Source organism: Paenibacillus sp. NMA1017, assembly GCF_058895805.1.
Genome location: NZ_JBZXYR010000009.1, coordinates 57,672 through 115,342, shown reverse-complemented (window position 1 = coordinate 115,342; position 57,671 = coordinate 57,672). Strand labels below are relative to the sequence as shown.

General features: G+C 46.3%; 57 protein-coding genes (2 of these 57 cut by a window edge). 16 read left to right on the top strand and 41 right to left on the bottom strand.

What is annotated here, in order from left to right; translation table 11 throughout:
* The 3 genes from AC5ELV_RS20010 to AC5ELV_RS20000 all read right to left on the bottom strand — a co-directional run.
* Positions 1-134 carry the start of a glycosyltransferase family 2 protein gene (locus tag AC5ELV_RS20010; protein ID WP_053326118.1) on the bottom strand. 820 nt of this gene lie to the left of the window's left edge, so the window shows 134 of its 954 coding nt (coding positions 1-134); its start codon is at positions 132-134; its stop codon lies off the left edge, out of view.
* A 39-nt stretch (positions 135-173) separates the two neighbouring features.
* A complete protein-coding gene (locus AC5ELV_RS20005) occupies positions 174-1,115 on the bottom strand; it encodes a glycosyltransferase family 2 protein (RefSeq protein ID WP_493431571.1) in 942 nt (313 codons plus the stop codon).
* 204 nt (positions 1,116-1,319) lie between these two features.
* On the bottom strand, positions 1,320-2,120 hold the full coding sequence (locus AC5ELV_RS20000; protein WP_307353602.1) for a DUF1836 domain-containing protein: 801 nt from the start codon (positions 2,118-2,120) through the stop codon (positions 1,320-1,322).
* 224 nt (positions 2,121-2,344) lie between these two features.
* Between AC5ELV_RS20000 and AC5ELV_RS19995 the strand changes: the two genes are divergently transcribed.
* Both AC5ELV_RS19995 and bacA read left to right on the top strand, forming a co-directional pair.
* Positions 2,345-3,715, top strand: a complete 1,371-nt coding sequence (locus tag AC5ELV_RS19995; RefSeq protein ID WP_165149474.1) for a hemolysin family protein — start codon at positions 2,345-2,347, stop codon at positions 3,713-3,715.
* Positions 3,716-3,840: 125 nt separating this feature from the next.
* Positions 3,841-4,638 carry an undecaprenyl-diphosphate phosphatase gene (bacA, locus tag AC5ELV_RS19990; RefSeq protein WP_493431570.1) on the top strand — a complete coding sequence of 266 codons (798 nt, stop codon included), beginning with the start codon at positions 3,841-3,843 and terminating at the stop codon, positions 4,636-4,638.
* Positions 4,639-4,766: 128 nt separating this feature from the next.
* On the opposite strand, the gene AC5ELV_RS19985 is transcribed toward bacA, so the two are convergent.
* The 7 genes from AC5ELV_RS19985 to AC5ELV_RS19955 form a co-directional block, all read right to left on the bottom strand.
* Complete coding sequence (locus tag AC5ELV_RS19985) at positions 4,767-5,093, bottom strand: thioredoxin family protein (RefSeq protein ID WP_025721930.1); 327 nt, start codon at positions 5,091-5,093, stop codon at positions 4,767-4,769.
* A gap of 150 nt (positions 5,094-5,243) precedes the next feature.
* Positions 5,244-6,155 carry an aldo/keto reductase gene (locus tag AC5ELV_RS19980; RefSeq protein ID WP_493431569.1) on the bottom strand — a complete coding sequence of 304 codons (912 nt, stop codon included), beginning with the start codon at positions 6,153-6,155 and terminating at the stop codon, positions 5,244-5,246.
* 170 nt (positions 6,156-6,325) lie between these two features.
* Entirely contained in the window at positions 6,326-7,069 is a 744-nt protein-coding gene (locus AC5ELV_RS19975; protein ID WP_493431568.1) for an alpha/beta hydrolase, read from the bottom strand.
* 33 nt (positions 7,070-7,102) lie between these two features.
* Complete coding sequence (locus AC5ELV_RS19970) at positions 7,103-8,083, bottom strand: siderophore ABC transporter substrate-binding protein (RefSeq protein WP_493431567.1); 981 nt, start codon at positions 8,081-8,083, stop codon at positions 7,103-7,105.
* 12 nt (positions 8,084-8,095) lie between these two features.
* Positions 8,096-8,854, bottom strand: coding sequence for an iron ABC transporter ATP-binding protein (locus AC5ELV_RS19965; RefSeq protein WP_493431566.1), 759 nt, complete (start codon positions 8,852-8,854; stop codon positions 8,096-8,098).
* Positions 8,848-9,798, bottom strand: coding sequence for an iron chelate uptake ABC transporter family permease subunit (locus AC5ELV_RS19960; RefSeq protein WP_493431565.1), 951 nt, complete (start codon positions 9,796-9,798; stop codon positions 8,848-8,850). Before AC5ELV_RS19960 ends, AC5ELV_RS19965 begins: the two co-directional genes overlap by 7 nt.
* Positions 9,788-10,741, bottom strand: coding sequence for an ABC transporter permease (locus AC5ELV_RS19955; protein ID WP_025721924.1), 954 nt, complete (start codon positions 10,739-10,741; stop codon positions 9,788-9,790). The genes AC5ELV_RS19960 and AC5ELV_RS19955 overlap by 11 nt, the downstream gene beginning before the upstream one ends.
* Positions 10,742-11,065: 324 nt before the next feature.
* Between AC5ELV_RS19955 and AC5ELV_RS19950 the strand changes: the two genes are divergently transcribed.
* The 4 genes from AC5ELV_RS19950 (at position 11,066) to AC5ELV_RS19935 (ending at position 15,991) form a co-directional block, all read left to right on the top strand.
* Positions 11,066-11,743: a response regulator transcription factor gene (locus AC5ELV_RS19950; protein WP_307353592.1), complete on the top strand. Its 678-nt coding sequence runs from the start codon at positions 11,066-11,068 to the stop codon at positions 11,741-11,743.
* 1 nt (position 11,744) lies between these two features.
* The gene (locus AC5ELV_RS19945) at positions 11,745-12,662 is read left to right on the top strand and encodes a sensor histidine kinase (protein WP_493431564.1); all 918 of its coding nucleotides are present in this window, start codon (positions 11,745-11,747) and stop codon (positions 12,660-12,662) included.
* A 108-nt stretch (positions 12,663-12,770) separates the two neighbouring features.
* Positions 12,771-13,448, top strand: a complete 678-nt coding sequence (locus AC5ELV_RS19940) for an ABC transporter ATP-binding protein (RefSeq protein ID WP_493431563.1) — start codon at positions 12,771-12,773, stop codon at positions 13,446-13,448.
* Positions 13,445-15,991, top strand: coding sequence for an ABC transporter permease (locus AC5ELV_RS19935; protein WP_493431562.1), 2,547 nt, complete (start codon positions 13,445-13,447; stop codon positions 15,989-15,991). Before AC5ELV_RS19940 ends, AC5ELV_RS19935 begins: the two co-directional genes overlap by 4 nt.
* Before the next feature lie 99 nt (positions 15,992-16,090).
* Here AC5ELV_RS19935 and AC5ELV_RS19930 read toward each other — a convergent pair whose 3' ends face one another.
* The gene (locus AC5ELV_RS19930; RefSeq protein WP_493431561.1) at positions 16,091-16,630 is read right to left on the bottom strand and encodes a GNAT family N-acetyltransferase; all 540 of its coding nucleotides are present in this window, start codon (positions 16,628-16,630) and stop codon (positions 16,091-16,093) included.
* A 258-nt stretch (positions 16,631-16,888) separates the two neighbouring features.
* Between AC5ELV_RS19930 and AC5ELV_RS19925 the strand changes: the two genes are divergently transcribed.
* On the top strand, positions 16,889-17,860 hold the full coding sequence (locus AC5ELV_RS19925) for a ring-cleaving dioxygenase (protein ID WP_493431560.1): 972 nt from the start codon (positions 16,889-16,891) through the stop codon (positions 17,858-17,860).
* A 263-nt stretch (positions 17,861-18,123) separates the two neighbouring features.
* On the opposite strand, the gene AC5ELV_RS19920 is transcribed toward AC5ELV_RS19925, so the two are convergent.
* Positions 18,124-18,807, bottom strand: a complete 684-nt coding sequence (locus AC5ELV_RS19920; protein WP_493431559.1) for a hypothetical protein — start codon at positions 18,805-18,807, stop codon at positions 18,124-18,126.
* Between the two features lie 104 nt (positions 18,808-18,911).
* Between AC5ELV_RS19920 and AC5ELV_RS19915 the strand changes: the two genes are divergently transcribed.
* Positions 18,912-19,082: a hypothetical protein gene (locus AC5ELV_RS19915; protein ID WP_493431558.1), complete on the top strand. Its 171-nt coding sequence runs from the start codon at positions 18,912-18,914 to the stop codon at positions 19,080-19,082.
* 221 nt (positions 19,083-19,303) lie between these two features.
* Here the strand turns inward: AC5ELV_RS19915 and AC5ELV_RS19910 are convergent, their stop codons facing one another.
* The 5 genes from AC5ELV_RS19910 to AC5ELV_RS19890 all read right to left on the bottom strand — a co-directional run bounded on the left by AC5ELV_RS19910 (position 19,304) and on the right by AC5ELV_RS19890 (position 26,266).
* Positions 19,304-19,447, bottom strand: a complete 144-nt coding sequence (locus AC5ELV_RS19910; RefSeq protein ID WP_493431557.1) for a hypothetical protein — start codon at positions 19,445-19,447, stop codon at positions 19,304-19,306.
* Positions 19,448-19,676: 229 nt separating this feature from the next.
* Complete coding sequence (locus AC5ELV_RS19905; protein ID WP_493431556.1) at positions 19,677-21,374, bottom strand: M3 family oligoendopeptidase; 1,698 nt, start codon at positions 21,372-21,374, stop codon at positions 19,677-19,679.
* Positions 21,375-21,612: 238 nt separating this feature from the next.
* The gene (thiD, locus tag AC5ELV_RS19900) at positions 21,613-22,422 is read right to left on the bottom strand and encodes a bifunctional hydroxymethylpyrimidine kinase/phosphomethylpyrimidine kinase (RefSeq protein WP_493431555.1); all 810 of its coding nucleotides are present in this window, start codon (positions 22,420-22,422) and stop codon (positions 21,613-21,615) included.
* Between the two features lie 197 nt (positions 22,423-22,619).
* Complete coding sequence (locus AC5ELV_RS19895) at positions 22,620-24,026, bottom strand: DNA-binding protein (RefSeq protein WP_493431554.1); 1,407 nt, start codon at positions 24,024-24,026, stop codon at positions 22,620-22,622.
* A gap of 335 nt (positions 24,027-24,361) precedes the next feature.
* Positions 24,362-26,266: a bifunctional 2',3'-cyclic-nucleotide 2'-phosphodiesterase/3'-nucleotidase gene (locus AC5ELV_RS19890; RefSeq protein WP_493431553.1), complete on the bottom strand. Its 1,905-nt coding sequence runs from the start codon at positions 26,264-26,266 to the stop codon at positions 24,362-24,364.
* Positions 26,267-26,517: 251 nt separating this feature from the next.
* On the opposite strand from AC5ELV_RS19890, the gene AC5ELV_RS19885 reads away from it, so the two are divergent.
* From AC5ELV_RS19885 to phnE (AC5ELV_RS19870), 4 genes are all read left to right on the top strand, one after another.
* Positions 26,518-27,486, top strand: a complete 969-nt coding sequence (locus AC5ELV_RS19885) for a phosphate/phosphite/phosphonate ABC transporter substrate-binding protein (protein ID WP_025722520.1) — start codon at positions 26,518-26,520, stop codon at positions 27,484-27,486.
* Positions 27,487-27,619: 133 nt separating this feature from the next.
* Entirely contained in the window at positions 27,620-28,390 is a 771-nt protein-coding gene (gene phnC, locus AC5ELV_RS19880) for a phosphonate ABC transporter ATP-binding protein (protein WP_023990372.1), read from the top strand.
* Complete coding sequence (gene phnE / locus AC5ELV_RS19875; RefSeq protein ID WP_493431552.1) at positions 28,387-29,241, top strand: phosphonate ABC transporter, permease protein PhnE; 855 nt, start codon at positions 28,387-28,389, stop codon at positions 29,239-29,241. The genes phnC and phnE (AC5ELV_RS19875) overlap by 4 nt, the downstream gene beginning before the upstream one ends.
* Positions 29,238-30,035, top strand: coding sequence for a phosphonate ABC transporter, permease protein PhnE (gene phnE, locus AC5ELV_RS19870; protein ID WP_493431551.1), 798 nt, complete (start codon positions 29,238-29,240; stop codon positions 30,033-30,035). The genes phnE (AC5ELV_RS19875) and phnE (AC5ELV_RS19870) overlap by 4 nt, the downstream gene beginning before the upstream one ends.
* A gap of 85 nt (positions 30,036-30,120) precedes the next feature.
* Here phnE (AC5ELV_RS19870) and AC5ELV_RS19865 read toward each other — a convergent pair whose 3' ends face one another.
* The 16 genes from AC5ELV_RS19865 to deoR form a co-directional block, all read right to left on the bottom strand.
* Positions 30,121-31,251: an aminotransferase class V-fold PLP-dependent enzyme gene (locus tag AC5ELV_RS19865; RefSeq protein WP_493431550.1), complete on the bottom strand. Its 1,131-nt coding sequence runs from the start codon at positions 31,249-31,251 to the stop codon at positions 30,121-30,123.
* Positions 31,252-31,413: 162 nt separating this feature from the next.
* Positions 31,414-32,289 (bottom strand): sulfate ABC transporter permease subunit CysW, encoded by an 876-nt coding sequence (gene cysW / locus AC5ELV_RS19860; protein WP_493431549.1) that lies wholly within the window; start codon positions 32,287-32,289, stop codon positions 31,414-31,416.
* A 79-nt stretch (positions 32,290-32,368) separates the two neighbouring features.
* On the bottom strand, positions 32,369-33,202 hold the full coding sequence (gene cysT, locus AC5ELV_RS19855; protein WP_493431548.1) for a sulfate ABC transporter permease subunit CysT: 834 nt from the start codon (positions 33,200-33,202) through the stop codon (positions 32,369-32,371).
* A gap of 78 nt (positions 33,203-33,280) precedes the next feature.
* Positions 33,281-34,345, bottom strand: a complete 1,065-nt coding sequence (locus tag AC5ELV_RS19850; RefSeq protein WP_493431547.1) for a sulfate ABC transporter substrate-binding protein — start codon at positions 34,343-34,345, stop codon at positions 33,281-33,283.
* A 354-nt stretch (positions 34,346-34,699) separates the two neighbouring features.
* Positions 34,700-35,383 carry a hypothetical protein gene (locus AC5ELV_RS19845; protein ID WP_493431546.1) on the bottom strand — a complete coding sequence of 228 codons (684 nt, stop codon included), beginning with the start codon at positions 35,381-35,383 and terminating at the stop codon, positions 34,700-34,702.
* A gap of 116 nt (positions 35,384-35,499) precedes the next feature.
* A complete protein-coding gene (locus AC5ELV_RS19840; RefSeq protein ID WP_493431545.1) occupies positions 35,500-35,979 on the bottom strand; it encodes a hypothetical protein in 480 nt (159 codons plus the stop codon).
* Between the two features lie 40 nt (positions 35,980-36,019).
* Positions 36,020-36,280, bottom strand: coding sequence for a hypothetical protein (locus AC5ELV_RS19835; protein WP_493431544.1), 261 nt, complete (start codon positions 36,278-36,280; stop codon positions 36,020-36,022).
* Between the two features lie 151 nt (positions 36,281-36,431).
* Positions 36,432-37,622, bottom strand: coding sequence for an MFS transporter (locus AC5ELV_RS19830; RefSeq protein ID WP_493431543.1), 1,191 nt, complete (start codon positions 37,620-37,622; stop codon positions 36,432-36,434).
* A gap of 48 nt (positions 37,623-37,670) precedes the next feature.
* Entirely contained in the window at positions 37,671-38,243 is a 573-nt protein-coding gene (locus tag AC5ELV_RS19825; RefSeq protein WP_493431542.1) for a TetR/AcrR family transcriptional regulator, read from the bottom strand.
* 205 nt (positions 38,244-38,448) lie between these two features.
* Positions 38,449-39,750, bottom strand: coding sequence for a pyrimidine-nucleoside phosphorylase (locus AC5ELV_RS19820; protein ID WP_493431541.1), 1,302 nt, complete (start codon positions 39,748-39,750; stop codon positions 38,449-38,451).
* Positions 39,751-39,782: 32 nt separating this feature from the next.
* A complete protein-coding gene (deoD, locus tag AC5ELV_RS19815; protein ID WP_013312036.1) occupies positions 39,783-40,490 on the bottom strand; it encodes a purine-nucleoside phosphorylase in 708 nt (235 codons plus the stop codon).
* A 91-nt stretch (positions 40,491-40,581) separates the two neighbouring features.
* Positions 40,582-41,766 carry a phosphopentomutase gene (deoB, locus tag AC5ELV_RS19810; RefSeq protein WP_493431540.1) on the bottom strand — a complete coding sequence of 395 codons (1,185 nt, stop codon included), beginning with the start codon at positions 41,764-41,766 and terminating at the stop codon, positions 40,582-40,584.
* 29 nt (positions 41,767-41,795) lie between these two features.
* Positions 41,796-42,974 carry a NupC/NupG family nucleoside CNT transporter gene (locus tag AC5ELV_RS19805; RefSeq protein WP_493431539.1) on the bottom strand — a complete coding sequence of 393 codons (1,179 nt, stop codon included), beginning with the start codon at positions 42,972-42,974 and terminating at the stop codon, positions 41,796-41,798.
* Positions 42,975-43,049: 75 nt separating this feature from the next.
* Positions 43,050-43,445, bottom strand: a complete 396-nt coding sequence (locus AC5ELV_RS19800; protein WP_029519322.1) for a cytidine deaminase — start codon at positions 43,443-43,445, stop codon at positions 43,050-43,052.
* Positions 43,446-43,475: 30 nt separating this feature from the next.
* Entirely contained in the window at positions 43,476-44,138 is a 663-nt protein-coding gene (deoC, locus tag AC5ELV_RS19795; RefSeq protein WP_134903747.1) for a deoxyribose-phosphate aldolase, read from the bottom strand.
* A gap of 207 nt (positions 44,139-44,345) precedes the next feature.
* Positions 44,346-45,281 (bottom strand): DNA-binding transcriptional repressor DeoR, encoded by a 936-nt coding sequence (deoR, locus tag AC5ELV_RS19790; RefSeq protein ID WP_023990386.1) that lies wholly within the window; start codon positions 45,279-45,281, stop codon positions 44,346-44,348.
* Positions 45,282-45,556: 275 nt separating this feature from the next.
* Here deoR and AC5ELV_RS19785 point away from each other — a divergent pair, with 275 nt between their 5' ends.
* Complete coding sequence (locus AC5ELV_RS19785) at positions 45,557-45,970, top strand: chemotaxis protein CheW (protein WP_493431538.1); 414 nt, start codon at positions 45,557-45,559, stop codon at positions 45,968-45,970.
* A 60-nt stretch (positions 45,971-46,030) separates the two neighbouring features.
* Here the strand turns inward: AC5ELV_RS19785 and AC5ELV_RS19780 are convergent, their stop codons facing one another.
* From AC5ELV_RS19780 to AC5ELV_RS19755, 6 genes are all read right to left on the bottom strand, one after another.
* Complete coding sequence (locus tag AC5ELV_RS19780) at positions 46,031-47,149, bottom strand: slipin family protein (RefSeq protein ID WP_493431537.1); 1,119 nt, start codon at positions 47,147-47,149, stop codon at positions 46,031-46,033.
* Positions 47,150-47,399: 250 nt separating this feature from the next.
* Positions 47,400-47,537, bottom strand: a complete 138-nt coding sequence (locus AC5ELV_RS19775; RefSeq protein WP_155252408.1) for a hypothetical protein — start codon at positions 47,535-47,537, stop codon at positions 47,400-47,402.
* 353 nt (positions 47,538-47,890) lie between these two features.
* The gene (locus AC5ELV_RS19770) at positions 47,891-50,809 is read right to left on the bottom strand and encodes a glycosyl hydrolase (protein ID WP_493431536.1); all 2,919 of its coding nucleotides are present in this window, start codon (positions 50,807-50,809) and stop codon (positions 47,891-47,893) included.
* A gap of 585 nt (positions 50,810-51,394) precedes the next feature.
* A complete protein-coding gene (ribD, locus tag AC5ELV_RS19765; RefSeq protein ID WP_493431535.1) occupies positions 51,395-52,495 on the bottom strand; it encodes a bifunctional diaminohydroxyphosphoribosylaminopyrimidine deaminase/5-amino-6-(5-phosphoribosylamino)uracil reductase RibD in 1,101 nt (366 codons plus the stop codon).
* Entirely contained in the window at positions 52,492-53,256 is a 765-nt protein-coding gene (locus tag AC5ELV_RS19760; RefSeq protein ID WP_023990390.1) for a GTP cyclohydrolase II, read from the bottom strand. Before AC5ELV_RS19760 ends, ribD begins: the two co-directional genes overlap by 4 nt.
* An 82-nt stretch (positions 53,257-53,338) precedes the next feature.
* Entirely contained in the window at positions 53,339-54,436 is a 1,098-nt protein-coding gene (locus tag AC5ELV_RS19755) for an FAD-dependent monooxygenase (RefSeq protein WP_493431534.1), read from the bottom strand.
* Between the two features lie 267 nt (positions 54,437-54,703).
* On the opposite strand from AC5ELV_RS19755, the gene AC5ELV_RS19750 reads away from it, so the two are divergent.
* Positions 54,704-55,039, top strand: a complete 336-nt coding sequence (locus AC5ELV_RS19750) for a winged helix-turn-helix transcriptional regulator (protein ID WP_250240434.1) — start codon at positions 54,704-54,706, stop codon at positions 55,037-55,039.
* 138 nt (positions 55,040-55,177) lie between these two features.
* On the opposite strand, the gene AC5ELV_RS19745 is transcribed toward AC5ELV_RS19750, so the two are convergent.
* Positions 55,178-55,570 carry a winged helix-turn-helix transcriptional regulator gene (locus tag AC5ELV_RS19745; protein WP_039273904.1) on the bottom strand — a complete coding sequence of 131 codons (393 nt, stop codon included), beginning with the start codon at positions 55,568-55,570 and terminating at the stop codon, positions 55,178-55,180.
* Positions 55,571-55,719: 149 nt separating this feature from the next.
* Here AC5ELV_RS19745 and AC5ELV_RS19740 point away from each other — a divergent pair, with 149 nt between their 5' ends.
* Both AC5ELV_RS19740 and AC5ELV_RS19735 read left to right on the top strand, forming a co-directional pair.
* Positions 55,720-56,238, top strand: coding sequence for a DJ-1/PfpI family protein (locus AC5ELV_RS19740; protein ID WP_493431533.1), 519 nt, complete (start codon positions 55,720-55,722; stop codon positions 56,236-56,238).
* Positions 56,239-56,431: 193 nt separating this feature from the next.
* Positions 56,432-57,133, top strand: coding sequence for a YoaK family protein (locus tag AC5ELV_RS19735; RefSeq protein ID WP_307353550.1), 702 nt, complete (start codon positions 56,432-56,434; stop codon positions 57,131-57,133).
* A gap of 12 nt (positions 57,134-57,145) precedes the next feature.
* Here AC5ELV_RS19735 and AC5ELV_RS19730 read toward each other — a convergent pair whose 3' ends face one another.
* Positions 57,146-57,671, bottom strand: the final stretch of a protein-coding gene (locus AC5ELV_RS19730) for an alanyl-tRNA editing protein (protein WP_493431532.1). 650 nt of this gene lie beyond the right edge of the window; the window shows 526 of its 1,176 coding nt (coding positions 651-1,176); its start codon lies beyond the right edge, outside the window; it ends in the stop codon at positions 57,146-57,148.

The window sequence follows — 57,671 nt, the reverse complement described above, 5'->3', positions numbered from 1 at the left end:
AGTTCTCCGTCGTCAATAATCCATAGCTCGGTTTCACATGCCTCCGGTGCTCCCCCAATGGCAATTGAATTAATGCATCGGGTCAGATCGTCAACCCGATTTCGGGTGCACAGAGCAATGGACAAGCTTAACATCATACTCCCCCTTTATCCTGTCAATGTGTATAAAACGGATTACTGAACCGCCGGGCCCAAATATTCGTTATATTTTTGCTTGCGCGGGTTCAGAATGAACAACACCCCCTGCTTGTATCCATCTGCGGCATTAAAATTGCGACGCAACGTTTCTTTGAACATCAAGTAGGATAAGGTCCATAAAAGGGCTCCATACTGAATCACTCCAGCCTTTTTCAAGGCAAGAAAATAATAGTGGTTAATCGCTGTAGCCTTGGCTACTTTGCCCGCCTTATCGCGCGAGCTTGGAGATTCATGATGAATGATGGTTAAGTTAGGATTGATAACCAATTTGCCGTAACGGCTCGCCAACTGGCACATGTACAAATCATCAGCCACAGCATAACTGGTCATCCACGGATACGGCTTCATATCCCGAAGCGCATCCCTACGAAAGGACATATTGCAGCCATGAAAGAATTCTGTATCGAAAATCTCAGTTGCTTCGCCCCAACGCAGCAAAGAACCTGCCAGACTACTAGGCGAGAGCTTGCCCAGGGATGAAGACATCTGAAATGTCAAAACGCCCAGCAGCTTTCCTGCCCGGCTCGAATGTAATCCCTTTGCAATCCCTCCAACACCCACAATCGTTTCATCCTGATCATAGGTATCGAGCAAGCGCCGGATATAGAGTTTATCGTCCAGTTCTGCATCATCGTCAAAATACAGCACAATATCATACCGTACAAGAGACAAGGCCTCATAGCGGGATAACCAAACGCCGGGACGACTTTTTTTATAATATTTCAAAACGCTTTGAGGCAATCCGGATACCATGTGACGGTACTGCTCGATCTGTTGGTCGGAAATATCGCCGTCATCAACAATCAGCAGTTCTACAGCCGTATGCTCCAATTGCTGCTGTACTGCAATAGATTGTATACAGCGTGTCAGGTCTTCGATCCGGTTGCGGGTACAAATGATGATGGAGACATCGGACATGCCATTACCTCCTGTGTGTGTATCCAGATGCTTTGGAAGAGATATTCAAAGTTTTCCCAATTGCTGGATTATATATGTTTATTGTATCTTTGACAGCGTTTTAGTGTATATACCTCTTTTGTATACTTTTTCAGTCTCCAAAAGGGTAGACAATCCTCGAAAAAGAGCAAAAAAATAGGATTGGCTTCTATTGCCAATCCTGATTTACCCTTGGAAGTCCAGAAACAACGTCGCATTCACATACCGACGTGCCATAGACAAAAAATAACTATTTTGCACCGCTACTGCTGCCACCAGCAAAGTATTACGCACCGCTTCACACTGGTTAGGGGTCAAATGCTGTAAACGACGGGTGTATTGATCAGCCGCCTGCACCAGCAGCTCCTCTGTCGCACCTTCCTGACGCTGCTGTCCTGTAACAGAAATTCCGTTGTCTTTTGCAAAGCCTGCTGCTACCACATCAAGCAGTTGGTCTCCGTTCGCATCCAGCTCCTCAAACAAAGTTGAATATGCGGCATACAAATCAACCGGCTGAATCAGATCGTCTGTATCATCTTCGGGTTGTTGGAACAGGATATGAAATAGCTGACGAATGGATTCAAAATCAAGACATGATTTTAAATCTTCCACAATGAGCAATATAGCTGCCTGGTTGACCGAGTATTTTTTGCCGATCTTCGGAGCGCCGAGAAATTCTTTGAAGTCGCGTTTAACCCAATTTTGCATCGATGCCAGTGACACATGGCTGTATTCGACCAGTTGACCCAGGGAAACAATCTCCTGCAGCGAAAAGGCTGCGCTGTGCTTACCCTTGATGATTTTATCTAGCACAGGTGTCACGTCGGTGTATAAAAATGTCGGCATCGTGCTCCCGGAGCGGGCGAGATGGCTATGAGTGCGCCTCCAGGCGTCCTGCAGAACGGCCAAAGGCTGCAATTCGCGGCGACCTTCCATGGCCAGCAGCAAATGGGCCATATCACGACGAGTAAGGGTAAAAGACTCCATCTGCTTTCCTCCCTTTATTACATTTCAAGTTCATTTGAACTCATCATACGCCCTCAAACTAGGCTTGTAAAGTGAAGCAATGAGACGTGCGGGTTCTATTATGCCTTATTTTCCGTGTAAATTGGAGGTAGGTGACCTGCTACGATTCCATATGAACCTTGTATATTTCCTTTTAAGTTCTTAAAATAAGTTCAAGTGAACTTAAAATGGAGTTCCTTAAAAAATTGAACGAAAAAGGGATGAGTGAAAATTATATGGGTATAGGTGTCAGTCTATTTTTGTTTGCGGTGTTGATTTTATTTAGTGCTTTCTTCGTGGCTACCGAGTTTGCGATTATTAAAATCCGTTCCAGCCGGGTCGATCAGCTGGTCGTGGAGAACCGTAAAAACGCACTGGCGCTACAAAAAGTCGTCAATAATCTGGACGGCTACCTGTCCGCCTGTCAGCTTGGTATTACGATTACAGCGTTGGGACTCGGCTGGCTCGGTGAACCGACCGTAGTCAAATTGCTGGAGCCTCTCTTTCAACAGCTCAACATCAATGGGGATTTTTCGCATATCCTGGCCTTTATTATTTCATTCGTCATTGTAACTTACCTGCACGTGGTGATCGGCGAACTGGCTCCCAAAACATTGGCGATCCGCAAGGCGGAAGCTGTCAGTTTGTTAACCTCTCCAGTCATCGTGTGGTTTAACCGGATTATGTATCCGTTTATTTGGCTCCTTAACGGCTCGGCCAATCGTCTGGTTCGTCTGTTTGGTCTTCAACCGGCTAGTGAGCATGAAGAAGCGCACTCTCAGGAAGAAATTCAGATCATTTTGTCCGAAAGCGTGGAAAGTGGTAAGATCAATAACACCGAATATGGCTACGTAAATCGTATCTTTGCTTTTGACGAGACCGTTGCCAAGGAAATTATGGTGCCACGTACAGATATGGTATGCTTGTTTACGAATCGCTCGCTAAAAGAAAACATGCTGACTATTCACGAAGAGCAGTATACTCGTTTTCCGGTGGCGACAGATAGCAAGGATCAGATCATTGGTATGATTAATACCAAACAGCTATTCCTTGAGTATGATCGCAATCCCGAGCTTGTTTTCGACAGCCTGATTCAACCGATCTTGACCGTTCCGGAAGTTATCCCCGTCAACACACTGCTGAAACGTATGCAGAAGGAGCAGGTTCATATCGCTCTCCTCGTCGATGAATACGGTGGAACCTCCGGCCTCATTACCATCGAGGACATTTTGGAGGAGATTGTTGGCGAAATTCGGGACGAATTTGATAAGGATGAACGGAAGGAAATCGAGAAACTGACGGAGAACAGTTATTTGATGGATGGTAAAGTGATGCTTTCCGATCTGAGTGATCTGACTGGTTTGACATTGGACGATGAAGACGTGGATACTGTCGGAGGGTGGGTGTATAGCCGGGTTCCGGAACCTAGACAGGGCAAGGAATTCATAGAAGAAGATGTGAAATTTATCATTCGTGAAATGGGTAAAAATCGTATTCGTCGGGTGGAGATTATTTTACACCACACATCCCCCGCATCTGAATTGGAAGCAGAATCGGACACTTCTTCCCGGGAGTGAACCGTGTGACCTGAGCGTTTATCTTTGCACTTGACACTTGTGTTCACTCCTACTGAAATGACATATTTCCAGGGCAAACGGCTTAGGTCGTTTGCCCTGCACGCGTGTAAGGAGGAGCTAGTAAAGTGGATATTTTATCTTCTATTATTATGGGAATTATTGAAGGGCTGACAGAGTTTTTGCCGGTCTCTTCGACGGGTCACATGATCCTTACGGCTGATCTTCTAGGATTAAACACAGAGAATGATACGGTCAAAACGTTTGAGGTTATCGTGCAATTAGGTGCTGTGATGGCAGTCGTCGTATTATACTGGCGCAGATTCCTCAGCCTGTTTGATTTCAGACGCAAAGTCTCGAGTCAGCCACGTCTAAACCTGTTACATATTATTTTAGCTATGATCCCAGCGGGGCTAATTGGCGTACTGTTCCGTGATGTAATTAAGCAATACCTGTTTGGTCCTGAAACGGTTTTATACAGTTTGGTGATCGGGGGCCTGCTCATGATCGCAGCTGAAAAATTTCATCCGCCTATTAGATCACATACGCTGGATGAGATCACATACAAACAAGCATTTACCATCGGTGTGTTCCAAGTCCTAGCTCTGTGGCCAGGCTTCTCCCGTTCAGGCTCAACCATGTCTGGGGGCCTATTCGCACGTGTAAGTCATACGGCAGCCGCGGAATTTACATTCCTCGTATCGGTTCCGGTCATGCTGGGTGCATCGGGTATTGATATGATCAAAAGTATGGATCATCTGTCTATGAGTGATTTTCCAGTGTTCGCAGCTGGCTTTGTTACTGCCTTTGTCGTCGGGATGCTGGCGATCAAAACATTCCTCGGTCTGCTCAAACGCTTGAGCCTGACTACGTTCGCCATTTACCGCTTCGTGCTGGCGGCTGTGTTCTTTTTCATTATTTTATAAGCCATCGTTTGGTACCAATAACTAAAAAGGGATATCCACAGGGTCTGAATGATCAGTCCTTGGATATCCCTTTTACTATTTTGCAGAAAAGATAGATCGTACTGAACGATCCCTACCATGCGTTCTGATTATTGTTTGGATTCCAGCGTAGTCAAATATTCCGAGATTTGAGCTGGCGTTTTAGCGTATTTGCTGTGCAAATGAGCAATTTTTTCACCATTACGGAACACGAGCAGACTCGGAATGCCGCGCACTTGATTTTCGTCGGCAATCGGCTGGAATTTCTCCGCATCAAGCGCAAAGAAACGCTTATCCGCGTTTTCCTCAATAATACCGTCCATAAATTTATCCAGTGTCTTGCAATCCGGACACCAGGTTGTATCAAATTTCACGACGGTTAGACCGTCACCGTTAATTAAATCCTGATATTGCTGCTGAGATTCGATGCGTTCCATTCGTTGGTCCCTCCTAGGTTGTATTTACAAAACGTCTCCATATTCACATATGAATTATAAACCGAGGCTTATTCCTATATTGTAATGATTCTTTTATAAATTGCAACTGGGATGGGTACATGTTTGACGCTTGTCCGATTATTGGTCGGATTAGCGGTATTGCGCATCATAACGATTGGCTCGGCTAATTTGCTGTAGCGCCTGCCGCTCTTGTTGAGTTAGCGGTGCAATATCCGCAGCAGAAATATTATGCTCCAATTGTCCCAAAGAGCTTGTACCCGGGATCACAGCAGCGACAGTCGGATGAGACAGGCTATAACGGATCGCTGTCTGACCCATACTACGGTCCGCCCCTGCAAATGCCCTTAATTGCTTACGCACATCCAGCAGCTCTGCTTCTTCGTAGTCTAGATATCCCTTGGCTATCTTCCCTTCCCCTTCGTCAGCCAATACACCACTAGCCACAGGCCCACGTGCAATCACGCTAATTCCCCGCTCCTGAAGCAAAGACAGTACCTCCTCCTCTGCACGCCGATCCAGTAAACTATACTGATTCATTACACTGACGATATTCGAGCGTTTGACATATTCACGGATGACATGAGGGCGAATTGAGGAAATACCATAATACCGGATGACGCCCTCCCGTTGTAGTTGCTCAAAAGCCTCTATCGTTTCGTCTATCGGATCGTCAATGGTCCCTCCGTGCAGCTGATACAGGTCGATATAGTCCGTTCCAAGGCGTCGCAGGCTCTCTTTAACAGCAGACAGGATATATTCCTTGGATGGGTCCCATCCCCAGCCCTCCTGCCCCGGTATACGCCGGTTGCCGACCTTGGTCGCCAGGATGACCTCCTGCCGCCGCCCACGGATTGCTGTCCCCACAATTTCTTCATTGCGCCCGTGCTGGTACAAATCGGCCGTATCCAACAGGTTTACGCCCCTGTCGAGCGCTTCATGAATCAAATAAACACCTTGCTGCTCATCCGTACCGACCGACATACATCCCAAGCCAATCTCACCTACCAGCAGATCTGAAGATCCCAGGCGGTTTTTTTTCATATGTACTCCCCTCACTTCCAATAACGTATAACTTTAAATTTTTAAAATTTCTTTATGAAATTGATTCTATTATACGAAAAAAACATACAAAAAAAACAACCCAAAGGCATAGAGACTCCACACTCTCCAATCCTTTGAGGTTGTTGTATACGATTCGTAATAAATTCGTACTATCCGAACAGCCATTGGACGGCCTTAGGAAATTGACGCTGAAAACAATCCACACGATGCACCGCATCCTGATCCAGCTCAAGAAGCACATCTCTTGCATCCAGTCCCTGTGTCCTCAGCACCTCGTGTGCCTGGAGAGTCAGCGGAACCATATCTTTTTGTACATTCGTCTTCCCTTCACCTTCACGGGTCCCTACAGATATATAAAAGCGCTGTGCCCCATCCCTCACAGTTGCACAAGATGCAGATTGCATATAATCGATCATACCCGGATACCAATACGAGCCCGAGATCGAACCGATGCGTCCGAATACATCCTTATACTTGAATACGGCATACATGGAAATCAATCCGCCCAATGAGGCGCCGATGATGCCCGTATACTCCGTTCCAGTGTGCACTGGATATCTTGCCTCAACGTACGGCATTACTTTTGTAACCACAAACGCCAGATAGGCATCTCCGCCACCACCAAAAGCAGGTCTTCCTTCTACTAAAGGAGCTGCCTTCCAAGGTGTATAATCATCCAGCCGATTTACAGGCTGAATCCCTACCAGCACGACACGGGGCAGCTCTCCCGTAGAAAAACCTCTTTCCAGCTCATCCAACCCGCTTAGAAATAAAGAGCTGCCATCCTGCACATACAGCACAGGATACAGCTCATTATGATTCATGGAGATGGGAGGTGTATAGACGTGCACAAGGTACCCATCTAATGGAATTTCATCTACATGACCTTTCATCCTACACAGTCCTCCATGATGTGAATGTATTTATTACAGTGCAGCATCCATTTCCTTGATCATTTCAGATACGGATTCAAGACCATTACCTGACAGGTACCAGAAGTTAGGATCAAGGTATACAATATGACCGTTTTTAAATGCATTGGTTTTCTTCACCAGTTCATTCTCAATGGTTTGTTTACCTGTAACCTGTTCCTTGCCTTCTTCGACCACCACAGCCCCACGGTCAACAACAAAAATATAATCCGGATTTTTTTGCTGTACATATTCAAAAGAAACCTTTTGTCCATGCGTGGATACTTTAATGCCAGGATCTACAGGGGTTACGCCAAAAGCATCATGAATGATACCGAAGCGGGATTGTGAGCCATATGCGCTCAGGCTTCCTTCATTCGTCAGCACGATCAGTCCTTTAGCTTTGCTCGCTACAGCCTTGTCATGTACGGCCTTGATGGAGCTATCAATCGCAGCTAGTTCCTGCTTGGCAGCTTCCTCTTTGTCGAAGATTTGACCCAAGGTTTCAACGTTTTTCTTAAAGGAATTGATATAATCTTTGGTGTCTACAGCCATCGAAATGGTCGGTGCGATTTTGCTCAACTCTTTATATGCATCAGCTTGTCTGCCGCCGATGATAATCAGTTCAGGAGACAAATCACTGATTTTCTCGTAATCCGGTTCAAACAGCGTGCCCGCGCTTGCATATTTGGAATCTTTATATTTGCTCAAATACGTAGGAAGATCCTGCTGCGCTACTGCCGCAACGTCAACACCCAGCTTATCCAGCGTATCCAATGAACCAAAATCAAAGACAACGACATTTTTTGGATTAACTTTGACTTGGACCGGGTTTTCATCCAGTGCGTGTTTGACCGAGATAGTTTTGGATTCCGTTGTTGCAGCAGAGGAGCCGTTTCCAGTCGCTTCCGGTGTTGCCGGAGCTGCTTTGCCACAGGCCGACACAATCAGTACCAATGCAAGCATCAGCGTTAAAAACATCATATTTTTCTTCATTTAACATTCCCCCTAAGTGAAATAAACGCAAATTTTATGGTCACCGATCTGTTGAATCGGAATATCCATGTCGTACAAGTCCTTTAATACCTGACTATCAATCATCTCGTCAGCCGTTCCTTGTTTTAGTAACCTGCCATTCTTCATTCCTACAATATAGTCTGAATAGCAGGATGCAAAATTAATGTCGTGTAGCACGACCAGAATCGTTTTGCCGAGATCATTCACCAAACTGCGCAGCGTCTTCATAATCTGAACCGAATGCTTCATGTCCAGATTGTTCAGCGGCTCATCCAGCAGAATGTATTCTGTATCCTGAGCCAAAATCATGGCAATAAAAGCCCGCTGTCGCTGTCCCCCACTAAGCAAATCAATATGCTTATCTTTCATATCTTCCAGTCCCATGTAGGCCATAGACTGCTCCACCATTTTGCGATCCTCGCTGTTCAATCTGCCTTTGGAATACGGAAAACGGCCGAAGCTGACCAGCTCCTTCACGGTTAAGCGAATATTGACATCATTGGTCTGTTTTAAAATAGATATCTTCCGGGCTAGCTCCTCACTTTTCGTCAGGCTCACGGCCTGCCCGTCAATCAGGATTTCTCCCTCATCACTGTCAGTCAGGCGACTGATCATCGACAACAAGGTGCTTTTTCCAGCGCCGTTAGGTCCAATAAAGGAGGTAATCGTACCTTTAGGTACAGTGACGGATACCTGATCCACCACATTTTTATTCCCGTAGCGTTTGGATACGTTTTTGACTTCTACCATGATTTATTCTCCCGCAGCAAAAGGTACAGGAAGTACACCCCCCCGATAAAGTTAATAATGACGCTGACCGTTGTCGATAAGTCGAACACTCTTTCTGCCAGCAGTTGGCATCCTGCCAACGCAATGACACTGACACAGATAGAGGCCGGAATAATAAGACGATGCTGATAGGTTTTCATCACCTGATAAGCCACATTGGCCACAATTAATCCGAGAAACGTAATCGGCCCAACAAGCGCTGTAGAAATGGAAATGAGTATGGCTACGATAACCAGCAGCCTTTTGATAATAAAACCATAAGGGAGCCCTAAATTAATCGCATGCTCTCGTCCGAGCGACAGCACGTCCAGATACTTGATGAATCTCCACGCATAAGCGAATACGAGCACAAGAATGAATACAGAAAGCCACAATAGCTCGGTATTTACGTTACTGAAGCTAGCAAAGCTCTTGTCCTGGATTTTCGCAAATTCGTTCGGATCAATCAGTACCTCCATAAAGGTAGACAGACTGTTAAACAGCGTGCCGAACACCAGACCAATCAGCAAAAGTACATAGATCCCGCGTCCGTCTTTGCGGAAAATTAATTTGTATAGCAGTCCTGCGAACAGCACCATCAGCCCCACCGACAGCAAAAAGTTCAATTCTTTGCTGGTCGAAATGAAGGGTACGGAGCCAAATGCAAAAATAATCGTCGTCTGAATCAGCATATACAGTGAATCCAGTCCGATAATACCCGGAGTCAAAATCTTATTATTCGTAACCGTCTGGAAAATAACGGTTGCAAAAGCAATGGAGCCACCTGTCAGAATGAAGGCTGCGATCTTTTTCAATCGTCGTGGCAGCGCGTAATGCCAGGTATGCGGAAGATCTATAAACACGAAAGCAGCAATCAACACAAGCGCGGCAGCGGCTAATATTCCGATTTTTAATTTAGGATTCATAAGCCCTTCTCCTCAGCAGCAAATACAAGAACAACGCGCTCCCGATCACACCAACCGTAAGCCCTACAGAAATTTCATACGGATAAATGATCACCCGTCCCAAAATGTCGCAAAACAGCACAAAAACGGCGCCCAGGATCGCTGTATGGGCCAGGCTTTTTTTTAGATTATCCCCCATATACATGCTGACCAGATTGGGTACAACCAGCCCCAAAAAGGGAATCGTCCCGACCGTTAAGATGACAACAGAGGAAACCAAAGCCACGATCACCAACCCGACATTGACGGTGCGCTTGTAATGTACACCCAAGTTGGCCGCAAAATCCTCGCCCATGCCTGCAATTGTGAAACGATTCGCATATATGTACGCCAGCGCAACCAAAGGAACACTAAGATATAGCATCTCGTAGCGACCACTCATGATTAGAGAAAAATCCCCCTGCATCCACGAAGAAATGCCCTGGATCAGATTGTATTTGTAAGCAAAAAAGGTCGTTACCGAATTTAAAATGCCTCCAAACATCAAACCGACAAGTGGGATAAATACCGGGTCCTTGAAACGGATTTTATCCAGTATCTTCATGAAAATCAGTGTTCCTCCTAGAGCAAATCCAAAAGCCGTCAGCATCTTCGTCCAAAATCCTGCCGCTCCAAACACCATAATAGCCATCAGCACACCCAATCGTGCTGCATCCATCGTCCCTGCAGTGGTGGGAGAAACAAATCGGTTCCGGGTAAGCTGCTGCATAATGAGCCCACAGATACTCATACTCGCTCCTGCGATAATGATGCTGATCAAACGTGGGAATCTGCTAATCAGGAGTACCTGCGCTTGATCGTTGGTTAAGTGGAACACATCAAGTGGAGTTACATCATGAACACCAATAAAAACCGAGGCGAAGGCCAGTACCAGAAAAGCCAGTATTAAATAACGCAATTTCATCTCTAACTAAGGGAGCCTGTCCAATAACCTGCACCAAGCTTCGGCCCTGTCCTCCCCTCCAATAATGATAATGATTATCAAAATCAACTAGCATAAATTATATCAGTGATATTGTATCTGTCAAATTTTTTGCAATGAATAAGCCATGTCAAAAAAGGTGTTAGCAAAACCTGAATAGTCTGAAGAGTGAATGAGCAAATAAGAGCAATATCCTGTAAAATAGAGGTGGAAGATTTTAGGGCCCTCTTTTCTATTTTTACTGTAAGCAGTTCTTGGAATTCGGGATTCATTAACTTGATGAATCAAAAAAACAGGAGGAAAATGATGAATCACATACTAATCGTCGAAGACGATATCGCCTTGAGTAACGGTATTGTTCTTGCTCTTAAAGAACCTAACAACGTATTTACACAAACGTATGACATTGCTGCTGCAAAAGAACAATTGAACATCACTGCTTTTGATTTAGTCATTCTTGATATTAATTTACCAGATGGAAACGGGCTTGATCTTTTAACAGATATACGAAAAAAAACAACTATACCCGTCATCGTTCTGACTGCGAATGATATGGAAACAGATGTCGTCACTGGTTTTGAGCTGGGTGCTGACGACTATATCACCAAACCTTTCAGTCTTATGGTACTGAGAGCAAGAGTCGGCGTTCAGCTAAAAAGAGCTAGGTATCCACTTGCCGATTCCTTTCAGCTTGATGGTTTTTCTTTTTCTTTTAACAAAATGGAATTTTTTAAGAATAATACACTCATTGAATTAAGTAAAACTGAGCAAAAATTGTTGCGTATCCTAGTCGATAATCGAGGCAATACCGTTTCTCGCAATCATTTGATAGATAGCATCTGGACTGATGGAGCTGAATATGTAGGTGAAAATGCCTTGTCAGTTACAGTAAAAAGGCTGCGGGATAAATTGGAGGAATCGCCCTCTTCTCCTCGATACATTAAGACGGTTTATGGTATTGGCTACACATGGGCGGTGAGATAATTTGGCAGTACTTAATTACATATGTATGGGAATTACCATTATTGCTTTATTCGCTGTCGGGACTGCTATTCTTCTATATCGCAAAAACGTACATAAAACCATGAAAACCATTCAGGAAATGATTGATACTGCAATAGATGGCAACTTTTCAGAGCGTGTTTTCGACGAATCCGTTTTATCTGCAGTAGAGACAAAGCTGGCACGGTTTCTTTCCATTTGTACCGTTTCCTCCAAAAATCTGCTTGCCGAAAAGAATAAAATAAATGAGCTTATTTCTGATATTTCACATCAAACGAAAACGCCTGTGGCTAATATCCTGCTGTATTCCCAACTGCTTAGTGAATACGAATTATCACAGGATGCGTCCACTTGTGTGAAAGCCCTCTCCACTCAGGCAGAAAAGCTTAACTTTCTTATCCAGGCATTATTGAAAACATCACAACTTGAAGCGGGGATTATCACGGTGTCACCAAGGAGGGAATCTGTTCAAAAGCTGCTTAATGCTGCACTGGAGCAAATGATGCCGAAAGCGGTTGCCAAAGGCATCTCGGTTGTTGTGGAGAATACAACGATTTATGCTTGCTTTGATCTGAAATGGACGACCGAAGCAGTCTACAATATTATGGACAATGCTGTGAAATATACAGAAACCGACGGGAGCATCTCCATAAATATGATCGCATACGATTTGTTTTGCCGAATTGATATTACCGACAACGGCATAGGTATCGCAGAAGAAGAACAAGGTAAAATCTTTACCCGCTTCTATCGCTCTCCCACTGTTCACTCGCAGGAGGGTGTAGGAATTGGACTGTTTTTAGCTAGAGAAATCATCGCTGCGGAGGGTGGTTACATCAAGGTACGATCACGCTACGGCAGTGGCTCCACCTTCTCTATTTTTCTTCCCATAGACAAGTAATTCTTTCAACACCGTTAGATTTCAGAAAGATTGTAGAAAGATTAGTGTGTTAATGTCTGTACTGTAGATAACTACGATCCAGACTTTTTTTTGTGGAGGAGAACGTATATGGCTCTATTGAAAACTCAGGCATTAAAGAAGCATTATGGTCATGGAGATACTGCTGTTCATGCCTTAGACGGTGTGAATCTGGAGGTGGAAAGCGGAGAATTTGTCGCTATTGTCGGTACGTCCGGGAGCGGCAAATCTACCCTTCTGCATATGCTAGGTGGACTTGATCGTCCGACAAGTGGAAACGTTACAATTGATGGTAAGGATATTTTTACATTAAAAGACGAAGAATTGACTATTTTTCGCAGACGAAAGATTGGCTTTGTTTTTCAAAATTACAACCTGGTGCCTGTCTTGAATGTCTACGAAAATATTGTGCTTCCTATTGAACTGGATGGTAAAGAACCAGACAAAGCCCATATAGATAAAATTGTACATACCTTGGGTCTTGACCACAAAATGAATAATCTGCCAAACAATCTTTCCGGTGGACAGCAGCAACGTGTAGCTATTGCCAGAGCATTGGCAGCCAAGCCCGCCATTATCTTGGCAGATGAACCCACCGGAAACCTGGACAGTAAAACCAGTCTGGATGTGATGGGATTGATCAAAGTATCCAGCCAACAGTTCCGCCAGACGATAGTGATGATTACCCACAACGAGGAAATTGCGCAAATGGCAGACCGGATCATCCGAATTGAAGACGGTAAAATGGTCGGCGGTGAAGGTAAATGATCAAGGTAAAGAACAAAAGCGTAATCCGCAAGCTGGCAGATAAGAGCTTCAAAGTAAACAAAGCCCGTAACCTCTTTGCTATTGTTGCCATAGCACTAACCTCATTGCTATTTACAACACTGTTCACTATGGGGATTGGCGCTGTGGAAAGTTTACAACGGGCGACCATGCGCCAGGCCGGTGGAGATGGACATGCCGTACTTAAATATATAACGGATGACGAATTTAATCATGTCAAGGATCATCCATTGATCAAGGAAATAGCTTATAACCGTATATTAAGCGACGGAGTTAAAAACGATAACTTCCTAAAACGCCATACGGAATTCTGGTATTACGATGATGTAGGGATGAAGCTTGGTTTTATTGAGCTTAAAGAGGGACGCAAGCCTGTGGCGGAAAATGAAGTGATCACAGACTCCAAGACGTTGCAGCTATTGAATGTTCCACAAAAAATTGGAGCACCCTTGAGACTAAAGCTTAACATACGAGGTAAAGAAGTACAGCGTGATTTTGTCCTCTCCGGCTGGTGGAGAAGTGATCCTGTGGTTAACGTAGGACAAATATTCGCTTCTAAAGCCTATATTGATGCTCATACTAAGGAATTACAAAGCAACTATAAAAAGGATCACTTCCATACAGGAACCATTAGTGCGTATATGATGTTCGATAATAGTTTTGATTTGCGAGGAAAGCTCAATAAAGTGATTACCGAAAGCGGTTATTCGCTTGACGAAGATGCACCAAACTATATCGCGAATAATGTAAATTGGTCATACATCTCGACCAATTTTAGTTTAGATACAGAGACAATCATAGCGTTAACTTCCGCCCTGTTACTAATCATGTTTACCGGTTATTTAATTATATATAATATTTTCCAAATATCAGTGATGCGAGATATCCGTTTTTACGGTCTCTTAAAGACGATCGGTACAACTCGCAAGCAGATCCGCCGGATTATTCGTAGACAAGCACTGATTCTATCAGCGCTAGGAATCCCGATCGGATTGATAGCAGGTTTTTTTGTCGGTAAATCGCTCGTGCCTTTTATCATAAATATGAGTGTATATAACGGTACCGAGGTATCGGTATCCCCCAACCCATGGATTTTTATAGGATCGGCTTTGTTCGCACTCATTACCGTAATGATCAGCACTTTCAAGCCAGGCAGAGTTGCCTCGTCCGTATCGCCGGTAGAAGCAGTCAGATACACAGGTGGGATAAACAAGAGCAATGGCAGGCTGAAAAAATCAACCGGAGGTGCAAAAATCCACCTCATGGCTCGTTCCAATTTGGGGCGTAATAAAAAACGCACCGTTCTAGTGGTTATTAGTCTTTCTTTAAGCTTGGTCCTTCTGAACACTGCATTCACGCTGTCTCGGAGCTTTGATATGGATAAATTTTTAGCCAAATTTAATGATACCGATTTTCTCATTGCCCATGCTGAATATTTCCAGGTTCCCACCAGTTTTAGTGGGCAAGAAAATGGGACCACCGAAAGTTTTATTAAGGCTGTACAGGCACAACCAGGCTTTGAAGAAGGCGGTCGATTGTACGGTGACCCAACAGCTTTCACGGCCGAGAATACAAAGGGAATCACGGATGATACCCAGAACACTGACGCTCGCGGCAACTTCCTTGTAGACGTGTATGGGCTCGAAGATTTACCCTTGCATCGGCTGCAATTGATTGATGGCGAGCTTGATTTTAAGAAACTAGCTTCCGGTAAGTATATCCTGGAGGGAGTCGAACTGAACGATAACGACAAGCCTTACATGGAAAGCATTCATCATAAAGTGGGCGAAACCGTTACTTTGCATAGTTATGTGAGAACAGCAGATGATGCTCCATTGGGTAGAGAGTATATAACACAAACATTTACAGTGCTTGGCCATGTGGGTATCAAATCCACCAATTCGAATCGCCTTTCGAGCTATAATAGCTTTTACCTCCCGGCGGAAATATACAAATCACTTGTAAAAGAGCCTGCTGTGATGAGCTACGCCTTTAATGTATCCTCTAATCAAGAAACATCTATGCAGAACTTTTTGAAGAGCTATACTGAAACAATCGAACCGATGATGAACTACGAATCCAAAATTACATCAAAGGACGCTTTATCAGGTATGCAAACCACTGTTGAGTTGATCGGTGGCACGCTTAGCTTGATTATTGGCCTGATAGGTATCCTGAACTTTGTAAATGCAATTTTAACCAGCATACTGACCCGGCGCAATGAATTTGCTATGTTGCAGAGCATAGGCATGACTAAACGGCAATTGCGGGGAATGCTGATTTATGAAGGACTGTATTATGTTTGCGCCACCAGCCTGACCTCTATTCTATTGGCAGTCTTATTTTCTCTTTTGATTGTAAAACCGTTTTGCAGCTTGCTATGGCTTTTAAGCTATCACTTTATACTTTGGCCACTTCTAGTCTTGTTGCCTTTACTGTTCTTGCTTGGGATACTGATACCAGTAGCAGTCTATTCTATGAATAACAAACAAAGTATTGTGGAGCGACTTCGAGAATCAGAGTAGTTGCACCTAAAAATAAGCAAGCAAAATACCCATGAGCGTCAAAAAGATGACTCCTGATCACATTCAGAGGTCATCTTTTTATGCCTAGAAAGGTTTTTTTCACAGAACGTTACGACTCCACTCTTCCCGTAAAAGCCCCATTCGGATCGAATCATAATACTCTCCATTATAATATCTGCACTTTCGAAGCCTGACTTCGAGGGTCATGCCCAGCTTCTCCCCCACCTTCATCATCCGATGGTTTCCTGACCAGGTTGTAAAACCCACTCTTACTAGAGGCAATGTATTAAACAAATGAGTGATCCATAGTCGAAGCGCCCTCGTACCATACCCACCGCTCCAATACTGCGAATCAAAGATACCTATCCCCATTTCAAGCCATTGTGAAGGTTGATGCTCCCAATAATAGCTCACTGATCCAATGACCTTGCCTTCCACTTCAATGATCCAAAAGTCATCTTGTCCGATTCGCTGTTCCTTCTCTTTTAAATAATCATCCAAAGAAAGTGGCTTATGTTCATAATAAGGTGCATCCCATTTCTTCCATTCCGGTGCTTCTTCCTTAAAAGTTAACGTCCAAAGGGCATGTAGATCTCCTTCTGTAACAGACCTAATCGTTAAATCCTTATCCGTATACATCGAGTACACTCCTTTAATATTAAATTCATTCTATCTATATTGGGCTATATCGGGCTTTATTGTATCTGCATTTGCATTATTTCGAATTTCTATTTTTGTCCGTCATGAAACTGTATTGTAGCAAGATCGTAATTCAAGTTGACAAACAATCAAAAATAATATATCTTAATATCAAGATAATAAATATAAAGAAACGTTTACGACTGGTTATTTTGTTTCAAAAAAACTAATCATATATAAACCAAGGAGGGCAATAATATGAAACTGTTAGGATTGCATCACGTATCGGCGATTACAGCGGCAGCGGCTAAAAATGTTGATTTTTATACTCAGGTAATGGGGCTTCGGTTGATCAAGAAAACGGTGAACCAAGATGATGTTAGTGTATACCACCTTTTCTACGGAGATGAGCGCGGAACCGCGGGTACGGAAGTCACTTTCTTTGAAATTCCACATGCGGGACAAACTCGTACAGGGAATAACAGCATTTCGGCGCTCTCCCTGCGGGTACCGAATGATAAGGCACTGGATTACTGGAAAAACCGTTTCGAGCAGCTGGATGTAAAGCATGGTGAGATTACAGATCAAGCAGGACGCTTGGCGCTTTCGTTCGAGGATTTTGAAGGACAACGCTTCTTCCTCGTTTCAGATGAGCATGATCACGGAATGCGCGGCGGCACGCCTTGGGAGAAAAGCCCAGTCCCTGCCGAATACGGCATTGTAGGACTTGGACCGGTTCATCTGACCATTCCCAAAGCGGAGAATACTATTCTTATTCTTGAACAGGTTATGGGCTTCCGCAAAAAGGGCTCCTATCCTTCTCCTGTTGCCGGACAACCGGATGTGGTCATCTATGAAACGGGTGAAGGCGGTACAGGAACTGAAGTTCATCTGGAAGAGCGCAACGATCTACCACAAGAGCGACCAGGACGCGGCAGTGTGCATCATGTAGCTTTCCGTGTTGAAACCGAGGAAGAGCTCAAGCAATGGGTAGAGCGTATTGGTCAGCTGCAAATTTCCAACTCTGGTTTTGTAGATCGCTTTTACTTCCGTTCATTGTATTTCCGTGAGCCGAACGGCATTCTGTTTGAATTGGCAACCGATGGACCGGGGTTTGACACCGATGAGGAACTGGAGTTTCTGGGTGAATCGCTGGCATTGCCTCCATTCTTGGAGCCGCGCCGTGCATCTATTGAAGCCAATCTCAAACCGCTTAACACCAAACATTAATTGAAGTTTAAGGATACGATCAGGTATGGTCAATTCGCCCCATAAATATTTTTAGTTTATGTTATTTATCTCATGAATTGTGACCGTTTATTGTGCATGGAACGACCAGCCGGAATGACAGAGCAGATCGAACACATTCTACCATCTTCGGATCTCCTGGACTATCTGGCCTCAAATTTCAAAATGAGCCGATAAATGAAACAAAGAAAGCTTCAGACCGATGAAGGCCTGAAGCTTTCTTGGTTTATCGCGCTTTACTTACATCAAGCACCATACACTTTAGCAGTAACGAAGTTTACTACTTGGCTAGCAGGGTCACCAACCCAAAATGCATCAAAATAAACCCCTCTGCCATTATCCGCATAAACAATGCTTGCACCTTTAACTAAAAATATCCCTACAACAATACCTCCAATCCAGCCTGGTAGACCCAAAGATGAAAGAATACCGGTAAGAGTTGATCCGGATATTGCACCAATTCCCCCAGCGTAAAGGGCTTTTGATTTGATATCATTTATTAATTGATGGGAAAAATAGATACGGTATCCCCACCAAAGTAATTCATAATCCCAATAAGAGGAAGTGTTAATCGAAGCTGTAGAGAATTTATTAGTAGGTACTACTTTTAAACTGTTATTATCCGTTGCAGTAACTGTTACATCACCTGAGATATTTTTCGCTTGATTATTTGCCGAATCTAAAGCTTTATAAACGAGTCCAAGTTCATCTTCAGTTAAATTTTTTGAAGCCTCTTCACTTAAAGTGAATGTTTGTGACTGTAGTTTTATGTAGGGATTTGCTTTGTTAATCAATTCTTGGCTGAGTTCAGAGGTTGATTCTCCCTGTACTGCATTTGGATTTGGCGTTGCTGCTGCCAGTGCTGCTGTACTGCTGATAACAAGCATTAACATAACTGATGCCATCAAAGACGATACAAATTTCTTCATTTTACCACTTTTCTCCCAATAATATTATATAATTGTAATAACAATATATAGAGTACCATATATAAGATATTTTTGGTACATTTTTTTAGAAGGAGTTGTAAGATTTGAAAAATTTTGAAAAAATTTTGATCATCGGATTTTTCACTGGAATCTTGACTATATTTATACTTACTGGAAAAGTAGAACTAAATGGTCTACTAGTTTGTTTTTTAAGTGCAGGAATAGTAGCAGTAGGATATCTGGCTATATATTTAATAAAGAAAAGGCGTAAATGATTTAACATGGGATCGGAGACCGCGAGTGTTCCAGCAGATGGCATATGTATAAAACCTAGCATTTTATATGTCTAGCCTTCCGATCCTGAAATTTCGTCATTTTGGCCTTCAGCGCCAATCATCCGTGGAACAATGCAAAAAAGCAGAAATTGGCCATCTAGTTGATCTCTGTTTTTCTCCCGATCCGTTAATTTTCGCCTATGCCATTTTTGAAAAATGCCTTATTCTGGCTTACCCTTCGGCGGCTCATGACCGTTTACTTCATCCAAGAGCTTCAGCACGTTGCCCCAATCACTCGACAGCCGGATTTTTGCCTGTTCTACTGGCATTTCTTCGTCGTCAAAATGACTCCCCCACAACAGCATTTATGGCGATCTGATACTCAACGCACGATTCAGAAAGTCCAGTAGCGAACGAAAGACTACAATGTCGTGATCTACAAAGGCTCGATGCTCTTTTTCATCCTTAGCAAACGCATAGCCAGCTTCTTCAAGAGTTCTCGCATACTTATTGACCATCAACACAAAAGGGCATTCCGCTATCTGCATGCTTTTCAGCTTTGACAGGTAAGCGAAATGCCCTTTTTAATTATGCTTACAGCTTTTTATCATCCACACTGTTAAGCCATGCTTCGATTTCTCCGATTACAGAGGCGATACAGCCATCTTGGAATGGCGAGATCAGTCCAGCCAGCTCAACCAATCCGGTAAAGGATCGACTTCCCCCAGCACGACACAGCTTCAAATAATCTTCCCACGCCGCTGTCCGGTCGATACTCATGCGTTTCCAGAATTGGAACGCGCACAGTTGCGCGAGTGTATAGTCAATGTAGTAGAACGGAGATTGGAAAATATGCCCCTGCTTGTGCCAGAATCCACCCTGCTCGAGATATTCGTTGCCTTCATAGTCCAGATGCGGTTTATACTTGCGTTCGATGGAACGCCATGCACTTTTACGTTCTGCTGAGGTCCAATCCGGGTGCTCATATACGGCATGCTGGAATTCGTCCACGGCTACGCCGTAAGGCACGAACAGCAACGATGAAGATAAATGTTCAAAGTGATATTTGTCCGTATCTTCCTCGAAGAACAGATTCATCCAGGGCCATGCAAAAAACTCCATACTCATAGAGTGGATTTCAGCCGCCTCCATCGTTGGCCAATGATACTCAGGAATTTCAAAATGTCGGCTTTCATAGACCTGGAAGGCATGACCTGCTTCATGCGTCAATACGTCGATATCACCGGATGTACCATTGAAATTGGAGAAAATAAACGGTGTGCCATATTCGCTCAAAAATGTACAATAGCCTCCGCTTTGCTTGCCTTTTTTGCTGATCAAATCCATCAATCCACGTTCGATCATAAAGCTGAAAAATTCATGTGTTTCCGCTGAAAGTTCCTCATACATACGTGCTCCATTGCGAATGATCCACTCCGGGTCACCTTTAGGCGTAGGATTGCCTGACAGGAAGTTGAAGCCCTCGTCATAATAGCGAAGCTGATCTACTCCGATCCGTTCGCGCTGGCGCTCCTTCAGCTTGGTTGCCAGAGGAACGATGTGCTTCAGCACCTGCTCGCGGAAATTGGCTACCATCTCGGCATTGTAATCTGTACGTCCCAAGCGGGCATAGCCCAATTCCACGAAGTTGTCATAGCCCAGCTTGTGTGCCATGCGCGTGCGTACCTTCACCAGTTCATCATAAATCCGGTCCAGCTCGTCCTCATGCTCACTCATAAATTGATATTTAGCCTCGGAGGCCTGTTTGCGTGTCTCCCGGTTGGTAGCCATTTCAAAAGGCAGGAGCTGCGACAATGTGCGTTCTTCTCCCTCGAACGGGATCTTTGCTGAAGCAATCAATTGAGCATATTCCGAGGTCAGCTTATTTTCCTGCTGCAAATCCTCAATAATATCCGGATGGAACGACTTGAGTGCTACCTCGGCAATACTGAAAAGCTGGCTGCCCCATTGACTCTCCAACTCGTTGCGGAATGGAGAATCCACCAATGCCCGGTAGTAATCGGTTACATACTCCTGAATAACCGGCATGAAATCATCAGCGTACTCTTGCTCCGCTTTGTAAAAGGCGTCCTCTGTATTAATGGAGTGCCGAACTTCCACCAATTGCAATTGTGTTTCCACATTACTGCGCAGCTTGTTAATCGCATGAATCACTTCATTTTGACGTTCTACGCTGTCCGCCTCACGAAACTGCTGCAACAGTGTTTTAAACCGCTGTTCAATTTCAGGTTGCTCTGGTCGGCTGTAAGCCATTTGGCTGAATAATGTCATTGCTTCGGTTCCTCCTTAAATGTAATAAATCTGATGCCTATTATACAGTACGATTAGACCAAACTGGAAGCTGTAATTCCAAAAAAATACAACCTTAAAAGCCGCAATACCATGTATTACGGCTTTTGGGCCTCATCTAACTCTATATATCATAGAGGTCGTTGCCTAAAGCAACCTAAATATATATACAGCCTGGTGGGGATTTATAAGTCTCCCCAAAGTCGCAGACCTTCATACTTTATTGATTTTGCAAACGATGTGCCGCATGCAGGGTCGGACCGACGAATTCATTCAGCTTGAAGCTACCTTCAATGGCCTGTGTGATGAATCTCTTGGCCTGATCCACTGCTTCACGTACAGTCAGCCCTTGAGCCAAACCAGCCGTTACCGCTGCCGAAGTGGTGCAGCCTGCACCGTGGGTAAAGCTTGTTTTTACAACATCGGCTTCAAACCAGTCAAAGGTGATTCCGTCATACAGCAGATCCATCGCTTTACCTGCGCGAATTTTGCCACGGTCCTTGATCAGTACATGCTTAGCTCCACGCTCATGGATAATCGCAGCCGCTTCCTGCATCTGCTCCAGTGTCGTGATCGGTCCATTCTTCGCCAGTTGCGAAGCCTCGAACAGGTTCGGTGTTACCAGGTCAGCGCCAGGAATCAACAATTCCAGCATCGCCTCTGTGTTTTCCGGCTGTAGCACTTCATCCGTGCCTTTGCAGACCATGACTGGGTCAATTACGATCCGCTTCAGATCATGCTTTTTCAAATGGCTGGCTACCAGCTCGATAATTTCAACCGAGCCTAGCATACCGGTTTTCATCGCATCAAAACCGATACCTTCCAATACAGTACGCAGCTGCGCTTCTACCACATCCAACGCAACAGGATATACAAGATGGTCCCAGGTTTTAGGCCCCATCGCTACTACGGTTGTTAATACGGTCATGCCATATACGCCAAGCTCCTGAAAGGTTTTCAGGTCTGCCTGAATACCCGCCCCACCGCTTGTGTCGGAGCCGGCTATCGTTAATGTTTTGGGAATCGTCATTTGTACATGCTCTCCTTCACTTTCTGTGCTGCATTTATCCTAATCCCGCTTGCGAAACTTGTCAACGCGCAAAACGGTTCTCTCTATGCTAAAAGTCACAGGCAACGACAGCAGCTAAAAAACGAGAATATCCCCTTTTGAAACGGGGACATCCTCGCAATAACGTGTTATATGAAGAATTTGAATGAAATTTGGAATTATAAATACCCGCCGGTACTGTGATCATAGGCATGATTCTTTTCATTTGCACGTACGCCCAGGCACAGACTCTGATACAACTGCTGCTGTTCCGGTGTAGCAAAATGCCGATGCTGCTCAAATAAAGCCATACAACCAATGATATGTTCTGTATAGCTATTATCGACAGACAGTTGCAAGCAATGCAGTGTTTGTCCCACTCCCTCGGGGTAATCGCCTTTTCGGAAATAATATTCCGCATACACTTTACAAAAGGATGCAAAGCGAAATGCGTTAAAGTGCTTGCGATAATGAGTGTCCCATCGTTCCGGTGCAAGCTCCCAGAAGCTCTTGAGTTGCTGACTAAACAGTCCCAGTTCGGCATCCACGAAATAACCGAACCGGTTCGCCGATTCGAGCAAGGTGTTCAAGCCTTCCAGTGTCTCATCCGGATGCTCACGCAGGTAAGTAATATATTCATAGATTGCAGAAGTATTGCCCATTTTAATTTCAATACAAAGTCGGTTGCCCTGTGCATATACACGATGTAGGTTGACCACTTTCCAGCCTTCTTCGTCTAAACCCTCGAACCAGCTCAAATCTGCATAACCTTCAATCCATTGCTTGGACTCCTCATATCTGCCCTGAAACTCATAGCAGCTGGCCTTGAGCAGATGCCCCTGAGCATAGTAATAAACGAGCGGCTTAAGCAGCTCCAGGTGCTCATCTCCAAAACGGTTCCGATTGCGATACAATGCCTGCGCCAGCTCTCTTAGCTCGTCCGCATACATTTCCATCTCGGACCATTGCGTTTTTAAAGCAAACACTTGAGATAGCATATGTAAGCCTTCCAGTGCGTAAATTTCCGGTAGACGACTACGGTACAAATGGAATTGTACAGCAGCCTTCAAGTTCCGTTGGTTATCCTTAATCTGAATCTGGAATATACGGAAATAACTGATCGCCAACCGTTCAGAGTGGGTATACTTCTCACTCTCGATAACACAATCATACAGAAGCATGGCGGCTTCATGTCTGCCATCCTCAAACATCGCTTCTGCGGTCTCAAAAATAGCAGGAACGTTCGATAAATCGTCCATCAAATAGCCAAGTATACTGCGTATACACTCCAGTTTGTTCAACTCTGAGCAACGCAGAAGAAACGGACGCAACCTTCTCCAGTGTGGTAAGGAATGAATAAAACATTCATCCACATACATCTCGAACAAAGATCCTTCTTCCAATCCCATGGCCTCGGTAATCAGATCAAGCTGATTGACTGAGATCGGCCGTGGTGGGTTCCGATTAAGTATACCGCTAAGTGTACCCGGATTTACCTTGGAAGCATCTGCAAAACATTGCATTGAAATGCCTTCACTTTGAATATACTTTTCTATTTCTGCGCGGATCGTGGTGTTTTTTTCCAAAGGGACACCCCCTCAAACGAATGATGGTGACTTTTTCATTACCTTTTAAACCAAAATTTGTTTAATCAAAGTATATGTCTATTTATACGAGAGGTCAATAACTTTAAACACGACTCAGGACATATAAAATCACGAATTTTGTACGATTTTAAAACTGTTTTATGAAAAAAGACCGTCCTCTGCGGGACAGTCTATTTCTATTATTTTGATGCTGTGGACTTATAGGACAAAAACTAATTAGCTTTGTTCACTGTCATGGTTGCTTAGTCACTGTCCCAGGCTGCATTTCAGCCTAACCATTGGTAATCAAACGAAGCAGTACAACAGTTCTACCGTTAACGTCCGAAATCGATGGCAAACTTAGCGTATCCCTCTACCGTTAACCCTTCATAAAGCAACTCCGAATAGGCATTAGCGGCATCCGTTGCTTGCGGCGAGGTCAGGAACGTCACATGCGGACGCCCTGACCATGAGGCGAGGGACCAATGGCCGTCAGCTTTTGGCGTCAACGTCTTCATATGCCGCACGTATTCGGTCAGCACATGTCGGTTCTCATCCGGTGAAGCAAGTATAATTCGCTCTCCACCCGGATTGACCAGCGTAGAGGAAAACGCGCGATAGTTATTCGTAACAACCAGATAATGTCGCTGCATATCCATCGGTTCGCCATCAAAAGACATCTGAATGATTCTGTGTGCATTTGGGTCCTTTAGGCCCCCGTCAGCATCATATCTGGCGGGCTGTGTTACATCAATCTGATACCTGATGCCGTCGATGATATCGAAATTAAAGCTCGGAAAATCAGAATTAATCAGCTCTTGCTCTTGTTCTGCTGAAGGATCAATTTGCCGGAATTGTCCAGCGGACCACTCCAGCCATTCCCGAATTTCCGTTCCGGTCAGTCGAACGACATGCAACGTATTCGGAAAATTGTACAGATCGGCGATATGCTTGATCGCCAACGTCCCTGCCGGAATATGGGTATAGTACGATGGGCCATATCTGCCGCCTGTTTTAAAAGGAGCTGCTGCCGACAGAACGGGCAATCCTTCGTACTCGCTCCCTTGCATCTGCTGCTTCACATACCACATTTGCGCATCATTCACGAGCTGAACCGAAGCATCATCCATCACCTGAGCAAAAAAGCTGTTCACCGCCATCGTCGTCTGACCTACAGGTGCACGAATATACTCCAATGTTCCGGCATGCTCTTCTGCTACCGCCAGCTGAATGGCAGTATCCGGTTGTACCAGCGCCTCCTTGTGTATCGGATCATACACCGGGCGTACCTCGGCAGCAGATGCAGCCACTTGCCACTTCCCTCCATTAAAGGCCAGCTCCAGATCAATGATACCCAGATGATCCCCCCAAAAGCCCGGCTCCACGGCTGGGATATCGTGGATGGTACCTCGCTCTACATCAACACCTGTTTTCCCCATAAACGAAGGTCCTGGAAATACTTTATGTGCATGACCAAACACAATGGCATCGATCCCTTCCACCCTGCTCAAATGCAGCACCGCATTTTCCATATCCATTGTTTCGGGAATATCCTCAAAGCCAGCATGGGGCATGGCAATAATCAGATCAGCTCCTGCCGCCTTCATTTCTGGAATAAACCGTCTTGCCGTTTCCAGCATATCTTTGACGATGATTTTCCCCTCCAGCCACGCCTTGTCCCATTGCATAATTTGCGGAGGCACAAAGCCGATGACCCCCACCTTCAATAGATGCTTACCACCTGCTTCATCCTCTACCGTCTTATCCAGTAATAGATAAGGTGTAAAGTAGTTTTGTTCTTGTTCTCCCGCTATATAAATGTTGGCATTCACATAAGGAAATTGCGCTCCTCGAAGGCAAGTCTGCAAGTATTCCAGTCCGTAGTTAAATTCATGATTCCCGATATTGCCTGCCTCATATCCAAGCAGATTCATGGCTTTATAGGCGGGATGCACCGCGCTTGGGTCCTGTTGAAGTCGCTGCACGGCATAATCTCCCATTGGATTCCCCTGAATCACATCTCCGTTATCCAGCAGCAGATGGTTGGACACCTCAGCCCGGGCCGTTTGAATCAGACTGGAGGTTTGCGCCAGACCGTAATGCAGCGTTTCCTGATCCGTATAATAATCGTAATTCCACAAGCTGACATGCAGATCGGTTGTAACCATAATGCGGAACTTCACTCTCACAGGGCCTACATTTCCACGGCCTGCCTTTTCGTTAATATCCAAAATATCCAATCTTGTTCTCTCCCTCAGCTTCGGTCATAGAGCTTGAACAAGTCTAACAGAGCACTGTTAAGAGAATGTTAAAAAAGCAATTTGCATAAATCTAGAATGCAGTTTCTAGCATACGATAAATTTTACATCATTTTTACCAAAGTCAGGAGTGATTTTTACCCTAGCTGCGGGACTAGCTGTTAAGATTTGGTTTGTCACAGTATTTACAGTTTTTTTATTATCGTTATTACTATGTTTAGGGGGAAATTATTTTGTTCAAAAAAGCACTGACCTTGTGCATGACCTTCACACTGGCAGCGGGTCTAGCCGCTTGTGGCTCTAACGCAAGCAATAACAACAGCGCGTCCACTCCGGGTACAGATGGCTCTAAAAACGAAAGTACAGCCTATGTTCCTAAGGAGTTAAAGGTACAGTTCGTTCCTTCTCAAAATGCAGATACGCTAGAAGCCAAAGCCAAACCACTCGAAAATCTACTGGGTGACAAGCTCGGAATTCCGGTGAAAGTAACTGTATCTCCTGACTACAATACAATTGTGGAAGCCATGTCTTCCAAACAGGTAGATGTAGGATTCCTTCCACCGAATGCTTATGTACTGGCCCACGATAACCGTAAAGCAGCCGACTTGCTGTTGCAAGCTCAACGCTACGGAATTGAAGATGCTACAGGCAAGGACACAACTGAAAAAGTAAACTTTTATAAAGCCATGATCGTGGTGAAAAAGGATTCTCCGATTCAAAGTCTAGCTGATCTGAAAGGCAAAAAGGTTGGCTGGCAAAATGTAACCTCCTCCGCAGGCTACGTGTACCCAGCAGCAGAGCTGAAAAAAGCTGGCGTGGACCCGGACACGGATGTACAGGGTGTGACAATCAAAGGCCACGATGCTGCTATTCTGGCGTTGCTGAACGGTCAGGTTGATGCGGTAGCTGTTTTCCAGGATGCACGTAACACGGTGAAGAAGGAAATCCCGGATGTATTTGAAAAAACTCGCGTCATTCATTACACAGCTAAAATTCCAAATGACACCGTCAGCGTACGTTCTGATATGGATCAGGCGTGGAGAGACAAGATCAGCCAAGCCTTTATTGACATTGCCAAAGACCCAGCAGGCGGTGAAATCATTAAAGAGATTTACACCCATGTAGGTTATGAAAAGGGCGACGATAAAAACTTCGACTCCGTGCGTGAATACGCCGAAGCCGTTGGTCAAGCGGTTAAGTAATCGGAGCAAACAAGGTACTGTAATGAGGTAACAGCTACGAAACAGGCTTTACGAATGACAGGGCAGCACCGTCCATGTATTCATGGCGGTGTTGTTTTCATTCCACCCCATCGGGGGAGAAAGTTGGGAGCATATGATCGAATTCCGTAACGTATCGAAAACATACCCGAACGGCACCAAAGGGTTGAATAATATTAATTTGACGATTCAGGAGGGAGAAATGGTCGTCATTGTCGGCCTATCCGGTGCAGGCAAGTCTACCCTGCTGCGTTCCATTAACCGACTGCATGACATTACGTCCGGCGACATTGTCGTGGGTGGCAGGTCCGTCACATCTGCTGGAAGCAGCGAGCTGCGGCGCATTCGCCGTGACATCGGCATGATCTTTCAAAGCTTCAATCTGGTTAAGCGTTCGACGGTACTCCGCAATGTACTTTCCGGCCGCGTCGGCTATCATTCAACGCTGCGAACCATTCTCGGCCTCTTCCCGAAGGAGGATATCGAACTGGCACTAACAGCGCTGGAGCGCGTGAACATCCGCGAAAAAGCCTACAGCCGGGCAGATGAACTGTCCGGTGGCCAACAGCAGCGCGTATCCATCGCCCGCGCTCTGGCGCAGGAGGCTAAAATCATTCTGGCGGACGAGCCTGTCGCATCGCTGGATCCGCTGACCACCCGCCAGGTAATGGATGACCTTCAGCGCATCAACCGTGAAATGCAGATTACGACCATCGTCAATCTGCATTTCATTGATCTCGCGCGCGAATATGCAACGCGGATCATCGGATTGCGCGCCGGAGAAGTGGTCTTTGACGGCACACCGGAGGAGGCTACGGACGAGGCCTTTGCGGAGATCTACGGCCGGGCCATCAAGCATGATGAACTGCTGGGAGTGGGATCATGAAGCCCGACTCTACTGCTCAGCCTCTCTCTTCGACGCAACCGTCACCGCATGCTGGACCGCCGCAGCCAAGTAAGCCGCCCGCAGGGCCACCGTTGCCAGGACGTTACAAGCGTTATGCCACCTGGATGATTTTTATTGTGGTGCTGGTAGCCTGCTCCATTCATACGGATGCCACACCTTACCAGTTGATCGTCGGCTTGCCGGAGATGGGCAAATTGTTGGGCGAAATGTTTCCACCCGACTGGAGCTACCTACCTACCATCTGGAAACCGATGCTGGAAACAATCCAGATCGCCATTGTTGGCACGACACTGGGAGCTATATTGGCGATCCCTGTGGCGTTGCTGTGTGCCTATAATGTGATGCCGCGCAAGCTGATTTCGCTGCCGATGCGCACGGTCCTGAATCTGGTACGGACGATTCCTGATTTGCTGTTCGCCTCGATCTTTGTGGCAGTGTTCGGCATCGGGCCGTTTGCAGGGATGCTCGCCCTGCTCTTCTTCTCCTTTGGCATTATAGCCAAGCTGACCTTTGAGGCGATTGAAGCCATTGATCCCGGTCCGCTGGAAGCCATGACCGCTGTTGGCGCGAGCCGCATTCAGGTCATCGTCTTTGGTGTGGTTCCGCAAGCTCTGCCTTATTTTGTGTCGTACTTGCTATATACCTTTGAGGTTAATGTGCGCGCGGCTTCCGTTCTGGGCCTGGTCGGCGCTGGTGGTATCGGTCTGTTGCTTGACCGTTCCTTGGGGCTGTTCCGCTATGACCGGGCAAGCATCATTATTCTACTGACCCTCGTCATCGTCCTTGCGATTGATTACGGCAGTAACCTGCTACGGAGGAAATTATTATGAATGATCCTACGCTTCGCAGACCTTTTGGCTCCCGCCTGCGCCTATGGGCGATAGCTATTCTGCTAATCATCATTTATATTTGGGCTTTTCGCGGGATGCAGTTTGAAGGATTACAGGGAACGGCCAAAAGTGTCTCTGTCGCTATATTGGACGGCTTCCTTCATCCTGACTGGTCGTTCGTCTACATTCCTGAGGGAGAGGATTTACTGCGCGGGTTGCTGGATACGCTGGTCATTTCAGTGCTCGGAACCTTCGTGTCCGCATTTGTCTGTCTTCCGTTCGCCTTTTGGGCATCCAGCAATATGACCCGTCTGCGTCCCTTGTCAGGTAGCGGGAAATTTATGCTTAGTGTCATCCGGGTATTTCCCGAAATGATCGTCGCCATCTTGTTTATCAAAGCCGTAGGACCCGGCTCGTTTGCGGGTGTGCTTGCCCTTGGCATTCACTCCATCGGCATGCTGGCGAAGCTTTTCTCGGAAACGATCGAAAGTGTCGATCACGGGCCCCAGGAAGCTTTGATCGCGTGCGGTGCCAACCGTTGGCAGGTGATTTTCTTCGCCGTGCTACCGCAGGTGATTCCACAGTTTCTTTCGTATTCGCTTTATCGATTTGAAATTAACATCCGTTCTGCTACCACGCTCGGTCTGGTCGGTGCAGGCGGTATCGGTACTCCACTACTATTTGCACTCCAAATGCGCAACTGGAACCGTGTAGGCGTTATCTTGCTCGGTATTGTAGTCCTGATCATTTTGACGGATCTGATTTCCGGCTGGCTGCGCAAACGGATCGTATAATTAGAATTCTAAACGCCCAAAAAGCCTCTCCTGTGTAAAAAGGGACTTGTTATGCTCCCTTTCACTCGGAAGAGGCTTTTGCCGTTCAACACCTCTCTGCCAATTCATCTATGACCCGTCGGACTTCCTCAGCCGTATTGTAAAAATGCGGAGCCACACGGATAACATCCTTTCGTGCTGAAACGATTATATTTTGGCTTCTCAAACGCCTCTCTACTGCCGACACGTCGGCTACTTCAACAGCGAGCAGGCTTGGTAATGTCTCTCCTCTGTAAGGTGTACGTATGTGTAACCCTTTGCGCCGTCCATATTCAACGGAAAAATCCAACAACTCACTCATATAAGCCTGAATATTCGTGACCCCAATCTCCAGCAACAGCTTTAAGGCCTCATTGGCGGCAAAAATGCTAATGAAAGAAGGCAATCCCGTCTCAAAGCGTCGGGCTCCCGCCGCCGGAACTGGGTGAGCAATATCAAACCGAGAAGCGGGCTCCTGCCCAAGCCAGCCAGTAAGACGGGGCTTGAAGCGGTCTATTCGATCCTTGCTTACATAAAGAAAAGCCACTCCCGGAATTCCCAGCATATATTTACGTGCTCCCGCGACTAACATATCTACACCCATTGCCTTTACATTCACTGGAATGATCCCTACAGACTGATAAGCATCCACAAACAGCAACGCCTGATTTCGGTGAGCTATATCTACAATGGATTTTAAATCCTGCTGAAATCCGTTGGTATAGTTCACTTGTGACACCATAACGAGCGCAGTTTTCTCCGTAACATGCTCCTCATACTGCTCTATCATCACTTCTCCCTCAATGGAGGGGATACAGCGGATGTGATCACGGAACATCTCCTGTGCCTGCCAGATGTGTCCCACCGTCGGAAAGTCGGTGTCCGCATACACAATGCCTTCTTTTCCCGGTACATAAGGAAGGGCTGTGGCCACCCCGGCAATCGCCTCAGAGGCTGAGGACAGGACCGCAATTTCATCAGACTCCGCCCCGATAAGCTTGGCAAAATGCCCTCTGGCCTCCTCCAAACGTGCCATAGACAAATCGCCGTTATGACCGTGTTGCAGCAAACTTCGATGATATTCCTCAATGGCAGCGGAAACTGGCCTCGATACAGCCCCCTGTGAACAGCTCCCTACATGGATATGTGAGGACAGCACTGGAAACAGCTGACGGTAGGACTGAAACGGATGTTTCATTTTTCCCTTCGCTCCTCCTGGGCACACCAACGTGCCTTGATATGATCATTTTATTATCCATATAAGCCACCTTAGAACAAGGGCCTCCCTTCCCATCTTCTCGCCGTTCACAGACGATAGACGTAAAGAGAGGCCCTGAGGGACCATATACAAAATCATAAACTAATGCACGCGTTTGCGTCCAAACCAGCTTTTAAGCACCAAGGTTGCCAGAGCAAGTAACAATAATAACGAGGCCACCGCAAAAGAAGCCGAGAACTGATATTCGTTATACAAAATTTCCACATGCAGCGGCAGTGTGTTCGTCTCTCCCCGGATATGTCCAGAGACGACGGACACTGCGCCGAACTCACCCATGGCTCGTGCATTACACAAAATGATGCCATACAGCAGACCCCACTTGATGTTCGGCAGCGTCACTTTCCAGAAAATACGCCAACCGCGCGCGCCCAGCGTGACCGCCGCTTCTTCCTCTTGCTGTCCCTGATCTTCCATCATTGGAATGAGTTCTCGCGCCACAAATGGGAAGGTGATGAACAGCGTCGCTAAAATAATACCAGGCAAAGCAAATATAATTTTAATATCATGCTCGTCCAGCCACGGTCCAAGCCAGCCCTGTGCACCAAACACTAATACATACATCAGTCCTCCGACGACAGGAGAGATGGCAAAGGGTAAATCAATCAAGGTGATCAGCAAGCCTTTGCCGCGAAATTGAAATTTCGTGATCAGCCAAGCGGCAGCTACACCAAATACCGTATTCAGCGGTACCGTTATCGCTGCCACCAGCAGCGTCAATCGCAATGCAGACATGGCATCTGGGTCCCGTAACGCTTCGACGTATACGCCCCATCCTTGCTTGAGCGCTTCGGTAAGCACGACGATTAGTGGCAATACCAGCACCCAGAGCAAAGCTAAAAAAGCAGCACCAATCAGCGTCCACTTCACCCAAGTGGCCTCGGTCGTGACCCTGTTGGGCGGTGCGGATGAAGGCACTGGTGCAGAAGCAAGCTCCTGCCCAGTTATCGCTTGTGACATGGTGTATCCCTCCTTAAAACGCGGGTATCATGCGCAGCCCTGCATGTTAACGTTAGATAATTAAATTAGACAGTTGCGTTTAGGCAGTACGCCGCCGTGACCAGCGCTGAATGCTGTTAATCACGAGTAACAGCAAGAATGAAATGACCAACAGCATCAACGCCACCGCCGTAGCTCCTGCATAGTCATTTTGCTCCAGCTTGGACATTATGAGCAGTGGAGCAATTTCCGTCTTCATCGGCATATTGCCAGAAATGAAGACGACAGAACCGTACTCGCCAATACCACGGGCAAAGGCGAGCGCAAAACCCGTCAGCAGCGGTGGTACCAGCTCAGGCACAATAACGCTGCAGAAGATACGCCATCTGCCAGCTCCCAGCGTAGCAGCGACCTCCTCCTCGTCCTTATCCAGCTCCTCCAGCACCGGTTGAACTGTCCGTACGACGAACGGAATGCCAATAAACATCAACGCTAGCGTAATCCCCGTCTGTGAGTACGCCATCCTCCATCCAAGCGGTTCGAACAACGAACCGATCCAGCCATTCTGCGCATATAGAGCAGTCAGAGCAACCCCCGCTACCGCAGTAGGCAAAGCAAAGGGCAGATCAATCACCGCATCAAAAATTCGTTTTCCCGGAAACTCATAACGCACCAGCACCCAAGCTATCAATAAACCGAGAAACAGGTCGATCAGCGCCGCAGCCGCGGCACACAAAAAGCTAACCTTGTAGGAAGCCAGCACCCTGACATCCGTCGCCACGTCCCAAAATTTCTCCCACGTCAGTCCAGTTGAATTCAGAAGCAGTGCCGATAAAGGCACCAGCACCACCAGACTGAGATACAGCACACTATAACCCATTGTTAACCCGAACCCGGGAAGTACGCGTTTTCGAGTGGCTTGCACTTGACTCATGCTCTGTCCATCCCTTTCTGAATCCATTCACTATGACACTCGCGGCTACCAATCCAATCGCCTACACAGTCCACTATTTTATGAACTGCCGGGTACATAAATCTGGTCAAAAATGCCCTTGTCGCTGAAATGCTTCTGCTGCGTCTCCTTCCATGTCCCGAATACATCCTTCAAGGTTACGAGCTCCAATTTAGGAAATTGATCCTTGAACTTTGCCGTCACACTCTCCAGTGTGGGGCGATAATAATTTTCGGCAGCAATGGTCTGCCCTTCTTCACTGTACAAATATTTCAGGTATGCGTCCGCCACCTCGCGTGTCCCTTTTTTATCTACCACCTTATCGACTACTGCTACCGGAGGTTCAGCCAAAATACTGATCGATGGATACACGATATCGAATTTGTCCGCACCCAGTTCCTTCACCGAGAGCAGTGCTTCATTTTCCCATGCAATCAGCACATCGCCAATTCCACGCTCTACGAAAGTCGTTGTCGCTCCACGTGCTCCGCTATCCAATACCGGCACATGCTTATACAGCTCCTGTACAAACTGCTGGGCCTTGGCTTCATCGTTATTGTTCTTCTTGAGCGCATAGGCCCAGGCTGCAAGATAGTTCCAACGTGCTCCACCCGAAGTTTTAGGATTCGGAGTAATAACTTGCACATCGCCACGGATTAAATCGTCCCAGTCCTTAATCCCTTTCGGGTTCCCTTTGCGTACCAATAACACGATGGTTGAAGTGTACGGGGCACTGTTATGCTCATATTTACTTTGCCACCCCTCTTTAACGAGTCCTTTCTCCTGTAGCGCATCAATATCATAGCCCAGGGCCAGAGTTACCACGTCCGCGTCCAGTCCGTCCTGCACCGAACGACTTTGCTTGCCAGATCCTCCGTGAGATTGCTTGATCGTAACCTGCTGCCCTTTCTCCTTCTCCCAATGGGCGGCAAATGCTTTATTATATGCCTCATACAGCTCACGGGTCGGATCATAAGAAACATTGAGTAACTCCACGTCCTTAGAACCGGCAGCAGAGCTACCATCCGCCTGCGTCCCTCCCTTGCTTGCCCCGCAAGCGCTTAGCATCATCGTTAATACCAAAGATAGTCCGAGAATAAGTCCACTTTTCCATTGCCTCTTCATCAAGACACCCCGAATTCTATGTAATTTGTATTCATTTACGCCTGTTATTGACAGACATAATCAAAAAAAGAGCGGAGAATTCCCTGATGCAGCCCTGATAGGTCAAACCTGTCACGTGGACAGTGTCTGCCTGCTGTTCCTAGAGGTTCTCCGCCAAAATGGCGAGATCATACTTTAATTCTTTAATTCCTACCTGTTTAATGAGTTATATGGATATAATACGAGAGTTTAGGAGTGATGTCAAACCTTTTTTTGGTATGTATGATCTGTACTTTTCTTTCTTTAAGGGGGGGCAGTCAGAAACATTATATATGTTTCCGACCGTTTAGAGGTCATTAACACACGGAGTACAAATTAGTTGGCAACCGTTTCAAGATTAATCGAAAAGACTCCAAAAAGCTTCGGATTGTCCGTAGCTCTTCTCAACCACAGTTCACCCGAACCTACCATGACTCCCTGATAATTAACAAACAAATCATCTGTCTTTTGATTCACCAGCGCCTCGCGAATTGCGTCCGTAAAAATCTGATCATACTTGGCCATAAAATCTTTCTTATTCGGAATCGTTAGCGACTTTTCACTATCATTAACACGCAGAGGGTACAAAATATAATTGGCCACTTTCTCCTTGTCATTGTCGGCAACTGCCTTCTGCAGCGCTTTGAACGTGTTCAAAAACGCTTTAGGATCTTGAATACCTGCTACCTCAAAAGGATTTTGCGATGGATTGGAAGCTGCCGGAGAAGAAGATGTATCCGATGATGCAGCTGGAGCCGAAGGAGTTGACTTTTGTGCATCAGTACCGCTGTTTTCTGCACTCTCGTTCTCTTTCGCTGCTTTGTCACTTTGGGCTGAACCGCTACGATTACCACCGGCTCCGTTCTCGATCACGCTTGTACTGCTTCCAGTATCAATGGTTTCAGCATTCTTATCCTGACCACAGCCAGTAAGTGCTACAAAAGTAAGTGTAAGTAAAATGGCTGTGAATGACAGCCTCCGTGACATCTTTTGATTACCGAATTCATGATTTTTGGGCACAACGGGTCATCCTTTCTGCTTTCTGCTCTGACCTATTCTGTTCATTAAGTCTTCAACCGTTCTATTGTAACATAAGTAGACTAATGACCGCATGTCGTGCCCTTTCTGGAAGGAGCTTACAGTGTAATATATGCGAAGGTTTTAACGTTTCCTTGCGATCCATCGTCCGTACTTACTTTCAAAATCATCTCTTTCAAAGAGTCATTTGCAGCTTCATCCTGCCCCTCTGGCTTTACAAACAGCAGATCGTGGCGTTCTCCCGGCTGCAACGTTCGACTGGACCCTTGCAAGTCTAATCCATTCGCACTATTGAGCTTGTATTGTACGGGTTGCTTGCCTGTATTCTTGATACTGATGTACAACTTGCGCCCCTCTTCAAATCTAAAGTTCGTTTGTCCTTGTCCTCCAAATTGCATCTCCTGGTCATGTACAATACGTTTCGCTGCACTTCCGTGCTCACTCTGCATACTAAGCGGAACAGTCGAATGACTCTGATTTACTTCTGTAATAGTTGATGTTGGAACGCTCATACTGGCAAATGTGGCATAACCCACAATGGCTCCCGTAACCCCCATCCAAACCCATTTCTCCACCATTTAATTTCCTCCTCTTCTCTTCTTTTCTATCCTTCAGTCGTCACCGTGATTGCACAGATGTTCCTTGTGTGTAGGCAATGGAATGGATGCCCCTAATTTCCTCATATGAGTGTGTGGACAGTAAAAAAGGTTTCAATTGCTGTAGTAATTCCTTGAACAGAGTATCCTGATCGATCACTCTATTTTCATCCTCTGTCGCCCATTTATGTATGCCTAGCATAAACGTGTCTGCTCGTTCCATAGCATAATCAATCAGTTTTTCATAAGCTGCTCCCCGGACATCGCTGTATAATCTGAACATGTCTCTCCCCCTCTGTGCTGCCCTTCGGCTTTATAATAAAAAAAGCCGAACTCATATCTATTATGAGTCCAGCTGTCATATTTTTCAAACTTGATCAAAGACACCCAAACGTAAGCGCTCCATCATACATTTCCTATTACGTAACAATAGCTTATACGTTCAACGTGTTACGGGACTTTTTCTTATCCAATACACTATACGCCACAAATATAATTAGATAAGCCACAATCAACAAAGTGGAGAACAAATACATCGTTGTATAAGAGGTTAATCCAGCAACCATTCCTAGAACTAAAGAGCCCCCTCCTATCCCCAAATCGAAGAAATTATAAAAGGAGCCTACAGCGTCCTCTCGCTCATCTTCGCCGACCACACTGATTGCCCAAGCCTGCAAAGCCGGGAAAATAGCTCCAAAACTCAAACCATACAGCACAGCAGCGATCAAAAATTGGAGCTCGGTCCGCGATGAAGCCACCATAACGATGGCGGCAATAAGCACGATCCCTGCGGGAATCAGGATATAAGCCGGGCCTTTGGTATCGAAAATTCTACCGGACACCAGCCGGACGAGAAAGCTTGCCATAGCTACAGTAAAGAAGAACCATGCCGCGTTGTTGAAGCCCTGCTCCTTGGCAAATAAAGCCACGAAAGACATCACTCCACCTGCCACCACGCCAACCAGCAGCGCAAGACAGGATTGCAGTAGCACTCTTTTTTCAAATAGTTTAAAAGGAACCTTCTTTTTACCCTGCACTGTATCCGCCGACATGGGTTTAGCAGTACGGCGACGAACCAATACGCTCATCACGAGCGACAACAGTAGAATTATAGCTCCCGTGGAAAATAGCCCGTTAAAACCTGATGCATGAAGCATCCATATGCCGATCAGTGGCCCCACTGAAATCGCTACGGTTTCACCTACGCCAAAGTAGCCCATTCCTTCCCCCATACGATGAGGCGGTAAATCATCTGAGGCTGAAGTAGCATACAACGTGCTCGCAATGCCGAATCCAAAGCCATGTACCAGTCGAAATACTAACAGCAGTACCAAACTACTGGAAAGCATGTAGCTTCCCGTTGCCAGCATACAAATCACAACTCCGATAATCAGAACATATTTCTTGTCCAAAAGCTGGATCAGCGTACCTGAAAATGGACGAATCAATATAGCTGAACACATAAACACGCCTGTCACCAATCCAATCTGGGATGGGCTACCGCCAAGGCTTTCCACAAACAGCGGCAGCGTAGGCATAAGCATTTCGAATGCCATGAACAATAAAGCGTTGGATATCATCAAAAATATAAAATTTCTGGACCAAAAGTTTTCTTTCACAGACACAGTTCTCTTCCCCCAATACAATCATGTTTACTTCAAGTGCTCAGTTGTTCAGGCCTGAATCAAGCCATGCCAGTAAATATCCCAAGAGCTTTCCAGACGCGGATCAAAACCGTCGGTGCCGTTGTACACCAGTTCTACCAGCATGCCTTCAATCAAATTCATATAGGCTGTCGCGGCAGATTGAGCTGGAACACGAAGTTTAACCGATGTTTCAGTTGCCAGTCGCCCGTGTACCAAGCTGGTTTTATGCTGTACGTAGCGTGTGACCAAAGCCTGAACCTGGTTTTCCAGTGCAGATGGAATCAGAAAGCCGACATACAGAATCAGACGCAAATTCATAGCACTCTCATAGCGTTCCTTAAATTCAACGATTAGTCCGCGCAGGACAACTTCAAGTGATTGTTCGGATTGATCCTGAAAATAACGATCCAGTTCCAAAATCTCCTGATCCACCGCATCCTCAAATATGTCTAAAAACAAATCATCTTTGCTTTTAAAATGGGCATAAATGGACTGCTTTTTAATCCCTACCTCATCAGCAATCAGTTGCAGAGAGGCCGCATCGTATCCCTTTTTCGCAAATTGCTGCAAGCTAGCTGTTTTAATTTTTTGTAGTGTCATGCTTTTCCTCCAATCACCTTACGAACGGTCGTCAGTTTATGAATTCAGTATAGTGCCCTCACTTGAAATTGACAACCACATTTTTAAATTCTGCCGTTCAATTGCCTGAGAACGATGACAACAAAAAAGCCGGAAGCACCCTAAACTGAGGGCTCCGGCTTCATAACCATGCTACTAATACGACTTAATAAATAGGGCTTATCGCTTACTCTGTCACTGTTCCGTAGATCAGCACTGGCGCTTCCGCGTGATCCGCAATACGGATGTTCGCGTAGATTTTCTCCAGCACTTGGGCTACATCTTCACGGTTCGCATGGATAGTAACTAGCGAATCGCCTTTTTGAACAGCATCCCCGACCTTTTTGTTCAGCATCAAGCCGACAGCCAGATCAATCTCGGATTCTTTGGTCGCACGTCCTGCTCCAAGCAACATCGCAGCGGTACCGATTTCGTCAGCCACGATTTCAGCTACCACACCATCCTGCTTCGCAGGCACCTCAATAAGATACTGTGCTTGTGGCAAACGTTCAGGATGATCCACTACAGAAGCGTCACCGCCCTGATTCGCAATAAACTCTTTGAATTTTTCCAGTGCTTTGCCATTGCGAATGACTTCTTTGAGCTTCTCTTCGGCGTTTTCGAGGGAATCTGCCTTCCCTGCCAAAAATACCATCTGACTGCCCAAAGCCATACACAGCTCTTCCAGATCTTTTGGTCCTTCGCCGCGCAGCGTATCAATCGCTTCCTTCACTTCCAGCGAATTACCGATGGCCAGACCCAGCGGCTGACTCATATCGGAAATGACTGCCATCGTTTTGCGACCCACATTGTTACCTATGCTCACCATGGCATGTGCCAGTGCTTTGGCATCATCTACGGTTTTCATAAATGCGCCTGCACCTGTTTTTACATCAAGCACAATGGCATCGGAGCCAGCAGCGATTTTCTTACTCATAATCGAGCTGGCTATCAGCGGGATCGAGTTGACCGTCGCCGTAACGTCACGCAAGGCATACAACTTTTTGTCCGCAGGTGTCAGGTTACCGCTTTGTCCGATGACCGCAATTTTGCTGCGATTCACCAAATCCACAAATTCGTCTTTGCTGATTTCGACGTGGAAGCCTGCAATAGCCTCCAGCTTGTCGATCGTTCCCCCGGTATGTCCGAGACCGCGACCTGACATTTTCGCTACCGGAATTTCCAAGGCCGCTACGAGCGGAGCCAGTACCAACGTGGTCGTATCGCCCACACCGCCAGTGGAGTGCTTATCGACCTTTACACCTTCAATCGCGGACAGGTCAATGGTATCACCCGAATGAACCATCGCCATCGTCAGATCAGCGCGTTCGCGTTCAGTCATATCTTTGAAGAAAATGGACATCGCCAATGCACTGACTTGATAATCGGGAATTTCACCCTGAGTGTAGCCTTGGATAATAAAATTAATTTCCTCCGTACTCAGTTCTTTTCCGTCGCGTTTTTTCTCAATCAAGTCTACCATTCTCATATGTCATTTCTCCTCACTGTGCGTATGATCGTTTACAGAGATACTGCTGTATCCAGTGCAACTTCCATCATTTCTTTAAAGGTCGTTTGCCGTTCTTCCGCCGTCGTTTCTTCACCTGTCAGCAAATGATCGCTTACCGTCAGAATCGTCAGTGCGTTTACGCCAAACTTGGCTGCCAGCGTATATAAAGCCGAAGTCTCCATCTCTACACCCAGCACGCCGTATTCCATCAGCTTTTGTACCACTGATTTGTCATCACGATAGAAGCTGTCTGAGCTGAATACATTGCCGACATGCATGTTCAAGCCTTTGGCAACACCGCGATCATAAGCGCCCTTCAATAGATCGAAGCTGGCAATCGGCGAGTAATCGTAGCCGCCAAAGATATGGCGGTTCATGCCAGAATCCGTACAGGATGCTTGCGCCAAAATGACGTCACGAACGTGCACATGCTCCTTCATTCCGCCGCATGTACCCACGCGGAACAGGTTTTTCACACCATATTCGCTAATCAGTTCGTTGACATAAATACTGATAGACGGCAGCCCCATCCCAGTTCCCTGTACAGACAGGCGTTTGCCTTGGTACGTCCCCGTGAATCCGAGCATTCCGCGAACCTCGTTGTAACAGGTCACGTCCTCCAGATACGTTTCAGCAATAAATTTTGCCCGTAGCGGGTCTCCTGGCAGCAAAATCGTTTCTGCAATTTCTCCGGGTTTGGCTCCAATGTGTACACTCATGTTTTTTTATTCCTCCGTCCCATTTGTCCATGCTTGTATCGTTATTTATATCGTTACTAGTAATCTTGCTTGTACTCTTGCTGGTCCTTGATTACTGAAGCTCCGCCAAAAAACTCGTTCCGTGTTCTGGCAGTTTTACACCAAAGTTATCCGCTACGGTCGCTCCAATATCAGCAAAGGTTTTACGAACCGCAAGCTCCTTGCCCCCAGCTGTAAAACGCGGGGAATAGACCAGCAAAGGTACATATTCGCGGGTGTGATCCGTTCCCCGATACGTCGGGTCATTCCCATGGTCTGCAGTGATGATTAGCAGATCGTTATCGGTCATTTTGGCAAAAACCTCTGGCAAACGCGCATCGTAATCGTCCAAAGCTTGACCATATCCCTGTGGATCACGACGGTGACCGTATACAGCGTCAAAGTCCACCAAATTCAGAAAGCTTAATCCGGTGAAATCCTCATCGAGCGTAGCCACCAGCTTATCCATGCCGTCCATATTGGACACCGTACGCACCGCCTTCGTCACACCCTCACCGTCATAAATGTCGGAGATTTTACCCAAGGCGATCACATCCAGACCTGCATCCTTCAGCTCGTTCATGGTGGTGCGGCCAAACGGCTTGAGCGCATAATCATGTCGATTGGAGGTGCGGGAGAAGTTCCCTGCCTCGCCTACGAACGGACGTGCAATAATGCGACCCAGCATGTACGGATCTTCCAGCGTGATTTTACGGCAGAACTCGCAAATCTCATAGAGCTCTTTCAAAGGTACAACTTCCTCATGCGCCGCAATTTGCAGCACAGAGTCCGCCGAGGTATAGATGATGAGCGCTCCAGTTTTCACGTGTTCTTCGCCCAGCTCATCAATGATTTCTGTTCCGCTGGCAGGCTTATTGCCAATCACTTTGCGGCCTGTGTGCTCCTCAATGCGCTGAATCAGCTCATCCGGGAACCCATCAGGAAATACACGGAAAGGAACGGCAATATTCAAGCCCATGATTTCCCAATGACCTGTCATTGTATCCTTGCCATTGGACGCTTCCTGCATCTTAGTGTAATACGCGAGCGGCTTGTCGGCCGCTGCCACCCCTTCTATAGAACGAATATTGGATAGACCGAGTTTCCCCATATTCGGCATCTTCAGACCACCGCGTTCGCGGGCAATATGACCGAGTGTATCTACATCATAATCATCAAACTGGGCAGCATCCGGCGCTTCGCCGATACCAACCGAGTCCATAACCACCAAGTGAATTCGTTTGAATTTAGACATCATAAAAATCCTTTCCTGACTCGCTGTTTTTTTTACAAAAACAACCCTGCGATCGTTGCCGACAGCACGCTAACCAGCGTTGCCCCGTACAACAGCTTCAGACCAAAGCGGGCCACCACATTTCCCTGTTTTTCATGCAGACCCTTCACAGCCCCAGAAATGATACCGATGGATGAGAAGTTAGCAAAGGATACGAGGAATACCGATACGATCCCGACCGTGCGCTCCGACAAGCCTGTTTGCTTGGTCAGATCCAGCATGGCCACGAATTCGTTGGATACGAGTTTGGTAGCCATAATGCTGCCCGCCTGAACGGCTTCGTTCCACGGAATACCCATGACAAAAGCGAAAGGCGCAAACACATATCCAAGCAGCGCCTGAAAACTGATTCCAAACAACCAGGAGAAAATCCCGTTAACCATGGCAATCAGCGCCACAAAACCGATCAGCATCGCAGCTACCGTAATAGCAACCTTGAAGCCGTCCATAATATACTCCCCGAGCATTTCGAAGAAGGACTGCTTCTCTTCCTCCTGAACCTCCAGTAAATCGTCTTCCTTCTCAATCTTGTACGGATTAATAATGGAAGCGATAATAAAGCCGCCGAACAGGTTCAATACCAAAGCTGTGACCACATATTTGGGGTTTAACATTTGCATGTAAGCTCCCACAATCGACATGGACACCGTAGACATCGCAGACGCACACAGCGTATACAACCGATGTTTTGGCAGCAGACCAATTTGCTTCTTAACGGAAATAAACACCTCGGATTGACCCAAGATAGCTGAAGCTACAGCGTTGTAGGATTCCAGTTTACCCATTCCGTTTACTTTGCTCAAGACAAGCCCGATATATTTAATAATAAAAGGTAACACTTTTACATATTGCAAAATCCCAATCAGCGCAGATATGAACACGATTGGCAGCAGTACACCGATAAAGAACGGCGCTGCTCCTTCATTCGCAATTCCGCCAAAAACGAAGTTAATCCCGTCCATAGCATACCCAATCAGACTATTAAACCCTTTTGCAAAACCTTTGACTAGAATTTCACCAATCCCTGTATTCAGCAATACAAAAGCTAGCGCCGCCTGCAATACAACCATAACCACCAGCGGACGATACCTGATTTTACGTTTGTCACTGCTAGCAACGTAAGTAAGTGCAAATACAACGAGCAGTCCCACCAGAGCGATTACATATTTCATTTAATTTCCCCCTCATTACATTAAGCGCTTACATTACCCATAAAAAGAATGCGCCCCAAAGAGGCATTCTTTTTTTTATTTCCCCAGATCCGCAGGTCGAAAAGCACCCGGCAGTAATTGATCTACCGTCCACTCTTCCGTGTTGCCATGAAGGTTTGTCAGATAAATTTTGGTATCTTGATGAGCAAATTCGGAAATGACCTGACGACAGGCCCCACATGGAGACACAGGCCCTTCCGTATCAGCTACAACCGCAATCGAATCAATTTTCCGGCAGCCTTCGGATACCATTTTAAAAATCGCTGTCCGCTCTGCACAATTGCATAAGCCGTAGGAGGCATTTTCCACATTACATCCGTGATAAATCGTGCCATCGCTTCCGAGAACCGCAGCACCCACCTGAAAATTCGAATACGGAACGTATGCCTGTTTACGCGCCTCAAGCGCTTTCTGAATCAATTGATCCTTCATAGCGAATCCCTCCATGACTTTAAAATAAACTTAGTAGGAAGATGTAGACTGCTCGCCCTCGATGATCTTCACACCGGAACTTGCACCGATCCGACTTGCGCCAGCTTCTACTAATTTTTGCACGTCTTCCAGACTGCGTACACCGCCTGAAGCCTTGACACCAATCTCAGGTCCTACCGTTTTGCGCATCAAAGCCACATCTTCCGCAGTAGCTCCACCTGTTGAGAAGCCTGTCGAGGTTTTCACAAAATTCGCTCCCGCTTTGACGGACAGCTCACATGCCAGCACCTTCTCTTCGTCTGTCAGCAGGCATGTTTCGATAATCACTTTTACCAGTGTACCGGCAGCTGCCTCCACGACTGCACGGATGTCCTGCTCGACGAGCTGTACATCACGTGCCTTCAAAGCGCCTATGTTAATAACCATATCAATTTCAGTCGCTCCGTTAGCAATAGCATCTTTCGTTTCAAATGCTTTCGTTGCGGACGTGCTCGCTCCCAGTGGGAAACCGATAACTGTACAGATGGCTACGCCTGTGCCTGCGAGCTGTTCTGCTGCATAAGCTACCCACGCCGGGTTCACACATACAGAAGCAAACTGATATTTTTTTGCCTCGGCAGTCAGTTTCGTAATTTCATCCTTCGTCGCATCTGCACGCAACAATGTATGGTCGATTAATGCTGCAATATTCATATCTAAAGCTCCTTCATTAGATAAATAGTGTGAAGACAAAATTCATTTATTTCTCTGTGATGAGACCATCATAGCACGGCTTTGAACATATGTAAAACATATTTTGAAATTATGTTCAAGCTTATGCGCAAGGCGTCACCTACCATTCATATTACCCTGTAGGGACACGCCATAACCGTATCTTTTGCTGGATGGAGACGACTTGCTCTATTGTAAAAGTGCTTGTGCCGTAAACTGATCCGTCACCAAGATATTCGCATACTTGCCACGCAGCGATGCCCGAATGGCCTCCACTTTGCGCTGACCTCCAGCGACGAGAATGGACTTCTCCTTCTTTCGCAAATCAGGCAAATCAATCCCGACGGTCCGGCTATTGATTTCCTGACTGCATATGTTGCCCTCAGCGTCAAAAAATCGCGAGCAAATATCTCCCTTGCCGATTCTTTGCAGCAGCTTCTGCTCTTCCCCGTTAAAATAGCCCAATCGGAACAGCAACGCATCCTCCTTAACCGTACCCACTGTAAACACAGCGATGTTCGCCTGTTTGCCAAGTTCGATGATGCGCTGAATATGCCGATCCTCCTCAACCATTTTCTTAACGGCGTGACTATCGAAAATCACAGGCAGCGGCAAATACCGTGCTATGGTATGAAAGGCTTCTGCGAACAAGTTCACGGTTTCCACGGCATATGTGTTGACATGTGAATGGCTCACGCCTCCCTTGAGCTGAACCACCTCAACACCCTTGACCTGCTTTTGTTGGAGATGAAGCGCCACGGCATGCATGGTTGTTCCCCATGTCACTCCAATAATATCAGCATCCTGTACCGTTTCATGCAAATAATCGGCTGCTTTTTTGCTAATATGCTTCTTGATCTCCTGATATTCATTTAACGGCGAATAACAGACTAACACAGTATCCAGTCCGTATTTCTTCTTCACCTGCTCTCCGAGCGCGTCCATATCCTCCATCGGGTCCACAATACTGATCCGAACGTATCCCTGTTCCTTGGCAGCCTGAAGTAACCGCGATACCGTAGGACGCGAAACCCCAAGTCTGACCGCGATATCTTGTTGACTGTAGTCGTTTAGATAGTATAATCTGGCTGCCTCGATACTTAATCGCTGCTTTTCATGATCCATTCTACCTCAACCCGCTTATCTTAAAATGTAGTACCAGCGGACACAGCTTTAGTCCCAAACGTTATATATGAAGGGAAACTTAAAGCCACGCCTTTGCCGTATGGTTGTTATTTTGGAAGATTTAACTGCTCGTTTATGATATTCTGTGATTAACTACAACCATTTTACCGCATCCTCAACTTTATCGTTCCATCTGTCAAAACGCAATAGTTAACCCATTTTACCGCTCATTCACAACCTGTGATGGCTTATCTGAATATATAAGGAGAATTGCTATGTCTGAATTTATTGTGTGCAGTCTAGCGGACAAAAAGTTCGCTTTAAACTTTGTGGAAGTAGAAGAAGTCATGAATGCCAAGAAGGGAACTCCGCTTCCCTTTTCCGAAGCATGGCATGAAGGAATGGTGACTATTCGCGGCAATGTATTTACGATCCTTAATTTACGCAAAAAGCTGCTTCTTTCTGCAGCAAGCGATTCCTCCGAGGACAAAATGATTTTGCTCAGCCGTGCGAAGATTGCTCTGCTTGTCGATCAGGTGGAGGACACGGCTTCTGCCGAGGACAGTCAGCTACAAAGCAATGAGGAAGAGTGGCAGCGCGAGTTGTTCCCTACCGTGATGGAGCATCATGGTACCCTCATTCCGGTGATCGATATGGACGCTTTTCTTGCATCCACCAAGACAAACTAAAACGCAAAATACTCCCGAACTTTGAGGCGGCTTGCACTCATCGTTCGGGAGTATTTTCAGTTATTGGAGTCCCTGCCCCTCTTTCATGTGAACCAGCGTGTTCAGCTGCTCCAGCAACGTATTTCCGCCAGTCAGCGAAATCGTGCCAATCTTCTCGCAGATTTTTTCCATGAATTCCAGTTCTTTGAGACGATAGAGAGTGGCATTTTCGTCCATCAGCTTGGCCGTATTGAGCAGACTACGAGTGGATGCGGTCTCTTCACGTCGTGTGATCAGATTGGCCTGTGCCTTCTTCTCTGCCAACAGTACGGTATTCAGAATATCCTTGATATCCCCCGGCAAAATAATATCCTTCACCCCTGCTGACGTAAAAGTCACTCCATATTCGTCGCTCTGCTCATTCAGTCTGGTCAAAACATATACCGCAATCTCCTGCTTCATTTTCAGCAAATCATCCAGCTTCATCGTACCAACGTATTCGCGTAACAACAGTTGAAGCATGATGTACATTTGTTCCTCGTATGCCCGGAATTCCAGCGCCCGCAACGGGTCGATGATACGGTACTGACAGACAAAGTTGAGGCGCAGCGTGATTTTGTCCTCCGTCATGATTTCCTGTCCCATCAGGTCCATCTGCTGTTGTCGCATATCTATCGTTTTGATCTCTGTATTCACCGTGGACAACCAGAAATAATATTTGCCCGGTTTCAGCTCACCCTGCAACACATTATCGTAATACAAAAATCCTAATTCATAGCTGCCCACCTGAAGTGCCTTCCAGAAGCCCGGTGTCTTGGACAAGAATGCTTGCCCCAATGCCTTATCAATTGCAGGCTGCCGAGTATCTGCACGAACAAAACGATGTTCCTTGAGCATGTTCCAAAAAGCATATTTCCCTGCCGTCAGCAGCTCCACAAACCGATTATCCTCATAATGCAGCACATATTCATGATCCTCTACATCAATGACATTCAATTGCTCTAGCAATAGGGGATCTGTCAAAAACAAACGAATATCATGATCAGGTACAAAAAATGGTTCGGCTACATTCAAAATTTCAACTGCTTCCTGCTGAAATGTCTTCAATAGGTAAGTTCCTGGGTGCAACAACTTGTGGTAGCTTCCTTTTTTGAACAGCAGCCCACGCTCATCGGATTTAATCGTTATCTTCTTAAACATCGTATCACTCCTAGTATTTAAAATCCTCCACTTAAAAATGTACATTTCCGCGTGTAGCGGCTCCACGTTCCATTTGATCTTTCGATCGCTGTTGCCCGCCTTAAAATCAACACACATTTTTAAAATGAGGATTTTTTATTTTTATTTTTATTTGTTGTAGTAGGGTTAGTGACCCTTGCAGAGCATCCCTCCGGTGTGGACGGCGGGGTCAAGCTTGAGGAAAAAGAAAGATACCGCCTGTTTCCGTGTTCTAGGGATGGGATTCATCAGCCCAACATCGACTGTGAATCTGTATCCCCGAAGCCTCGAACCCTGTCGGCGCTTGCTCTCTCCGGTATCCGCTGGCCGCATAGCCATCGCCCCGGTATCTGTCATCGAGACCAGACATGGGAATGCTCTCATTCGGGTCTTTTCATTGTTTTTATTCGACCATTCGAATACTCTACCAGAAGTCGCGTGGAAGGCGATTGGGAATCGAACCCTAATGTTGGTGGATACATCAGATTTACAGGATACCTGACCCGAACAGGGCAGGCACTGCGGGACCTTTGGAAATCCGCGCCTCGGTAATATCTTCCTGTATCAGCCTTTATCATTATCGCGCAACCTGGAACTCACGAACATGGCGAAAGTATTACGACCCTATAAAAAAACAAAAAAGACACAGGAGAAGCGTATGTGCTTCTCTTGTGTCTTTCTTTCTATAGTCAACTGTCGCGCTCGTATCTTGGACCTGATCCACTAGGATGTTTTTTCGAAAACGGGATCAACGCTCCGTAGTGGAAATTCTGGAACGTCTGTCGTTGTAGAAGCAGTCTGCTGGTGTGTATAGCTGAATGAAGGGGTCTCGTATTGCAATCCCGCCTTTTCATAGGTAAACCAATAGCTGACAGCCTTTCCGATATCGAGGTCTGTAATCCGCTGCTCCCAGACACCGCCGTTGTTGGTCATTCGGTAATTGAGCTGTTGTCCACCCGTTAAAGTATAATGCACGTCAACATAGGCGGAGGCTGTTTTGGGTGTAAATTGAAGCACTGCTTCACGATCGCTGACAAAACGAGCTTCTACTTTGTAATCCTCCGTTTCTCCGCCACCCTCATTACCACCAGATGCTGCTTCTGTCGTTACCGCTACCGCATTGCTTGCTGTAGACAGATTACCGGCTGCATCGCGAGCCTTAACGGTAAAGCTGTAAGTGGAAGCTGCATTCAGCCCTGTCATTGAAGCGGAAGTACTGCTTATCTCTACCGCCTGAGCCCCGTCTTTATATACGATATAACCCGTAACGCCAACATTGTCTGTAGCTGCATCCCACTCCAGAGTGACTGCCGAAGCCGTTTTGGTCGTAACTCGCACATTTGCCGGGATGGATGGAGCCTCCGTATCAGGCTGCGGATTGCCACCGCCGCTTCCATTTCCGGCATTAAAGCTATTCGGCTGCACGGTAATACTGTGCCCATCTGAGAAGGTTACTGTTTTGACCTGGTTTGTAAAATTGTAGGCCACATAAGTTTTCACACCGTTTTTATGAAATACGGCATAAATAGGTGAATTAGCGGTGATGCTGCGGTCGATGTTGCCTAAAGCATCCAAATTGTAGATCCAGTGGTAGGCATTCGCCTTGGAATTCCCCGCTTCCGGCATCATGGCCGCTACGCGTGCACTGAATTTGGCCTTGGCATCAGACGGATTCGAGATCGCTCTGTACATATACACAATATCTTCCCACGGACTGAAGTTCCCACCGCTTTTTCGCAGCAGATCGTTATAATTTTTAGCCGCATACTCCGAATATTGCGTCAGATACAAGGAGGCCGAGGTGATCGGCAGCCAGTTGATACCATGCACCTCTGCGGCATTATTGGTCCACCATGTTGCATTCCCTACCGTTTTACCGCCCCAGATCATGCTTGCCGTCGCGCTTTGCATCCCTGCAGGGGTGTTTGTGCCATGCACATCAAACCAGTACTCGTTAATCGCATTCATTTCAGTTGTATATAGATAAATGCCGAGATCACGAGTTTGAGTATTTCCAGTCGCCTCGCCCCATAAAATAAGACCGGCCCAGGCATTCATCGCCTCCGAGGAGGATTCATTGTTGTTGCCGTCGCCAAATTTGGCATGGCCGGAAGCCCAAGTGTGCCCGGCATAGGGATCAAAATTACGCAAATACGGAAATTTCGAATCAGACCTGTCGATATTGGCGATATCGCGAATGAGCAACTGTACCATTTTTCCCCATTGGGAATCGGATGCCCAGCTCTTGTCCACACGTGCAATTTCGGCCGCAGCCTTAATAAAGTATCCATAATGGAAATGATGGTCATTTAACTCTATTGCACTGCCAAAGCTGTCGGGATAACCGATCAATGTCCCCCAATTGTTGTTATACACAAATAGACTGGAGCTTTTCAGATTTCCCGAGCTGTCACTAGCCTTAAACCAGTCCTGCAGCCGGCTTTTGATCTCATTGCGGAATTGGGTCGCTGCTGCGGTATTGCCAGTTTGGTCGGCAATTGGCGCCAGCGCTGCCAGCTTGCCCAGACGTTTTCCAGTCCAGTACGTGTCTCTATCGCCGGAGTAGACTTCCGCCTTTGCTTCGTCTATATAACTGTTGAGCGTATTTTTATCGTAGGACCCCAAGTCGGGTAGGGAAGGCAGTACCCCTGTAAAATTCATTTTCGTTTGAAAAGAAGCACCTTCTGCTGTTTTCATCAGACCACGTACGGAATTGTACGTATAGCCCAGCAGGGGTTGTGATGAATTTTTCCACTGATGCGGATATAAGGCAAAAATAGTGCCGCTTTGTGTGCCTTCCTTCGCTGTTGTTGCAACAGTAAAGGTGGTCGTTACCTCGGAAGAGGCTTCGTTATAGCTGTACTGTGCTTTGGAGTTTGTAACGAAAGAATAGGCGTATTGCTGAAATTTGTCTAATGTCGCGGTTGTTTTGTCAGGCAAGGCCGCCACTGCAAAATAGTTTTTCCCGTTCAATTGATTAATCAGAGTACTCGTTCCGAGACCAGACCAGGTGCTGCCGGAAGGACCAAACAGACCATAGTGTGAGCCATTGACCGTAATGCCAAGCACAGGGGAACTAGCTGACCCAGACCAAACCTCTGGCACCCCATTAAATGAAAGCTTGGGATTGCCACCGCCAAACTCAAAAAAAACATAGGGAGAGCCGTGTCCATAGGTAGCACTCATTTTATTGCTGCCGCTTTGAAATAATGATTTGACAAACCAGTCGCTAAAACCGTCCACCTTGGCATCCGGAAATGAAGCGCTTACAGAATGACCGACGGTAAAATCGTTCACATCATCCATCCAGCCTGCGATATATCCCGGATTAACCGTAATTTTCCCACTCGGGTTAAAGATGCGTAAACCGTTTTGCTGATTTTTCAAGGCAAGGGGATGCGGATATTGAGCCTCGGAGTACGGTACCCAGGCTAGGCTGCTCCACCAGTCATTGGTAGGCATTGGGCTGGTTACATTCGCTGTTTTGTAAATCTCGTTTTGCGGTGTAGCTGCTCCGGCAGGTAGTGTGGTTGAATATGAGCCAGCGCCTTGTGTGACCTCACCCGAAAAGGCTTTAGTAGAAACCGGTGCTGCTAAAAATATCAGACTGGCACTTAACAAGCATAATATCATTTTTTTCACAACCTACATCCTCCTTTAAATTCTATAATCCCTTTCACTGCAAGGCTTTTTCCTTCTCTTCCAAGTTGAATTCAACTTCATTGTGCTTGATCTCAATTTCCAGGTCAATCCTTTTATTTCTATATTCTAACTAAACGAGGCGAAAGTCTCTAGAAATACATAAGAAACCAGGACGAAAAACCCAAATATTATGTAATTGTGTCATTTCGATTTCACCCCATAAGACGTTCACCTTATGAGTTATTCACCCCATTAACCATTCACCCTAATAAACGTTTAGTATATAAAAAAAGAATCCTCCAGGCCTTTTAGCCCTTCAGATTCTCTGTTCTTTTAAGTATATAAGCTTTTGAGTATTTAAGTCCTTTTGCCCTTCCCATGCCCCACACCATTTCGGAAAAAGAGTGACTTTGCGGTGGGCAGCAGCGGAGCGAAGGGGTTGAATCTGGAGAAGCGGAAGCGTTCGCCTTTGCAGTGGGATTCTTACCTTTAAATGTCTTATACAATCCGAAGAATCCCACTGCAACAGCGATCGGAAGATCAACCCCTTCGCGGAGCCTCCTTCTCCACCCGAAAACAACTCACTCATTTTCCCCGCCCAAAATACCCTTCTATTTTCCAGTCTACACCAACCTGTGTCACGCTCAAATCATGCAATGCCACCGCATCGCTCATCGCAGACACGCCTTCTCCCCCGAGAAATCCCGAGGCTGCGCGTCCTCCTACCAACTTCGGTGCAATGTACAGCACGAGCTTGTCCGCCAGCCCTTGCTGCACGAACGAAGCGTTTACCTCGGCTCCGCCTTCCACGAACACCGATGACACCTCCGCCGCACCCAGAATATCCAGCATTTGCGGCAGGTTCACCCGATCACTGTTTTCATCCTGAGTCGGATATACCTTTACACCCAGTTGTTCCAACTGGCTACGCTTGCCTTCATCGTAGGCCCGTCCTGTGAATATCCAGGTAGGCGCCTCCCCATCTGTAATGACACGAGCATCCAATGGAGTACGAAGCTTGCTATCCAGAATGATACGAATCGGATTCCGTCCTTCCGGTAGACGAGTCGTAAGCTGAGGATTATCGTGAATCACCGTCTGTACACCAACCAGGATTCCCACATGCTCGTGACGAAGACGATGCACATCCTCCCGTGCAGCCTCAGATGTAATCCACTTGCTTTCCGAGGTCCGGGTCGCAATTTTACCGTCCAGCGTTACTGCCGATTTGATCGTAATAAAAGGACGCTTGCTCACGATATATTGGTTAAACACTTCATTCATGCGGATGGATTCCTGCTCACATACTCCGACAATAACCTCAATGCCCGCATCTTTCAAAATCTGTACCCCTCTGCCGGAGACCAGCGGGTTGGGGTCCAGCGCAGCAATCACCACTCGACGAATGCCAGCCTTCACAATCGCTTCCGCGCACGGGCCTGTCCGGCCGTGATGGGAACACGGCTCCAGCGTTACGTAAATCGTCGCTCCCCGAGCGTGTTCACCCGCCATACGCAACGCATGAATTTCGGCATGTGGCTCGCCGGGCTTCAGATGAGCCCCGATCCCAACGATACGACCATTGTTGACAATGACTGATCCAACGAGCGGATTCGGTTCTGTTTGCCCTTTAGCACTTCTGGCATTTTCCAGTGCCAGGCGCATATATTTTTCGTGAGTGGTCATAGAACCTCCCTGAGATCGGAATCCCGCAAATGGCCGGATCGTTCTACTTTTGTATTCAAATACCGTTCATTATATTGCGACACATCGCCCCAGAGCGGCATGCGACCCGCCACATTCATACCCGATTTCTTCAAGGCATCCAGCTTTTTAGGATTATTTGTAATCAGAGTTACTGGCTTTTGTCTCAGGTGACGGAGCACACTAATGGCATCTGCATAGTTGCGTGTATCATCTTCAAAACCCAATTGATGATTGGCTTCGACAGTATCCATGCCTTCTTCCTGCAGAATATAAGCCATTGCTTTACTAAACAAACCGATCCCGCGGCCTTCATGGTTAGCGAGATAGAACAACGCACCCGTTCCATGCTCCACGATCATTTTCATGGACTGGTGGAGTTGAAATCCGCAATCACAACGCTTGCTACCAAAAATATCTCCAGTATGACAAATACTATGCATGCGAACTAATGCATTTTCCGACTGTTGAAGATCACCGTACACCAAAACGCTTGACTGTTGTCCCTCTGCCAAATCCAGTGTGGACAATCGTTTCACAATCGTCTCAGCGGTGGCATTCAGTAAGTCCTGACGATCTTCCTCATCCCGTACAGGCAACCAGCAGTACCACTGAAAAACAACCGTTTCTCCTTCCAAATTAACTGGCAGCTTGATCGGTCCTACCAAAATCGTTGAAGATTGCTCTCCACGAACGGTTTGAATTTTATCGTTAAGTAGCGTAGCTACATCTTTTTGGTTCATCTCTCTGCACCATCCTTTATATGAGCTCTATATAGAAAATGCCTAATTCTTCAAAGGCTAATCGTTATTGTCAGGGTATAAATCATTGAACTGTGTGTAAGAAATGTTCATGAAACGTGGATTCCATCGTCAGCTGCCGTTCCTGAAGCTCGGTGACAGCCTGTCGTCGTCCGTCTTCGAACGCCTTTAGGTCTCCTGCGGTATAGCTCTTCTGCCGTAAACGAAGAAGCTCACTGGCTAGCACATCGGCATCCTTCAAAGCTGCGTTCAAGCCAAAAGCTCCGGTAGGTGTCATGGTATGCGCAGCATCTCCAATAAGGACCAGTCCGTTCTGCGCCCAGGTGTCACTGCGGCTGCTGAAAATATCCAACGGTACGAAGTCCTTCCATGAACGAATGTGATCATGCACACTATGCTTCAAATCCGGGAAAGCCTCTATAAACAGTTGTATAAAGGGTTCAAAGGATTTCTTAAAGAGGGTTGGAAAGCTACCCTCCTCCATATTCCAGCCAATTTGAATATAGCCCTCAGCCTGCGAGAATAAAGCCAATTGCCCTCCGTTGACCCATGCCAGACGAGTAACGGGCTCCCATCCAGCAGGTGCCGTGATTTTCGCCCATAGCAGATCATAGCCGTGTCGAATGTTCGTCACAGGCATCTGTGCCAGCTTGCGCACAGTCGAATAGCGACCGTCTGCCCCTACAATCAACGAACTGTCAATCGTGATCTCATGGCCGTTCTTATCGCGGGCGGTCAAGCCCGTGTATCCCTGCTCGCTGTTACCTTCCAACGCAGTCACAGTTGTACCCGCTAGGTAACGGAAGGCCTCGTAGGTTGACGCCTGCTTGAGCAAAGCCTTCAAAAATCGAGGCTGTGGAATATGAACCCCCACATTACCATCTACTGATGCTGGCTTGACCGTCTTCACTTGCCGCTGATGCTCCCAATATTCGATTCTTGTGGAGGCGAGAACATAGTCCTCATGAATTTGTTCGAGCAGCTTATGCCTTTGGATCACTTCCTGACCCTCATCATTCAAGATTTCACCGCGAAAGGCCTTTCCCGCTATGCTCTGCCGCTCAATCAATATCGTGGATACACCCTGCGCCGTCAGTAGACAGGACAACAAAGTTCCTGCGGGTCCCCCTCCAACTACGCACACTTCACATTCCAGCTTCATCCGACTTCCCCCTACGCCCAAACCATCACCATAACGATTAGTTCGTACCTGTTCATTTAATTACATCATTAATAATATCAAAAATAACATCAAATTAAGTTCAAATTTTAAGTATAATATCTTAAGCTCCGTATCAAAGCTAACAAGTTACTTTATGTAACAAAGTATATTTATATCACACCATTTCGTCAAGTAATAAATTTATGTAAAGTAAAATCATTTACTTTTAACAGTGAATCGTTAATAATAGGAGCATGAGGTGATCACATGAACATTCCGCAGATGTGCCCACGGTTTGAAAGAGCTATGGAGCTACTAAGCAAGCGTTGGACGGTGTTGATCGTATTTCAACTAACTAATGGTCCGCAACGTTTCGTCGCTATTGAGAATTCAATTCCTAATTTAAGTGGAAAGGTCCTTTCGGACCGTTTGAAAGAGCTGGAGGAAGAAGGAATCATACAACGTATGGTTTATCCTGAGAAACCCGTACGGATTGAATACTCTCTTACGGATAAGGGACGCGATTTAGCTCCTTTGTTTGATCATATCGGTACTTGGGCTACACGCTGGATTGAGGTTCTACCAGCACTTGAACAGCAATAATCCATATGGACTACAGCTATTTTTCTTAGACTAACATGATAAACACACACAGACTGCTAACATGCCAAAGAACGCCTTTGCTCTAAGTACAATTTGTACTCATAGTGCAAGGCGTTCTATTTTTCATATGTAGGAACTTTAAACGTTCCCCTCACCGCTGCGTTGCATTTCCTCACGAATGGATTGCACCCGTTTTTTCCCCCAGTCATACATCATCTCCACAATGGGTAAAATCGTCATCCCCAGTTCGGTCATCGAATACTCCACCTTTGGAGGTACCTCGGGATACACTTCCCTGTGCACAATACCATCCTCCATCAACTCCCGCAGCTGATTGGTCAGCACTTTATGCGACAGCTTCGGAAACAGCCTTTGCAGGTCACTGAAACGGTGCGCCCCTTCCACACCCAGATGCCATAAAATGACGACCTTCCACTTTCCACTTAACACTGACAAGGTTAGTTCCTTTTCGCAGTTATAGTCTCCGTTAACGATCTTTTCCCGTATTTCTTCTCTCAGTGTATCCGTCATATATCAACTAACTCCTTCTAAACCATCATGGTCTTGCACTCTAATAGTAACCTGCAGGTAACCTCCGTACTTGAAAGTGCATTCTTCACAGCCTGACAAAGCCATCCTACAATAGTAGATAACGTTACACATTCAAGGAGGAATAAAGTATGAGTAAAAAAGCTCTTTTTATTATACCCCCAGAGCGCTTTAATGAGGATGAATTGTTTAAACCAAAGGAAGCACTGGAGCAAGCAGGTGTTACTGTGACGCTAGCTAGTACAAAAACAGGCGAAATCACGGGTGACTACAACGGTAAAGCGACAGCTGATCTTGTTTTTACAGACGCTGTGCTGGCTGATTATGATGTAGTATCTGTGATCGGCGGATCAGGTACGAATGACTATCTGTGGAATAACGCGGATCTCCAAGCTCTGCTAAAACAAACTCATGAGCAAAAGACTTTATTGGCTGGCATCTGCGCAGGCTCTGTAGCCGTGGCTCAAACCGGACTACTCTCTGGTAGAACGGCTACATGCTATCCAGTGGATGTACAAACAGATCAGCTCCAATCGCATCAAGCCGAATATGTGGCACAGCATGTCGTTGCGCATAGCGATATTATTACAGCCGACGGTCCAGATGGTGCACAGGCATTTGGCGAAGCACTTGTCAAAGCCCTGCAATAAGCACATCTTTAAGGTTCTAGGTGGGCACTTTAAACAGCACTCCAACAAGCCGCATCGCGTCCTTTCTTTTGTATGGGACCCGATGCGGCTTCTTTGTACCATTTTCATGCTAAAGTGACTAATTTAATTGTATGGTTCTGGATTTTCGTGCTAGCTTTAAAGAATCGACGTTTTAGCATAGGAGGCTTATGCCGTGATTATGAAAGGCAAAATCCATTTACATCAGGTAACGTCCGAATCGTTACGACTGGGCGCCTTACTATCATTAGTAGGGGGCTTTTTGGACACATATACCTTTGTGGGAAGAGGCGGTGTTTTCGCCAACGCACAGACAGGCAATATCGTACTGCTGGCTGTCAAAGTCATTCAGGGGCACTGGATTCAGGCGTTAGCCTATATCCCGCCCCTGATCGCCTTTTCACTGGGCGTTTTTGTTGCCGAGGGGATCAAACGAAAATCAACCCACCGTCTAACTCCGGACTGGACCCGCACTATTCTTTTACTGGAAATTGCGATTTTTTTCATCGTGGGACTGATTCCGCAAGGAGTTCCCAATACGGTAGTGGTGGTGATCGTCTCGTTCGTCGCTTCCGTACAAATGACTTCCTTCCGCAAGCTCATTGATGTGCCGTACACCTCCACGGTCAGCACCGGTAACCTCCGATCAGCTATCGAGGCTATGTATATCGCTATAACGACTAAGGACACGAACGCCGCCATTCGAGCGATGCGTTATGGTGTCATCCTGGCAGCCTTCTTGGTAGGAGCCTTGCTGGGGGGATTTCTGACTTTGACAATTGGGGATAAAGCCGTTTGGGGTGCTGTTGTTGCACTTATTTTTTCTTTTATTTTATTTACAGAAGAGGAAAAGTGGAAGCTGCCGCTGCGTCACTAATCCTCCATTACATTAGCCCTGAATGAATTGCCGCTGGGCCGTTTCAAAGAAATTCAAGAGGTCTTCGCGGGACGAGAATGCTGCCTGAGCAGATTGGTTGCTACCGCCCCCCTTACCGTGAAACGCGCCCAGATTCTCTTTCAAAAATGCTCCGCAGGCAACAGACTGGGTGCCGTTATGTGCCAGAATGATTTTGTTTTCTGCTGTTGTGGCAAATAGAACAAGCAGATCATGCTCAGCGGTCAGCTTGGTAGCCAATTGCTGCATGTCCTGAAGGGATTTTTGTTCGAATACATGAGCAAGAATATGCCCCTGCACAGCAGATAGCAATTCTTTCGCCTGGTACGAAGCATTTTCCTCTTGCAGGAGATCCATTTGCGCCTTGAGTTGTTTATGCTCCTGCTCCCACTTTTCAAATCGGGTCAAAATATCCTTTCGCCCGGTATTAAACTTCGCAGACAACACGTCCAGTATCTGAACACTATCGTTAAAGTCCTGGAGTGCGCGAACGCCACATTTGAAATGGATTCTTGCCATC

Excerpts from the sequence above, each read along its gene's own strand:
- AC5ELV_RS20005 (WP_493431571.1), bottom strand. The coding sequence starts at position 1,115 with ATGTCCGATGTCTCCATCATCATTTGTACCCGCAACCGGATCGAAGAC.
- AC5ELV_RS20000 (WP_307353602.1), bottom strand. The coding sequence starts at position 2,120 with ATGGAGTCTTTTACCCTTACTCGTCGTGATATGGCCCATTTGCTGCTG.
- AC5ELV_RS19985 (WP_025721930.1), bottom strand. The coding sequence starts at position 5,093 with ATGGAACGCATCGAATCTCAGCAGCAATATCAGGATTTAATTAACGGT.
- AC5ELV_RS19980 (WP_493431569.1), bottom strand. The coding sequence starts at position 6,155 with ATGAAAAAAAACCGCCTGGGATCTTCAGATCTGCTGGTAGGTGAGATT.
- AC5ELV_RS19975 (WP_493431568.1), bottom strand. The coding sequence starts at position 7,069 with ATGAAAGGTCATGTAGATGAAATTCCATTAGATGGGTACCTTGTGCAC.
- AC5ELV_RS19970 (WP_493431567.1), bottom strand. The coding sequence starts at position 8,083 with ATGAAGAAAAATATGATGTTTTTAACGCTGATGCTTGCATTGGTACTG.
- AC5ELV_RS19965 (WP_493431566.1), bottom strand. The coding sequence starts at position 8,854 with ATGGTAGAAGTCAAAAACGTATCCAAACGCTACGGGAATAAAAATGTG.
- AC5ELV_RS19960 (WP_493431565.1), bottom strand. The coding sequence starts at position 9,798 with ATGAATCCTAAATTAAAAATCGGAATATTAGCCGCTGCCGCGCTTGTG.
- AC5ELV_RS19955 (WP_025721924.1), bottom strand. The coding sequence starts at position 10,741 with ATGAAATTGCGTTATTTAATACTGGCTTTTCTGGTACTGGCCTTCGCC.
- AC5ELV_RS19950 (WP_307353592.1), top strand. The coding sequence starts at position 11,066 with ATGAATCACATACTAATCGTCGAAGACGATATCGCCTTGAGTAACGGT.
- AC5ELV_RS19940 (WP_493431563.1), top strand. The coding sequence starts at position 12,771 with ATGGCTCTATTGAAAACTCAGGCATTAAAGAAGCATTATGGTCATGGA.
- AC5ELV_RS19935 (WP_493431562.1), top strand. The coding sequence starts at position 13,445 with ATGATCAAGGTAAAGAACAAAAGCGTAATCCGCAAGCTGGCAGATAAG.
- AC5ELV_RS19930 (WP_493431561.1), bottom strand. The coding sequence starts at position 16,630 with ATGTATACGGATAAGGATTTAACGATTAGGTCTGTTACAGAAGGAGAT.
- AC5ELV_RS19925 (WP_493431560.1), top strand. The coding sequence starts at position 16,889 with ATGAAACTGTTAGGATTGCATCACGTATCGGCGATTACAGCGGCAGCG.
- AC5ELV_RS19920 (WP_493431559.1), bottom strand. The coding sequence starts at position 18,807 with ATGAAGAAATTTGTATCGTCTTTGATGGCATCAGTTATGTTAATGCTT.
- AC5ELV_RS19910 (WP_493431557.1), bottom strand. The coding sequence starts at position 19,447 with ATGCTGTTGTGGGGGAGTCATTTTGACGACGAAGAAATGCCAGTAGAA.
- AC5ELV_RS19905 (WP_493431556.1), bottom strand. The coding sequence starts at position 21,374 with ATGACATTATTCAGCCAAATGGCTTACAGCCGACCAGAGCAACCTGAA.
- thiD (WP_493431555.1), bottom strand. The coding sequence starts at position 22,422 with ATGACGATTCCCAAAACATTAACGATAGCCGGCTCCGACACAAGCGGT.
- phnC (WP_023990372.1), top strand. The coding sequence starts at position 27,620 with ATGATCGAATTCCGTAACGTATCGAAAACATACCCGAACGGCACCAAA.
- phnE (WP_493431552.1), top strand. The coding sequence starts at position 28,387 with ATGAAGCCCGACTCTACTGCTCAGCCTCTCTCTTCGACGCAACCGTCA.
- phnE (WP_493431551.1), top strand. The coding sequence starts at position 29,238 with ATGAATGATCCTACGCTTCGCAGACCTTTTGGCTCCCGCCTGCGCCTA.
- AC5ELV_RS19865 (WP_493431550.1), bottom strand. The coding sequence starts at position 31,251 with ATGAAACATCCGTTTCAGTCCTACCGTCAGCTGTTTCCAGTGCTGTCC.
- cysW (WP_493431549.1), bottom strand. The coding sequence starts at position 32,289 with ATGTCACAAGCGATAACTGGGCAGGAGCTTGCTTCTGCACCAGTGCCT.
- cysT (WP_493431548.1), bottom strand. The coding sequence starts at position 33,202 with ATGAGTCAAGTGCAAGCCACTCGAAAACGCGTACTTCCCGGGTTCGGG.
- AC5ELV_RS19850 (WP_493431547.1), bottom strand. The coding sequence starts at position 34,345 with ATGAAGAGGCAATGGAAAAGTGGACTTATTCTCGGACTATCTTTGGTA.
- AC5ELV_RS19840 (WP_493431545.1), bottom strand. The coding sequence starts at position 35,979 with ATGGTGGAGAAATGGGTTTGGATGGGGGTTACGGGAGCCATTGTGGGT.
- AC5ELV_RS19835 (WP_493431544.1), bottom strand. The coding sequence starts at position 36,280 with ATGTTCAGATTATACAGCGATGTCCGGGGAGCAGCTTATGAAAAACTG.
- AC5ELV_RS19825 (WP_493431542.1), bottom strand. The coding sequence starts at position 38,243 with ATGACACTACAAAAAATTAAAACAGCTAGCTTGCAGCAATTTGCGAAA.
- AC5ELV_RS19820 (WP_493431541.1), bottom strand. The coding sequence starts at position 39,750 with ATGAGAATGGTAGACTTGATTGAGAAAAAACGCGACGGAAAAGAACTG.
- deoD (WP_013312036.1), bottom strand. The coding sequence starts at position 40,490 with ATGAGTGTACACATTGGAGCCAAACCCGGAGAAATTGCAGAAACGATT.
- deoB (WP_493431540.1), bottom strand. The coding sequence starts at position 41,766 with ATGATGTCTAAATTCAAACGAATTCACTTGGTGGTTATGGACTCGGTT.
- AC5ELV_RS19805 (WP_493431539.1), bottom strand. The coding sequence starts at position 42,974 with ATGAAATATGTAATCGCTCTGGTGGGACTGCTCGTTGTATTTGCACTT.
- AC5ELV_RS19800 (WP_029519322.1), bottom strand. The coding sequence starts at position 43,445 with ATGAAGGATCAATTGATTCAGAAAGCGCTTGAGGCGCGTAAACAGGCA.
- deoC (WP_134903747.1), bottom strand. The coding sequence starts at position 44,138 with ATGAATATTGCAGCATTAATCGACCATACATTGTTGCGTGCAGATGCG.
- deoR (WP_023990386.1), bottom strand. The coding sequence starts at position 45,281 with ATGGATCATGAAAAGCAGCGATTAAGTATCGAGGCAGCCAGATTATAC.
- AC5ELV_RS19785 (WP_493431538.1), top strand. The coding sequence starts at position 45,557 with ATGTCTGAATTTATTGTGTGCAGTCTAGCGGACAAAAAGTTCGCTTTA.
- AC5ELV_RS19780 (WP_493431537.1), bottom strand. The coding sequence starts at position 47,149 with ATGTTTAAGAAGATAACGATTAAATCCGATGAGCGTGGGCTGCTGTTC.
- AC5ELV_RS19775 (WP_155252408.1), bottom strand. The coding sequence starts at position 47,537 with ATGTCTGGTCTCGATGACAGATACCGGGGCGATGGCTATGCGGCCAGC.
- ribD (WP_493431535.1), bottom strand. The coding sequence starts at position 52,495 with ATGACCACTCACGAAAAATATATGCGCCTGGCACTGGAAAATGCCAGA.
- AC5ELV_RS19760 (WP_023990390.1), bottom strand. The coding sequence starts at position 53,256 with ATGAACCAAAAAGATGTAGCTACGCTACTTAACGATAAAATTCAAACC.
- AC5ELV_RS19755 (WP_493431534.1), bottom strand. The coding sequence starts at position 54,436 with ATGAAGCTGGAATGTGAAGTGTGCGTAGTTGGAGGGGGACCCGCAGGA.
- AC5ELV_RS19750 (WP_250240434.1), top strand. The coding sequence starts at position 54,704 with ATGAACATTCCGCAGATGTGCCCACGGTTTGAAAGAGCTATGGAGCTA.
- AC5ELV_RS19745 (WP_039273904.1), bottom strand. The coding sequence starts at position 55,570 with ATGACGGATACACTGAGAGAAGAAATACGGGAAAAGATCGTTAACGGA.
- AC5ELV_RS19740 (WP_493431533.1), top strand. The coding sequence starts at position 55,720 with ATGAGTAAAAAAGCTCTTTTTATTATACCCCCAGAGCGCTTTAATGAG.